The organism is Pseudomonas sp. 15A4 (genome assembly GCF_016925575.1).
Classification (GTDB): Bacteria; Pseudomonadota; Gammaproteobacteria; order Pseudomonadales; family Pseudomonadaceae; genus Aquipseudomonas.
On record NZ_CP068986.1, the window covers coordinates 1,318,014 to 1,375,684 of the forward strand.

Below are 57,671 nucleotides of genomic sequence, written 5' to 3' on the forward strand. Positions count from 1 at the left end.
ACGTCATGGTCTACACCAGCGATGACCCGATCATTGCCCGCCAGCTCGCCGAAATCGGTTGCTGCGCAGTGATGCCCCTTGCGGGCCTGATCGGTACTGGCCTGGGGATCTGCAACCCGTACAACCTGCAGATCATCCTCGAAGAATCGAAAGTCCCGGTGCTGGTCGATGCCGGTGTCGGCACTGCGTCCGATGCCACCATCGCCATGGAGCTGGGTTGTGAAGCGGTGCTGATGAACTCGGCAATCGCCCACGCGCAACACCCGGTATTGATGGCCGAAGCCATGAAACACGCCATTCTGGCGGGACGCATGGCTTACCTGGCCGGCCGTATGCCCAAGAAACTCTATGCCAGCGCGTCCTCGCCGCTGGATGGTCTGATCAAGTAAGAGCCTGTTGATGATTGATTCGCAAACGCCCGACCCGCTTCCGGACGATGAAGTGATGAATGACGAAAATGCCAAAGCGCCAGACGATGACAGCCATCACCGGCGCATCAAGAGCTTCGTGATGCGCGCCGGTCGAATGACCGAAGGCCAGCAACGCGGCCTGGATCAGGGCAAGGAGCTGTTCGTGCTGCCGCTGGCCGACGCCCCGGTTGATTTCGATCAGGTCTTTGGCCGTTCGGCCCCGCGTACCCTCGAAATCGGTTTCGGCATGGGTCACTCGCTGCTGGAGATGGCCGCTGCGGCGCCAGAGCAGGACTTCATCGGCGTGGAAGTTCACCGTCCGGGTGTCGGCGCCTTGCTCAATGGCGTGCTGACCCAAGGGCTTACCAACCTGCGCGTTTACGATTGCGATGCGATCGAAGTGCTCAACCGCTGCGTGGCCGACAACAGCCTGGATCGGCTGATGCTGTTCTTCCCGGACCCTTGGCACAAGTCCCGCCATCACAAGCGCCGCATCGTCCAGGCCGAATTTGCCGAGCTGGTGCGTACCAAATTGAAGCCCGGCGGCGTGCTGCACATGGCAACCGACTGGGAACCGTATGCCGAATACATGCTGGAAGTGATGAACGTAGCGCCGGGTTACCGCAACCTGGCAGAAGACGGCAAATGCGTTCCGCGCCCTGCGGAGCGTCCGGTCACCAAATTCGAGCGCCGTGGCGAGCGCCTCGGTCACGGGGTTTGGGACCTGAAGTTCGAGAAGCTGGCCTGATCACTTCTTGACCAGAAGCGGCCCGGTAGCGGCCGCTTTTGAGTTTTTACAGCACATTTCAGCCAGCAGTTTGCCTTGTATGACGCACCCTTCGATTTCTTCCTAATAAAGCTACAGGGTCTTCGGAATCGTCCGACATCCCTTTTCAGTTCTGATCTTCATAGTCCCCGCCGTTGCATATATCAATATTGATGACGAGGAATGAAGATGAACAAGTTTTGGCAAATGGCTGCAATCGCCACGCTGATTGCGACCACCAGCGGGTGTGTCAGCTACAACGTCAGCCAGCCAAGCGCTTCGCTGTCCGGCGACGTGAAGACTGATCTGAAGGCTGACGTCAAAGTCGGTGAAGCCATCAGCGGCGAGTCGTCCACCAATGTTCTGTTCGGCTGGTTGAACATCGGCGGCGATACGCAGTTTGCCGACGGCGTGACCTACGGCGGCGCGAGCGGCGGTGGCATGGGCCTCCCACTGCCGGACCCGATCTCCTCCACCAAAGCAGCCGCGGCCTTCAAGGCCGTCAAATCGTCCGGTTCCGACCTGATCGTCGCGCCGCGTTACGAAGTCACCGTCAACGATTACTTCATCTTCAAGCAAGTGAACGTGAAAGTGACCGGCAACAAAGGCAGCATCCAGAGCATTCGCTGATGGGCTGATTGCACTCGGCAACAGCGGAGTGTGATTTCTTGAAAGCGCCCCTCCCGCGCCCGCGGGCAGGGGCGCTTTTGCATTTCTGGACGGTTATTTCCGATCAGCCACCACCCCGATCAGTACCAGTACCACCAGCAACACCGGCGCCAGGCTGTAGTTGTTGAACTGGCTCAGGCCGCGCACGACCCACGGCGTGGCATAAATCAGTGCAGCGCCACTGCCGACGGTGCAGAGCAACGCCATGATCGGAATGCGCAAGGCGCCGGTAAAGCTGCCGAGGCGGCCTTCGATCCAGCCCTTGATGTCGGTCCCGAACAGAATCAGCAGGCAGCCCACCAAGGCCAAAGCGATTTCCGATAAGTTGCTGCGACTCCAGCGCGACACGGTGGCCAGCAAGTCGAGTACGAATTCCATTCAGTGTCCTTAGTGTTGAGCCTTACAGAAGAAAGTGCTGCAGCAGGTCGTTGAGGAATAACTGGCCGCGAGGGGTCGCCACCAGCCGTAACGGATCGGTCTCCAGCAAGCCGCGTTGTTCCGCCTCAAGACGGGCGCCGGCGAGCGAATCGACGCTTAGACCGGTGCGTCGCTGAAATAATGCAGCGTCCACGCCTTTTGTCAGGCGCAGGGCGTTCATCAGGAATTCAAAGGGCATCTCGTCCAGTGGCAGCAGCTTTTCGCCAGCCTGATAGGCCTTGGCCTGATTGAGGTAATCCTTGGGCAGCCGGGTCTTCCAGGTGCGGATGATGCGCCCGTCCGGGTGGCTGAGCTTGCCATGGGCCCCCGCGCCGATCCCGATAAAGTCCCCGAAGCCCCAGTAGTTCAGGTTATGCCGGGCTTCGCGCTCCGGCTGTGCGTAGGCAGACACTTCGTATTGGGCGTAGCCGTTTTCCCGAAGCAGCGTCTGACCGGCCTCTTGAATGTCCCAGAGAATGTCGTCTTCCGGCAGCGTGGGCGGCTGATTCCAGAACACCGTATTCGGCTCGAGGGTCAGTTGATACCAGGACAGGTGTGTCGGGGCGAGGGCGATCGCCTGACGCAGGTCGCCAAGGGCGTCTTCCTGGGACTGATCCGGCAAGCCGTGCATGAGGTCCAGGTTGAAGTTATCGAAACCCGCCTGACGGGCCATGTCCGCCGCGCGCACGGCTTCATCGCCGTTATGGATACGCCCGAGGGCCTTGAGCTTGGCCTCCTGAAAACTCTGGATGCCGATCGAGAGGCGATTGATGCCCAGGCCGCGATAGGCGCTGAATTTCACCTGCTCGAAGGTGCCTGGGTTGGCTTCCAGCGTGATCTCGATGTCCGGCGCGAAGCGGATGCGTTGTTCAACGCCGCGCAGCAAACGGCCCAACGCATCGGCGCTGAACAGGCTGGGCGTCCCGCCGCCGAAGAAAATCGTGCTCAGCTCGCGGCCGTAGACGTGTGGCAGGTCCTGGTCGAGATCGGCCAACAGCGCGTCGACGTATTCCTGCTCCGGCAACACCGGGCTCGCCGTGTGGGAGTTGAAATCGCAATAGGGGCATTTGCGCACGCACCACGGGATGTGGATGTACAGCGACAGCGGCGGCAGCTCGGCAAGGGGCGTGCGTGGCTGCTCAGAGGAGAAGCCGGCTGCGCCCAGAATCAACGGCCGGGTGGTGGAATCCTGAGTCATTGTTGATCAGGGCTCAGCCCCAGACGCTGACGCAGGAGGGCCATGGCGCGGGCGCGGTGGCTGATCTGGTTCTTGTCGGCCGGGGTGAGTTCGGCGCTTGAACAGTTGCGCTCCGGCACCCAGAACAGCGGGTCATAACCAAAGCCGTGTTCGCCGCTGGCGGCGGTGAGGATGCGGCCGTGCCACAGACCTTCGCAGAGGATCGGCAGCGGGTCGTCGGCGTGGCGCACCAGTGCCAGAACGCAGACGAACTGGGCGCCACGTTGTTCGGCGGGTACGTCCTTGAGGGCTTCCAGCAATTTGGCGTTGTTCGCCGCATCACCCTGACCGTCGGCGTAACGCGCGGAGTAAATGCCCGGCGCACCGCCCAGGTAATCCACCGCCAGCCCCGAGTCATCGGCCAGCGCCGGCAGACCGGAAATACGCGCAGCATTGCGCGCCTTGAGGATGGCGTTCTCGACGAACGACAGCCCGGTTTCTTCGGGCTCTACGGTGCTGAACTCGCCAATCGAGCGCAGCTGAACGCTCGCGCCGAGCATGGCCTGGAGTTCTTTGAGTTTGCCGGCGTTGTGGCTGGCCAGTACAAGCTGGGTGAGGGTCATGATGAGTCCGTGAAAATCGGCTGCGTGAAAATCTGCTGATTGAACCTGAGCCAGTTTGCGTCGCTGTCTTCGGCTCTTTACTTCGGTGCAGACGCTGGCTGGCAGGGCTTCACCTGCCTGAGTCGCTGGTCACACGGCAATCTGGTGGTCCTGCAAGCCCGGGCTGCTGACGCGATAGATGCCGATTTCCCCCAACAGATTAGGCCAAAGCTTGCTGGCCCAGCCGTGCCGATGCTGTTGATCGACTGCCAGCCGATCAATGACCTTGGCCGACCGACCCCGGCACAGTTCTTCGAAATCTTCGAAGGTGCAGAAGTGGATGTTCGGCGTGTTGTACCACGTGTACGGCAGGAACTCGGAAACTGGCATTCGCCCCTTGCTCGCCAGGTACCAGCGGCAACGCCAGTGCCCGAAGTTGGGGAAGGTGATGATGCACTGGCGGCCCACGCGCAGCATTTCGTCGAGGATGCGATCGGGGTAGTGCACGGCTTGAAGCGCCTGGGTCATGACCACGACATCGAAACTGTTGCTGGCAAAGTTGCCCAGCCCTTTGTCCAGATCCTGTTCGATGACATTGACGCCCCGCGCCACGCAACGGGCGATGTTGTCGGCGTCGTTCTCCAGGCCGTAGCCCGTCACTTGCTTGTGCTCCTGCAGCCAGGCCAGCAATTCGCCGTCGCCGCAGCCGAGGTCGAGCACGCGGCTGCCTGCCGGTATCCAGTCTTGGATGATTTCCAGGTCGGCTCTCATGGTGTCCTCAGAGTGCAATTCGGTTCATGTAGCTGGAGAAAGCCTGCAAGTAGCGCGGGATCGGGATCAGGAATGCGTCGTGGCCCTGGGGCGCATCGATTTCCAGATAACAGACGTCCTTTTTCGCCGCCATCAGCGCATCGACCAGTTCCCGCGAGCGGGCCGGGGAGAAGCGCCAGTCAGTGGTAAACGACATCACGCAGAACCTGGCGCTGGCGTTGGCGAAGGTGGCGGCGAGGTTGTCGTTGAAGTTGGCAGCCGGATCAAAGTAGTCCAGCGCTTTGGTCATCAGCAGGTAGGTGTTGGCGTCGAAGCGCCCGGAAAACTCCTCGCCCTGATACCGCAGGTAGCTTTCGACCTGGAACTCCACGCTGTGGAAGTCGTAGTTGAGGTTCTCGTTCTTCAGGCCCCGGCCGAATTTCTCACCCATCGAGTCATCGGACAGGTACGTGATGTGCCCGACCATGCGCGCCAGCATCAAGCCGCGCTTGGGGATCACGCCATGCTCCTGAAACGAGCCGCCGTGGAATTCCGGGTCCGTCAGAATTGCCTGCCGCGCGACTTCGTTGAAGGCGATGTTCTGCGCCGACAGCTTGGGTGCGGAAGCAATCGCCAGACAGTGCCGCACGCGCTCGGGGTAGGTGATCGTCCATTGCAGCGCCTGCATGCCGCCCAAACTGCCGCCGACGATGGCGGCCCATTGATCGACGCCCAGCCGGTCGGCAAGCCGCGCCTGGCTGTGCACCCAGTCTTCGACCGTCAACACCGGAAAGTCGGCGCCGAAGGGCCTGCCGGTTTCCGGGTTGGGGCTGCTGGGACCGGTGGAGCCATTGCAGCCGCCGAGGTTGTTCAGGCTGACGACGAAGAACTTATCAGTGTCGATAGGCTTGCCGGGGCCGATGCAACTGTCCCACCAGCCCGGCTTACGGTCTTCTGCGCTGTGGTAGCCCGCCGCGTGGTGATGACCCGAAAGCGCATGGCAAATCAGTACCGCGTTGCTTTTGGCGGCGTTGAGCTGACCGTAGGTTTCGTAGATGAGATCGTAGGCAGGCAACGAGCGTCCGCAGGCCAAGGCCAGCGGCTCATTGAAATGCGCCGTTTGCGGCGTGACTAGACCGACAGAATCTTTGGGAAAGACCGTGGACATCGACCTGCTCTCGCTGAAATGAGGCGTAAGTCTAAAGATCGCGCGGGGGCGGCAACAAACTAAATGGCTGAATGCGCGGAGGGTGACGCTTTGGATTCTGCCCGCGGCATCGCGGATGCGTCTTTCATCAGGCAGGGAAAAGGGCGACGGCAAATCAGGCCGTCGCCCTGACAGTCAGATCAAACGCCACAGCTCTTGCGGCATGCCGGCGTAGGCCGCCAGCGCTGGCATGACGTAGGACTGCAGCACCTGAATCGCGATAAAGGCGAAGATCGGCGAGATGTCCATGCCGCCCAGGTTGGGGATGATGCGACGGAACGGCGCCAGGATCGGTTCGCTGATCTGGTAGGCAAGTTCAGCGGCCGGGTTGTGGCTGCCCGGAGCAATCCACGAAACGATGACCATGATGATCATCGCGACCCAGAAGATCTTCAGCAGCAGCGACGTGATACCGATGATCGACCACATCAACAGGTGCGGGATATCGCCGATGGTGCCGTAGGTCATCATCAGCACGAAGGCCATCAGCAGCGCCTGAATGACGATCGCCAGCAGCAGCGATGACGTGTCGAGCCCGAAGACGCTTGGCACGATGCGCCGGATAGGCTTGAGCAACGGCTGGGTTGCACGAACGGCAAACTGGCAGAGCGGGTTGTAGAAGTTGGCTTTGACCAGCTGCAGCACAAAGCGCAGCAGAACGATGGTCAGGTACAGGCTGATGAGCGTCTGGATGACGAAAATCGTGGCGCCGGTGAGTGCATTCATGAATTGCTCCTTATTTGCCCAGCTGTTCGGCGAGTTCGGCGGAGCGATGTGCAGCGGCGCCCAGCGCCTTCTCCACAATGGCTTCGAAGCCATCGGCCTGGAAAGATTTGATGGCGGCTTCAGTGGTGCCCGCAGGGGATGTCACTCGGCGACGCAGTTCGGCCGCATCGACGTCGCTGCCGGTGGCCATCAATGCCGCGCCCAGCGCGGTTTGCAGGGTGAGTTTGCTAGCCACGTCAGCCGGCAGGCCGAGTTTGACGCCTGCGGCCGTCATGGCTTCGATCAGCAGGAAGAAATACGCCGGGCCGCTGCCTGACACCGCCGTCACCGCGTCGATGTGGGCTTCTTCATCGACCCACAGTGCAATCCCGACCGCCGACAGCAATGTCTCGGCCTGCTCGCGTTGGGCCGGAGTGACGTCCGCCGTGGCGTACAGGCCGCTGACACCTTGGCGCAACAGCGCCGGGGTATTCGGCATGCAGCGCACGAGGGGTTGCTCGCCCAGCCAGGCCCTCATGCTGGCGCAGGTGATCCCGGCGGCGATGGATACGATCAATTGATGAGGCTTGAGTGCCGGCTTCAGCGCTTCGCACACCGATTTCATCATCTGCGGCTTAACCGCCAGCAGCACCACATCGGCGCCTTCGACGGCCTCGGCGTTGTCGGCGACCACTTTGATGCCGTGTTCTTTTGCCACGCGCTCGCGGGTTTCTGCGCCAGGATCGCTGGCACGGATCAGCTCAGCGCCGACGCCTTGGGCGCGCATGCCACCAATCAGGCTGGCAGCCATGTTGCCGGCGCCGACGAACGCGATACGGGTTTTGCTCATGAACGGTTTCCTGTGGGGCAAAGGTTAGGGCTGCCCATAATTGCGGGCGCCAAAGAGGGCGGTGCCGATCCGCACCCAGGTCGCACCTTGTGCGATGGCGGCTTCGAGGTCGTGGCTCATGCCCATGGAAAGCGTGTCCAGCGGCAGGCCCAGTTGTGCCTGCAGGGTGCTGACGGCAGCGAACGACGCGTTCTGCTCGTCGCGATCATCGGTGGGTTCGGGAATGGCCATCAGGCCGCGCAGTTTCAAGTTGGGCAGCACGCTGATGGCTTGGGCCAGTGCGGGCAGGTCTTCAGGGGCGCAGCCTGACTTGCTGGCCTCGCCGCTGACGTTGACCTGAATGCAGATGTTCAGTGGCGGCAGTTCTGGCGGACGCTGCTCAGACAAACGCTGTGCGATTTTCAGACGGTCCACGGAATGCACCCAGGCAAAGTGCTCGGCGATGGCGCGAGTCTTGTTGGACTGGATGGGGCCGATGAAATGCCAGATCAAGGGCAGGTCGCTTAATTCAGCCTGTTTGCCGAGGGCTTCCTGAAGGTAATTCTCGCCGAAATCGCGGAGTCCGGCGTCGTAGGCTTCCCGCAGGTCGCTCGCCGGTTTGGTCTTGCTCACCGCCAACAGGCCGACAGAGGCCGGGTCGCGCTGTACCGCTTGCGCCGCGCTACGAATTCGCTCGGCGAGCGTTGAAATGTTCTCTGCTATCGTGGACATTGATTTGCGCCAGCAGGGCTAAAGTCTGCGGCATTCTATGTGATGAGGAGCTGTATGGATATTACCGAGCTGCTGGCCTTCAGTGCCAAGCAAGGCGCGTCGGACTTGCATCTCTCTGCCGGCCTGCCACCGATGATTCGCGTCGATGGTGATGTGCGGCGGATCAATCTGCCCGCACTGGACCAGAAAGAGGTTCAGGCGCTGATCTACGACATCATGAACGACAGGCAGCGTAAGGACTTTGAGGAAGATCTGGAGACAGACTTTTCCTTCGAAGTGCCGGGCGTCGCGCGCTTCCGGGTCAACGCGTTCAACCAGAATCGCGGCGCCGGCGCGGTGTTCCGGACCATTCCATCCAAGGTCCTGAGCATGGAAGAGCTGGGCATGGGCGAAGTGTTTCGCAAGATTACCGACGTGCCCCGCGGCCTGGTTTTGGTCACCGGCCCGACCGGCTCGGGCAAATCGACCACGCTCGCGGCCATGGTCGATTACCTGAACAGCAACAAACACCACCACATCCTCACCATCGAAGACCCGATCGAATTCGTTCATGAGTCCAAAAAAGCCTGATCAACCAGCGCGAAGTCCATCGCGACACACACGGCTTTGCCGAAGCACTGCGGTCGGCGCTGCGGGAAGACCCTGACGTGATTCTGGTAGGTGAGCTGCGCGACCTTGAGACCATCCGCCTGGCGCTGACGGCGGCAGAAACCGGCCACCTGGTGTTCGGCACGCTGCACACCACGTCCGCTGCCAAGAGCATCGACCGTATTGTCGATGTGTTCCCGGCGCAGGAAAAGTCGATGATCCGCTCGATGCTTTCCGAGTCGCTTCACGCCATCGTGTCTCAGGCGCTGCTGAAGAAGGTTGGGGGAGGACGGGTTGCTGCTCACGAGATCATGATCGGCACGTCGGCGATTCGTAACCTGATCCGCGAGGACAAGGTGGCGCAGATGTATTCGTCGATTCAGACCGGGGGATCGCTGGGGATGCAGACGCTGGACATGTGCCTGAAGGATCTGATCAGCAAGGGGCTGATCACGCGTGAGAGTGCGCGGGAGAAGGCGAAAACGCCGGATAATTTCTGATCTGGAAGGCAAACGACTGTGGGGAGCGAATCAATTCGCTCCCCACAGTGTTTTCAGGCGGTGTGTGCGATCAACGCTGGGCGATGCGCACAGTGCCCTTCTGGCTCGGCGGCTGCTTTGGCAGCACACGCTTTGCGACGACGTAATGGCTGTCCCAGTACGGCTTCTTCAGCGTATCGATCGTCACGGATTTGCCACGGCGTGGCGCGTGAACGAAACGGTCGTTGCCGAGGTAGATGGCAACATGGTTCACCTTGCGGCTCTTGATGTTGAAAAACAGCAAGTCGCCCGGCTTCAAATCCTTGCGGTCTACCTTTTGACCGTGACCTTCGGCCATGGCGTTGGACGTGCGCGGCAGATCGACTTCGCTCACGTCGTTGAAGGCATATTTCACCAGCCCGCTGCAGTCGAACCCTTTTGTTGGGCTGGTGCCGCCCCAACGATAAGGAGTACCGATGGCGTTAACGGCCCGGTTGACCACAGTGCTGCTCTGTTTGGTACCCATCTGCGCCGTGTTGGCCAGGGCGACAGTGTTCTGCGAAATTTTGCGAGTGCTGCGGGACGATTTACCCTTAACAGCTTTGGCTCGCTTGCCAGAGGACTCGAGTGGAGTAGCCGTCTGTTCCAGTGCAGCCATTGCAGCCCGTTGAGCAGCAATATTGCGTGAAACGGATTCCGGCGACTCGGACCTGGCGGTGAAACCGGTGAAGCTCGGTGGAAGCGTTTGCTCACGATTGGTGGCGTGGGCGGCCAGTGGCATAAATAGACAAATAGTCAGCCATGTCTTGAAAAATGGACGCATTAGGCAGGGCTCATGTTGGTCAGCGCGCAACTTTATAACAGCTTTTTGCGAAATTCTGAGCCCCCTTGTCGAACAATTTACTGCCCTTGAAGTCAGTTTTGGCGGCAAAATCGTCAGCTTGCTTGCCTGATCACCTTGCAGAACAAGGGTTTGCACGATTGAAAAGAGGTTCAAGCCATACGTCGGACGGCGTCACTAAAGTCACAAAACTTACGCATATTTTTTTCTATTGCAGCAGACGAGGTCAACAATGAACACCTATCAACCCGACGTTCAACGTCCTGATACCCACAGCAAGGTCATGGGCTATTTGCTTTGGATTGTGGGATTTACCGGCGCTCATCGCTTCTACTACGGCAAACCGGTCACCGGCACGATTTGGTTCTTTACGCTGGGGCTGTTGGGCATTGGCTGGCTGATCGACCTGTTCCTGATTCCGGCGATGGATCGGGAAGCGGACCTGCGATTCAACGCAGGTGCGACCGATTACAGCCTCGCCTGGATTCTGCTGACCTTTCTGGGCGTGTTCGGTGTGCACCGGATGTATCAGGGCAAATGGATCACCGGGATCATTTACCTGTTCACCGGAGGTTTGGCGCTGCTGGGCGTGCTGTACGACTTCTGGACGCTGAATGACCAGATCTCGGTGAAGAACGCTCGCCGGTAATAGCGGTTGCTTTGGGCTCGTCCGTGGAAGTGAGAGAAATCATCCCACCATGAGGCGAGTCATCGGTGAAGGCAACGCGCGACACAAAACCTGTGGGAGTGAGCTTGCTCACGAAGAGGGCGTATCAGTCGCCGAAGATTTATCGGATGTACTAACCTCTTCGCGAGCAAGCTCGCTCCCACATAATCAACGTCTGCCTGAGGTTGGGCATCTCACCCGTTATAGCTAACCCGCCCATCCACAAACGTGTACTTCACGGCGCTCGGCAGGCAATGGCCGAGGAACGGGCAGTTTTCGCCTCTCGACAGCCACTTCTCGCCTACAACCGTAGATGCGGCGGGATCGAACAGCACCACGTCCGCAGGCGAGCCGGCGGTCAGCGTTCCGGCCGGCAGGCGCAGCGCAGCGGCGGGTCCGGAGCTGAGGCGTGCCAGCAGCGTCGGCAGGTCCAGCAGGCCGTCTTCGACCAGCGTCATCGCCAGGGGCAGCAACAACTCTACGCTGCTGATGCCCGGCTCGGTCGCGCCAAACGGGGCCAGTTTTGCGTCACGCTCATGGGGTTGGTGATGACTGGAGATCGCCTGCACCACGCCCGACTTCACCGCTTCACGCAATGCGTCGCGGTCTGCACGGGTGCGCAGCGGCGGCTGCACGTGGTACAGGCTCGAGAAGCCGGTCAGTGCTTCATCGGTCAGGATCAACTGATACAGCGCCACGTCTGCCGTCACAGGCAGGCCTCGCGCTTGCGCCTGGGCAATCAAGGCCACGCCGCGCGCACTGGTCAGTTGCGTGAAATGAGCGCGCACACCGCTTTGCTCGACCAGCAGCAGGTCACGTGCCAGTGCCACCGTCTCAGCCGTTTCCGGAATGCCCGGCAAACCCAGAAACGCAGCCGTCGGGCCGTCGTGGGCCAGGCCGCCTTCAGCAAGGTCGTGGTCCTGGGAATTGAAAATCACAGTCAGATCGAACGTCGCCGCGTATTCGAGCGCGCGGCACAGCGTGCGATTGCTGCGGAAATTCACCATGCCGTTGGTGAACGCCACGCAGCCGGCGTCGCGCAGGGCAATCAGCTCGGCCAGTTGCTCGCCTTCCAGACCCTTGCTCAAGGCGCCGATCGGAAAGACCTTGCTGTGGCCGGCTTCGCGGGCGCGGTCCAGAATCAGCTCGGCAACGGCGGAGGTGTCGAGCACCGGTTTTGTACGCGGCGGACAGCACAGGCTGGTGACGCCGCCTGCTGCTGCTGCGCGGGTTTCGCTGGCGATGCTGCCCTTGCGGCTGTAACCCGGCTCGCGCAACGACACGTTCAGGTCGACCAGCCCGGGGGCAGCGATCAGGCCGGCGGCGTCGATGGTTTCCATAGGGCTGAAGTCGGCAGGTGCCGCGCCGAGGGCAAGAACCTTTCCCGCTTCAAGATGGATGTCGGTGACTTGATCCAGACCGCTGACAGGGTCGATGACGCGAGCGCCGAGGATGCTGAACTTCACTGGGCGATCTCCTGCTCGAACTGACGTTGGGCGGTTTGGCCACTCATGGCCATGGACAGAACGGCCATGCGCACCGCAATGCCGTAGGTCACTTGGTTGAGAATCACCGAATGAGGGCCGTCTGCTACTGCCGATTCGATCTCTACGCCGCGGTTGATCGGGCCCGGATGCATTACGATGGCATCGGGCTTGGCGCCGGCCAGGCGTGCGGTGGTCAGGCCGAACAAGCGGTAGAACTCACCCTCGCTCGGCAGCAGGCCGCCCGACATGCGCTCGCGTTGCAGGCGCAGCATGATCACCACGTCGACGTCCTTCAGGCCCTCGTTCAGATCGGTGTACACCTTCACGCCGTATTGCTCGACGCCCACCGGCAGCAGCGTTTTTGGCGCGACCACGCGGATGTCCGGGCAGCCCAGCGCTTTGAGCGCGATCATGTTCGAGCGCGCGACGCGGGAATGCAGAATATCGCCAACGATCGCCACCGAGAGGTTCTCGAAATTGCCCTTGTGGCGGCGAATGGTCAGCATGTCCAGCATGCCCTGGGTCGGGTGCGCGTGACGGCCGTCGCCGCCGTTGATGATCGCCACCTGCGGGCTGACATGTTCGGCGATGAAGTGCGCCGCACCGGAGTCACCGTGGCGCACGACGAACATGTCGGCGGCCATGGCCTCAAGGTTGCGCAGCGTATCGAACAGCGTCTCGCCCTTACTGGTCGAGGAGGTCGACACGTTCAACGTGATGACATCCGCCGACAACCTCTGCGCCGCCAGTTCGAACGTGGTGCGGGTGCGGGTCGAATTCTCGAAGAACACGTTGCACACGGTCTTGCCGCGCAGCAACGGGACCTTCTTCACCGCCCGGGCGCCGACTTCGAGGAACGAGTCGGCGGTGTCGAGGATTTCGGTGAGCAGTTCGCGGGGCAAACCGTCGAGGGAGAGAAAGTGCTGCAGTTGGCCCTGATGGTTCAGTTGCAGCGGGCGCTTGGCGTCGAGAGGCGTCATCGCAAAGGACTCTTAGAGGGCGGCGGAATCGGTGGAAAGGTCTTGCAGTTCAAGCGTCAGCGGCGTTGGCCCGGACAGCTTGACCCGTTCGTTCGGCCCCAGTGACAGGGTCGCGCCCGTCACGTTCGGGCGGATTGGCAGGTCGGCGGCGTCCAGATCCAGCAGCGACACCAGGGTCACGCTGGCCGGCCGGCCGTAATCGAACAGTTCGTTGAGCGCTGCACGAATGGTGCGCCCGCTCATCAGCACGTCATCGATCAGCACCAGGTGCTGGCCTTCGATCTCGAACGGCAGCTCCGAGGGGCGCACTTGCGGGTGCAAGCCGTTCTGGCTGAAGTCGTCGCGATAAAAGGAGACGTCCAGCGTGCCCAGCGGGGACTCAATGTTGAGGGCCTCGAGAAGCGCCTGCGCGACCCACACGCCACCGGTGCGAATGCCGATGAAGCGAGGCTCCTGGATGCCGCGTTTGTTCAGGTGCGCGTCGAGATCAATCGCCATCTGGCTGATCAGTTCGGCGGGATTTGGCAGGCTCATGGTTGCTCCTTCAGGTGCCCCGGCGTCCGCTGCACGAACGTCCGGAGTAAATCGAATTCGGTGCAGCGTAGATGGATCAGGTTTCAAACAGCGCGGTATTGGCTTCCAACCAGCTTTGCAGCAGAAGCGCTGCGGCGATCGCATCTACGGGGTTATCCCGATAGCTGCCGTGCTGGCCGCGGGAGGCGCGTTCGCCTTTGGCTTCAAAGGTGGTCAGCCGTTCGTCATGGGTGTAGACCGGCAGGTTGAAGCGGCCGTTGAGCTTGCGTGAAAACTTCTCGGCGCGTGCGCTCATCTCGCTCGGCGTGCCGTCCATGTTCAGCGGCAGGCCGACGACGATGGCGTCCGGTTTCCACTCGCTGATCAGCGCCTGAACCTTGTCCCAGTCCGGCACGCCGTTCTGCGCTTTCAATGTGCAGAGTTCGCGGGCCTGCCCGGTGATCACCTGGCCGACCGCCACGCCGATCTGTTTGGTGCCGTAGTCGAACCCCAGCAACAGGCGCAGTGCGGCCATCAGGCGTGGCCCGCCTGGCTGGTCAGCAAGTTGAGGTTGACGCCCAGTTTGGCGGCGGCGGCGTTGAGCCGGTCTTCGCTTTCCACCTCGAACAGGATTGCCGGGTCGAACGCGCAGTTGAGCCAGGCGTTGGCTGCAAACTCGGCGTCCAGCTGGCCTGCGTCCCAGCCGGCATAGCCGAGTGTGATCAGATTTTGATCAGGGCCGTAGCCATCTGCGATGGAGAAGAGCACGTCCTGGGAAGTCGAGAGCGAAATGCCACCCAGGTCGACCGTCGCCTGGAAGACCTGACCGGAAGGGTGCAGGACAAAGCCGCGATCGGTTTGCACCGGCCCGCCGAGGTGGATGGCAATATCCCTGCACCGCGCAGGAGGCGGCAATTCGGGACGCAGCTGTTCAAGGACATCTGCCAGCGACAGGCTTTGCGGTCGGTTGATGATCAGGCCCATGGCGCCATTGGCGTTGTGCTCGACGATGTAGGTCAAGGTCTGGGCGAAGTTCTCATCGTGCATGTGGGGCATGGCGATCAGAAACTGGTGTTTGAGGTACGACGGAGAGACGTTTTTCATGAGCCCTAGTGTGGCGTCGCGGGGCTGTTGTGACAACTGGCAGAACCGACTCGCGGGCGGATAAATCGCGACGCAGGTCAGGTTTCCTAGTGCGCGGCATTGGCTGATCAGTTACTCGACAGCTTGTCCCCGCGCGCGAATTTCCAGGTGCGGATGATTTCAAGCCGGTCGATATCGGCCAGATCGCCACTGAACGGCGCAAACGGTGCGGCCAGCCGGACAATCTTCTGCGCGGCCTGATCCAGCAGCGGCTGACCCGACGACTCGAGAACCAGTACCTCGTACAGTGAGCCGTCGCGATTGATCGAGACCATCATCCGCAGGCTGCCGTAGATCTGTTTGCGGCGCGCTTCGTCCGGATAATTCAGGTTGCCGATGCGCTCGATCTTCTTGCGCCAGTCTTCTTTATACCAGGCACCTTTTTCGCGCATGGTCGAGGCGGCGCTCAGGCGGTGGATCTTCGGACGCTTTGCGTAGGCCTGCTGCTCATCCGCCAGCTCGGCTTCGAGGCTGGCGATTTCGCTGTTCAGCTGCGTGCTGTCGATGGTCGGTGCGACTTTTTTCTGTTCTTCCGGCTTGACCTCATCGCGCTTGGCGACGGTCTTTTGCGGAGACTGAGCTTTCGTGGCAACAGCGGTCTTCGGCGCGTCCTGCTTGACCACCGGTTTGGCGGCAGGCGGTGGCGTGACCTTATTGATCTGGTTGTCTTGATACGGGGCGATTTCGGTGGTCTTGGGCACCGCTTTCTTGTCGAGGGTGCCGCTGCCCTGCTGATTTTCCTGGGCGAGGAAGTCAGCGTCCTTGGGCTTGGTGTCACTTCTGAAAGGGGCGAGAGTGATCTCCAGGGTCTGGCTGATCTTTTCCGGTTTGACGTAAGTGAAACCGACGCCAAGGATGACGGCCAGATGCACCAGTGCGGCGATCATCAGGGTAAACCCGAGGCGATCGGCAGGGCGCACGCCAGTGCGGGTCAGGGACAGGGGGAGATCATCGTCGACCGCAGCGTTCATCCACGCTCCGGCAGCACATGTGCCAGCATTACTACTCACCTAGCGCAAAAATTCAGGCCGCGCATGATAACGCAATGTCAGGACTGGCTTGGCGTTTGATGTCACCGGGCCGATTAGTGGAAGGTGCCTTTCATTGTGGGAGTAATCAGCGTCACTCCCACAAGGAGCCGGGTTAAGCGCGCGCTTGCAGTTTCTTCTCGATCACATCCATCAGCATGCCGCCAATGTCCGTCCCGAACGCGTTGTCGATCTCGCGGATGCAGGTCGGGCTGGTGACGTTGATTTCGGTCAGGTGCTCGCCAATCACGTCCAGGCCTACAAACAGCAGGCCTTTTTCCCGCAGCGTCGGGCCGATCTCGGCGGCGATCCAGCGGTCGCGGTCACTCAGGGGACGGGCTTCGCCACGACCGCCAGCGGCCAGATTGCCTCGTGTTTCGCCAGCGGCCGGGATCCTTGCCAGGCAATACGGAACCGGTTCGCCGTCAACCATCAGAATGCGCTTGTCGCCATCTTTGATCGCCGGCAGATACGCCTGCGCCATGATCTGCTCATGGCCATGCTTGGTCAGGGTTTCGAGGATCACCGACAGGTTCGGGTCACCGACGCGGTGGCGGAAGATCGACGCGCCGCCCATGCCGTCCAGCGGCTTGAGAATGACATCGCCGTGTTTGGCGGCGAACTCACGGATGATGTCCGCACGACGGCTGACCAGCGTGGGCGGCGTGCATTGCGGGAACAGCGTGGCGAACAGCTTCTCGTTGCAGTCACGCAGGCTTTGCGGCTTGTTGACCACCAGCACGCCGGCGCGCTCGGCTTGTTCGAGCAGATAGGTGGAGTAGACGAACTCCATGTCGAACGGCGGATCCTTGCGCATCAGGATCACGTCCAGATCATCCAGACCGCTGTCGACTTCGGCTTCCAGCTCGAACCAGTGGGCCGGGTCGGCGAAGACTTTCAGCGGTTTCATGCGGGCGCGGGCCTGGCCGGCGTCCTGGTACAGGTCGTGCTGCTCCATATAGAACAACGACCAGCCGCGGGCTTGCGCTGCCAGGAGCATGGCCAGCGAGCTGTCCTTTTATAGGAGATGCGCTCGATGGGGTCCATGACGATTCCCAGGCGAATGCTCATGGGTAATATCCTCTGATCGGTAATGGCCACGACAGGCCGAAAATAGGCGTCAGGGTGGCGCCGCGCCGGCTTTGGGTCAAGGGGCAAGGCTTTATGGATTGACCGTGGAGAGTGTGCTAAAAAGGCTCGGCATCCGGTGTCGCGCCAGCTGTCTCTGGCGCCTCCCGATCATCCCGACCCAAAACCAGATGCCCGGCGGAAGGCAACCCATCTGATTCGCCGCGGCGATGGTAGAGCAGATATGGAACAGCATTCAGCCCCATTGAAAGTGATGGTCATCGACGACTCCCGGACGATTCGTCGCACCGCCGAGACGCTGCTGAAAAACGTCGGCTGTGAAGTGATCACCGCCATCGACGGCTTCGACGCACTGGCCAAGATTGCCGACAATCATCCCAGAATCATTTTCGTCGACATCATGATGCCCAGGCTCGACGGGTATCAGACGTGCGCGTTGATCAAGAACAACCGGGCCTTCAAATCCACGCCGGTGATCATGTTGTCCTCAAGGGACGGGCTCTTCGACAAGGCCAAGGGGCGCATCGTCGGTTCCGATCAGTTTTTGACCAAACCGTTCAGCAAGGAAGAACTGCTCAGTGCGATCAAGGCCCATGTGCCCGGGTTCGTTGCAGTCGAACAACAACTATCTTGATGCCGACCCCCTCGTGGGGGACGGCTGTTTCTATGGGGAAGCACCATGGCTCGAATTCTGATCGTCGATGACTCGCCGACCGAAATGTACAAGCTGACCGGCATGCTGGAGAAGCACGGCCACCAGGTACTCAAGGCCGAGAACGGTGCCGACGGTGTGGCGCTGGCCCGTCAGGAAAAACCCGATGCCGTCTTGATGGACATCGTCATGCCGGGCCTCAACGGTTTTCAGGCGACCCGTCAGCTGACCAAAGACGCTGACACCAGCATGATCCCCGTCATCATGATCACCACTAAAGATCAGGAAACCGACAAGGTCTGGGGCAAACGCCAGGGCGCGCGGGATTACCTGACCAAGCCAGTGGACGAAGAAACCCTCATGAAAACCCTGAACGCGGTGCTCGCGGGCTGACCCCCGGCTGACGCTCATGGCTCGGTCACAAACCGCCTTCCAGCTGCTGCTCGATATTGACCAGCGCTGCCGCTCCTCGCTGCCGGCCTGCCGTTGCAGGAAACCCGACAACAAGGTTGGGGCGGCATTGGCTTCCGCATGGGCGAGCGCCATTACGTGGCGCCCATGGGCGAGGTCGACGAAATCCTTCACGAACCGCGCTGCGCGGTATTGCCGGGCGCCAAGGCGTGGGTTTGCGGCATCGCCAATCTGCGCGGCCGCTTGTTGCCGATCATGGATCTGTGCGCCTTCTTTGGTCACGAACTTTCACCCCATCGCAAACACCGGCGCGTGCTGGTCATCGATTTCGAGGGTGTGTTCGTCGGTCTGCTCATCGACGAGGTGTTGGGCATGCAGCATTTCAGCGAGCGGAGCCTGATGCCTGAAGCGGGTCACGACAGCGAACCCCGCGTCGCGCCTTACATACGGGGACGTTTTGTGCGCGAGCAGGCCTGGCAGGTGTTCAGCCCTCGCGCGCTGGTGCAGTCGGCTGAGTTTATGGACGTGGCGCTCTGATGCGCCGGGCTGAACAGTGCAGGTCCAGACGGCTGATACCCTTCCTAAATCGAACATCAGGCGGAGCCCTGAGCAATGAGTAATACCGGCAAGTCACTGGAAGGCGCGCGCAGTCGATCGCAGATCGTCGTGCTGTTCATCTGCCTCATCGTTTTCATCATGCTGCTGTTCGTCAACTTCGCGTACCTCAGCACGCAGTCCAACTACGACAAACAATACATCGGCCACGCCGGCGAGCTTCGCGTGCTGTCCCAGCGCATCGCCAAGAACGCCACGGAAGCGGCGGCGGGCAAGGCGGCGGCATTCAAGCTGCTGGCCGACGCGCGCAACGACTTCGACACGCGCTGGCAGTATTTGAAGAAAGGCGACAAGAACACCGGCCTGCCTGCTGCGCCCGCTGCGGTGAGCGATGAGCTGAAAGCGGTACAGAACGACTGGGAAAACCTGCGTAAAAGCACTGACGTGATTCTTGCCCGTGAGCAGACCGTGCTCTCGCTGCATCAGGTCGCGGCGACGCTCGCCGAGACCATTCCGCAATTGCAGATCGAATCCGAAAAGGTCGTCGACATTCTCCTGCAAACCCGTGCGCCCGCGGCTCAAGTGGCCCTCGCGCAGCGGCAGTCGCTGCTGGCCGAGCGGATACTGGGTGCGGTGAACACGGTGTTGTCCGGTGACGAAACCGCGGTTCAGGCAGCGGATGCTTTCGGTCGTGATGCCAGCCAGTTCGGGCGTGTGCTCAACGGCATGCTCGAAGGGAATGCCACCCTGAAAATCGCCCAGGTCGAAGACCGCGATGCGCGGGCGCGGCTGGCCGAGATTGCCGAGCTGTTCCAGTTCGTCTCGGGGTCGGTCGACGAAATCCTTGAAACCTCGCCGGAGCTGCTGGAAGTCCGTGAAGCGGCGGGCAGCATCTTCAACCTCTCGCAGACGCTCCTCGACGAAGCCTCGGTGCTGGCCAACAGTTTCGAGCACATGGCCGGTGGGCGCGCGGCGTACAGCTATGGCGGCTACATACTCGGCCTGCTGGCCCTGGCGTCGATCATCCTGATTGGCCTGGTGATGGTGCGCGAAACCAACCGGCAGCTGCGCGAAACCGCAGAGAAGAACGAGCGCAACCAGAACGCGATCATGCGCCTGCTCGACGAGATCGAAAACCTGGCGGACGGCGACCTTACCGTGGCCGCCTCGGTGACCGAGGATTTCACCGGCGCGATTGCCGATTCGATCAACTATTCCATCGACCAACTGCGCGAGTTGGTGTCGACCATCAACCTCACCGCCGAGCAAGTGTTCGGCGCCGTGAAAGACACGCAGACCACTGCGACCCAATTGGCCGCGGCGTCCGAGCATCAGGCGTTGCAGATCGCAGCGGCCTCTAACGCCATCCATGACATGGCGACTTCCATCGATCAGGTCTCGGCCAATGCGTCCGAGTCCGTTGCGGTGGCCGAGCGGTCTGTGACCATCGCCAACAAGGGCAACGAGGTGGTGCACAACACCATCACCGGGATGGACAACATCCGCGAGCAGATTCAGGACACGTCCAAGCGCATCAAGCGGTTGGGCGAGTCATCCCAGGAGATTGGCGACATCGTCAGCCTGATCGATGACATCGCCGACCAGACCAACATTCTTGCGCTCAACGCCGCGATCCAGGCCTCGATGGCCGGTGATGCCGGACGCGGTTTCGCGGTGGTGGCCGATGAGGTGCAGCGGCTGGCCGAGCGCTCGTCGTCAGCGACCAAGCAGATCGAAACGCTGGTGCGCGCGATTCAGAACGACACCAACGAAGCGGTGATCTCCATGGAGCAGACCACCGCCGAAGTGGTGCGCGGTGCGCGGCTGGCGCAGGACGCCGGTGTCGCACTGGAAGAAATTGAAGGCGTGTCGAAGATCCTCGCCGCGCTGGTCGAGAGCATCACCAATGCGGCGCAGCAGCAGGCTGAGTTGGGCCAGCAGATTTCGTCGACCATGCTGGTGATCCAGCAGACCACCACGCAGACCACCTCAGGCACGGCGGCGACTGCCCGGAGCATGGGCAATCTGGCGAAGATGGCCAGCGAGATGCGCCGCTCGGTGTCCGGCTTTACGCTGCCGACATCACGGCATTGATGGCCGTTGTGAGCGCCCGTTTGATAGCCCCGTTAATGCACCCGTTATCGCAAATGAAGCAGCGTCAGAACACAGGCAATCGGAGTCACCATGGCTGACCGTCACGATTACGTGGCCCTGGAGTGGGTCAAAGGCGAAATAGCCGAAACCCTAACCCACGCCCGACAGGCACTGGACACCTTCGTCGCCCGCCCCCACGACGCATCGGCGATGGACGTTTGCCTTGACCTCATCCACCAGGTTCATGGCAGCCTGCAGATGATCGAGTTCTACGGCGCCGCGCTGTTCGCCGAAGAGATTGAACAGCTGGCGCTGGCGCTCAAACAGGGCCACGTCAGCCAGGAAAGCGAAGCGATTCAGCTGCTGAATCTGGCGATGACCCAACTGCCGCTCTACCTGGAGCGTGTGCATTCCGCTCGCCGTGATCTGCCGCTGGTGGTGCTGCCGCTGCTCAATGATCTGCGCAGCGCCCGGGGCGAAAGCCTGTTGTCGGAAACCAGCCTGTTCTCGCCACAATTGCTGTCTATCCCTGCCCTTGATGCCGACGCATTGGCCGAGCGCGACAGCCCGGAGCTGCCCGCGAAGCTGCGCAAACTGCGGCAGACGCTGCAAACCGCGCTGGTCGGGCTGCTTCGCGATCAGGACGTGCAGACCCAACTCGGTTACATGGGCAAAGTGTTCGCACGGCTTGAAGTGTTGTGCGAGGACGCGCCGCTCGAACCGCTTTGGCGCATCGCTTCCGCGCTGGTCGAAACCATGGTCAGCGGTAACTTCACCAACAGCCCGGCGCTGCGCAGCCTGTTCAAGGACGCTGACAAAGAACTGAAGCGTCTGCTGGATCAAGGCATCGAGGGGATTAATCAGCCTGCGCCCGACGAACTCCTGAAAAGCCTGTTGTTTTACATCGCCAAGTCCGACAGCGAGGCGCAGAAGATGACGGACCTTAAGGACCAATACGCCCTTGCCGATGCCCTGCCGCACAGCGCTCTGGTTGCTGAAGAACGCGCGCGCATGGCCGGGCCGGACCGCGACGCCATGCGCTCTGTGATCATTGCGCTGTGTGATGAGCTGGTGCGGACCAAGGAGCGGCTTGATGTGTTCGTGCGCGGAGATCGTCAACACGTCAGTGAGCTGAGTGCGTTACTGCCACCGCTGCGGCAGATCGCCGACACCCTGGCGGTGCTGGGCTTTGGGCAGCCGCGCAAAGTCATCATTGATCAGATGACCGTGGTGCAGGGCATGGCTCAAGGGCAGCGCGAGCCCGACGATGCCTCGTTGATGGACGTCGCCGGCGCGCTGCTGTACGTGGAATCCACCCTCGCGGGCATGGCCGGAACCGTCAACCAGAGCAGCCCCGAAGAGAGCCGTCTGCCGACCACGGACCTCAGCCAGATTCATCAACTGGTCATCAAGGAAGCGCGCATCGTCCTTCAGCAGGCCAAGGATGTGATCGACGCCTACGTCGACGGAGAAATGGACCGGGCACGTCTGCTGCCGCTGTCGGAGCAATTGGTTCAGGTGCGCGGCGCGCTGGCGATGATTCCGCTGGCGCGGGCATCCGGCCTGCTGGCGGCCAGTAACGACTACATCACCGAGCGCTTGCTGGTCGACGCTGAGAGCCCGGCGGCCTCGCAGCTCGATCACTTGGCGGACGTGATCATCGGCGTCGAGTACTACCTCGAACGCATGGCCGAAGACCCGGAAGCGCCGGGTGAACATGTGCTGGACCTGGCCCAGGAAAGTCTGGCCCGGCTCGGTTACTCGCCGGTCCCCGACGCGCTGGATGTGCCGGTGCTCGAAGAAGTTATCAGCGAAGAAGAACTGCAGGATCTGCACGAGCGGCAGGCCCTGGTCAGCCCGAGCCGCACCCTCGCCGAAGTGCTGGCCAGCCCCCTGTCGGCGGTCAACCCGCCGGCGCGAAACATGCCGGCCAGCCTGTTGCCGCCGCCGAAGGGTGAGCAGGCGATTGATGACGAGTTGCGCGAAGTCTTCCTCGAAGAAACCGACGAGATGCTCGAAGCCCTGCGCGAGTACGTGCCGCGCTGGCTTGCCGATCCCGGCAACCTCTCGGCGCTGGGCGAGATTCGTCGCGCGTTTCACACGCTCAAGGGCAGCGGCCGGATGGTGCGCGCGCTGATTCTGGGCGAGCTGGCGTGGTCGGTGGAGAACCTGCTGAACCGCGTGCTGGAACACAGCGTCGAGCCGGATGCACGGGTGCAGCAGTTGCTCACGGACGTACAGACTTTGCTGCCGGACGTGATTCGCGATTTCGCCGAGGACGTTCAGCGTCAGCGTGACGATGTCGACCAACTGGCCGCCCAGGCCCACGCGCTGGCCCAGGGCGAGGCAGGTGACGTCGAGCCTGCGCAACGCCCGGAGGACGAAGAGGGTTTTGACCCGCAGTTGCTGGAGATCTTCCGTCAGGAAGCCCATACCCACCTGAACACGGTGAGCCGCTATCTCGACGCCTCGCAGGACGCCGATGCGCCCGTGTTCAGCAACGATTTGCTGCGCGCGCTGCACACCCTCAAAGGCAGCGCTTACATGGCAGGCGTCCTGCCGATCGCCGAGCTGGCGAGCCCGCTGGATCAACTCGTTCGCGAGTTCAAGACCAACCTGATCGCGGTCGGCCAGGACGAAATCGACCTGCTGCGTGCGGCGGAGCCTTTGTTCCATCAAGGTCTGGCTCAGCTGAATGTCGACCCGCTGCTGCCCATCGAAGGCGCTGCTGCACTGATTCAACGGGCCCAGGAGCTGCTTGACGCACGGCTGGCCGATGCCTTGAGCGACGACAGCAATGGCCTGCGCACGCGGCGCAATCCGCAGTTGATCGCCAGCTTTCTGGCCGAGGGCATGGACATCCTGCTGGACGCCGACAACCTGCTCAAAGACTGGCGCCAGCACCCCGGCCACCGCCAGGAACTGAATGCGCTGCTGGACGAATTGACCATGCTCGGCCACGGCGCACATATGGCCGACCTGCCTCAGGTCGACGAACTCTGCGAAGCGCTGCTCGACTTGTACGGCGCGGTGGAGGAGAGCAGCCTTGCCGTCAGCGAACGGTTCTTCGATGAAGCCGAGAAGGCCCACGAAGCGCTGATCAACATGCTCGATCAGGTCGCCGCCGGACAGGAAGTTCAGCCTTGCCCCGAACGGGTGAGCGCATTGCGCGGGCTGCTTGCCGAAGCGCTGGACCCCGGCGCGATGGGCGTCATCAAAAGTGATGGCGCTGGGGCGACCCATATCACAGAGATGGAGGAGGTCAGCGAACGCCTCGCTCAACCTGCCAAGCCGTTGAGTGATGATTTTGATCAGGAAATCGTCGAGATCTTTCTTGAAGAGGCGATGGACATTCTCGACATCGCCGGCCCTGCGTTGCAACGCTGGCTCGACGAGCCGGAAAACCCGCTGCCGCTGTCATCGTTGCAACGTGACCTGCACACCCTCAAGGGGGCGCGCGCATGGCCGAAATCGGGCCGGTGGGCGACCTCGGTCACGAGCTGGAATCGCTCTACGAAGGCCTGCTTGACCGACGTTGCGGTTACTCGCCGCAACTGGCCGAACTGCTGGTGCACAGCCACGATCACCTGTCGTTGATGCTTGAGCAGTTGCAGCACCGCTCGGCGCTGACCAGTCCCGCGCACCTGATCGAGAAGATCCGCGAGTTTCGGCAGCGCAACTGTTACTTGCTGCCCCATGACGGCGAGACGCGCAATGTCAGCTCAATGATTCACTCGCTGGACGAGCGTGATCCGGAACTGCTGGAAATCTTCCTCGAAGAAGCCGACGACATCATCGAAAGCAGCAGCGCGGCGTTGGTGCGCTGGCAGGCCGATCCGCACAACGCGCTGGAAGTGGAAAACCTGCTGCGTGATCTGCACACGCTCAAGGGCGGCGCGCGCATGGTGGAGATCGCGCCGATTGGCGATCTGGCCCACGAGTTGGAGTCGCTGTACGAAGGGTTGTCGACGGGTGCGCTGAAAAACAGCGCGCTGCTCAACGGCTTGCTGCAAAGCGGCCACGACATGCTCGCCGACATGGTGGATGCCGTTCGGGGTTACGAGCCGCTGCCCAACCCGGCGCTGCTGATCGAGAGCATCGGTCACTACACCTCGTCCGGAACCGCCCGAGACTCTGTCGACACACCTCAGGATGCGCCGGCTCAGGTGCCCGCGGCCGCCGTTGATCCAGCGTCCGCACAGGCGGAGGCCGACGGCGAGCGTACCGGCCCGGAGATGATCAAGGTTCCGGCCGAGCAACTGGAGGACCTGGCCAATCTGGCGGGGGAAACCTCGATATTCCGGGGCCGTGTCGAGCAGCAGGTCAGCGACGCGCAGATCACCCTGATTGAGATGGAAACCACCATCGAGCGGATGCGCGATCAGCTGCGCCGACTCGACATCGAGACCCAGGGCCGTATCCTCAGCCGCGACCTCCACGTTGATCGGCGCGGTTATGAAGCATTCGACCCCCTGGAAATGGACCGTCATTCGCAGCTGCAGCAGTTATCCCGCGCGCTGTTCGAGTCTGCGTCCGACCTGATGGACCTCAAGGAAACCCTCGACACCCGCGCCCATGAGGCCGAAACCCTGCTGCAGCAGCAGGCGCGGGTGAACACCCAGCTTCAGGAAAGCCTGATGCGCACGCGCATGGTCCCGTTCGAGCGTATGGTGCCGCGCCTGCGCCGGATTGTTCGTCAGGTGTCGGGCGAGCTGAACAAGAAGGTCAAATTCGACGTGGTCAACGCCGAGGGCGAGATGGACCGCAACGTGCTCGAACGCATGGTCGCGCCGCTGGAGCACATGCTGCGCAACGCTGTCGATCATGGTCTGGAGAGCGTCGAGGAACGTCTGGCCGTTGCCAAACCCGAGTGGGGGCATATCACGCTGAGTCTGGCCCACGAAGGCGGCGACATCGTTATCGAAATGCGCGACGACGGCGCCGGTGTCGACTTCGAGGCCGTGCGGCGCAAGGCGATCAAGCGCGGCATGATCGGCCCGGACGCCGAACTGAGCGAACACGACATTCTGCAGTTCATCCTGCGGCCAGGATTTTCCACCGCCGAGACCATCACCCAGATTTCCGGGCGCGGTGTCGGCATGGATGTGGTGCATGCCGAGGTCAAGGACCTGGGCGGCTCGATGGTCATTGATTCCAAAGCGGGCGAGGGTGCGCGGTTCCGTGTCCGTTTGCCGTTCTCGGTGTCGGTCAATCGGGCGCTGATGGTTCAGTGCGGCGAAGAACAGTACGCCGTGCCGCTAAACAGCATCGAGGGCATCGTGCGCGTGATGCCGAGCGAGCTGGAGTCCTGCTATCACACGGTGCCGCCGCGGTACGAGTACAGCGGACGGAGTTACGAGTTGCGTTATCTGGGCGAATTACTCAATAACGGTCATCCGCCGAAACTGAGCGGCCAGCCACAGACCCAGCCGCTGCCGGTGCTTCTCGTTCACGTACACGATCAATGGGTTGCGGTGCAGGTGGACGCGCTGGCCGGCTCGCGGGAAATCGTGGTGAAAAACCTCGGCCCGCAGTTTTCTTCGATACCCGGCATTGCCGGCGCCACCATTCTGGGGGACGGCCGCGTGGTGCTGATTCTCGACCTGTTTGCGCACATCCGGCGCTTCCACGCCAAGTTGCTCGCGTTGCAGGTCGCCGGTCATGCGCCAGTGCGTTATGTAGAACCCGAACAGGCGCGGCCGTTGCTGGTGATGGTAGTGGATGACTCAGTGACCGTGCGTAAGGTCACCGGCCGCTTGCTGGAGCGCAACGGCATGAACGTGCTGACGGCCAAAGATGGCGTCGATGCCATGGCGCTGCTGCAAGAGCACACCCCGGACATCATGCTGCTGGACATCGAAATGCCGCGCATGGACGGCTTTGAAGTCGTCAGCAAGATTCGCGGAGACGACGCCTTGAAACACCTGCCGATCATCATGATCACGTCGCGATCAGGGCAGAAGCACCGCGACCACGCCATGGCGCTTGGGGTGAACGAATACATGAGCAAGCCTTATCAGGAAGCCGCACTGCTGGAAAGCATCGCCCACTGGAGCCACGCCCATGTCTGACACCACCACGCAAACGGCGCGGCTGACCAGCCTGACCGGGTTGCTGATTCCCCTGAGTGACCGGCACCTGTTGTTGCCCAACGTGGCTGTCGCCGAGCTGATCGACTATCAAGACAGCGTCGCCGACCCCGCCGCACCGCAGTGGTACCTGGGCCCCATCAACTGGCGCAACCGCAGTCTGCCGCTGCTCAGCTTCGAAGCCGCCTGCGGCAGCCGCGCCCGCGTTGGAGGCCGCGCCCGCATCGTCGTGCTCAACGCCCTCGGCGGTCGGCTTGACCTGAAATTCATCGCCCTGCTGACCCAAGGCATTCCGCGTTCCTGCAAGCTGGACAGCCAGCTCAGCTACGTCGACGTGCCGCTGGCCGAGCTGGAACTGGCCGCGGTGCAAGTGGGCGAAACCGTGGCTAAAATCCCCGATCTTGTGGCGCTGGAAGAGTGGCTGGTGGAGGCGGGGTTGGTTCAGATGACGCCAAACTTATAAGAGACTTCCCGGCTCTCAAACCCCGCAGATTGCATGCCGGACACAGCCCTTGTGGGAGTGAGCTTGCTCACGAAAGCTGCATTTCAAACGCTGAAGGTTTCATGCCGGACACAGCCCCCTGTAGGAGTGAGCTTGCTCGCGAAAGCTGCATTTCAGCCGCTGAAGATTTCATGCCGGACACAGCCCTTGTGGGAGTGAGCTTGCTCACGAAGGCTGCATTTCAGCCGCTAGAGATTAAGCGGCTGTCCTGGCTCATTCGCGAGCAAGCTCGCTCCCACAATTTGATCTCCTGTACATGCTTAACTGTGGCAGGTCAGAGGGGTGCGGGGCTGCTGGCAATCGCTTCCACCCAATCCCTCCTAGACGATGAGCCGAATAAGCCGCATATTCGGCTCATCCGGTGAGCCGAATAGAGCTTCTAATCGGCTCATGTACCTTCGAGGCGTCCTGTGAACCAGTCAACACAATGGATTTGGCAACACCCCAAATGGCCTTCCTTTTCCTGGGACGTAGAGCGATTGGCGCCGCTGTTGCGGGCCTGCACCCAGGCGCAGGGTCAGCTATTGGGGATGATTGGCGCTTCAGGCGCCGCCGCGAATGTCGAGCGTGAACTGGACGCTTTGCTGCAGAACCTCATCACCTCATCGGCCATTGAGGGTGAGCAGCTCAATGTGGAGTCGGTGCGTTCTTCGCTGGCAAAACGGCTCGGGCTTGCCAGCGATGACCGCGTGACGGCGCGCAGTGAAGGTCTGGCTGAGCTGATGCTGGATGCCACCCAACAACATGACGCCCCGCTGACGTCCGAACGGCTGATGCATTGGCATCGCTTGTTGTTTCCCGAGACGAGCGCGCTGACGGCAAACCCCATCCAGGTTGGCGTGCTTAGGGGCCCCGAACCCATGCAGGTCGCGTCCGGTCGCATCGACCGGCCCGTGGTGCACTTCGAGGCGCCTGCGCGCGAAGGCCTGGAGCAAAAGCTTGATGACTTCTTTTACTGGTTCAACAGCAGCCGCGTCGATCCAACCCTGGACCCGCTGATCCGCGCGGGCATCGCGCATTTCTGGTTCGTGACGCTGCACCCGTTCGACGATGGCAATGGACGTTTGACCCGCGCAATCACTGATCTGGCCATGGCCCAGGGCGAACACCAGGCCATACGCTTTTATGCCATGTCCGCCAGCATCCTCGCCCGCCGTCAGGACTACTATCGGATTCTGGAAGCGACTCAGCGGGGTGACCTGAACATAACCGAATGGCTCGTATGGTTTTTGCAGACGTTGTTGCACACGCTTGAGCAGGCCATGAAGCGTATCGAGCGAGTGCTGGCAAAGGCCAGATTCTGGCAAGCCCATAGTAGCGACGGCCTCTCTGCTGAGCAGACCAAGGTGCTCAATCGGTTGTTGAATGGCGACCTGCTGTCGGAGAAGCCGGACGCAGGTTTTACCGGTGGCATCAGCGCCGCTCAATACCAGGCGGTCGCCAAAGTCAGTAAAGCCACCGCCACCCGGCATCTTCAGGACCTGCTGGAAAAAGGTTGTCTGGCGAAGCTCCCGGGCGGCGGGCGCAGCACCCGCTACCAGATCAATTGGCAGATCTGATCATTACTCTCAGCGTAACGATCCCGCCAATTACTTGATTGATGCCACACCTGAACCCCTCCTAATCTGCCCCACGACAGCGAACTCGTGGAGTCAGCATGACCACAACAACGAAACTTGACCCGCGCTGGTCGCGTCGTCGCACTGAGAAACTGCGACGGCTCGACCTGGTGCGTTCCTTCGCCGATGGCGTTGTACTGCCGACCGACAAGATTGTCGCGGCGCTTGAGGCGTTGATTGCGCCGGGCGATCGCGTGGTGCTGGAGGGCAATAACCAGAAGCAGGCGGATTTCCTTTCGCGCTCGCTGGTCAAGGCCGATCCCGCCAAGCTCCACGACCTGCACATGATCATGCCCAGCGTTGGGCGGGCCGAGCATCTGGACCTGTTCGAACGCGGCATTGCCCGCAAGCTGGACTTCTCTTTCGCCGGTACCCAAAGCTTGCGCATCAGCCAGTTGCTGGAAGACGGCCTGCTGGAAATCGGCGCGATTCATACGTACATCGAGCTGTACTCCCGCCTGCTGGTCGACCTGATTCCCAACGTCGTGCTCTCCGCCGGCTTCATGGCCGACCGCGCCGGCAACATCTACACCGGCGCCAGCACCGAAGACACTCCCGCCCTGATTGAACCGGCCGCCTTCAGCGACGGCATCGTCATCGTGCAGGTCAATCAGTTGGTGGATGACGTCAGCGACCTGCCGCGCGTGGACATCCCGGCGTCATGGGTGGACTTCGTGGTCGTCGCCGACAAGCCGTTCTACATCGAGCCGCTGTTCACCCGCGACCCGCGCCACATCAAGCCAGTGCACGTGCTGATGGCGATGATGGCGATTCGCGGGATCTACGAAAAACACAACGTTCAGTCCCTCAACCATGGCATCGGCTTCAACACCGCAGCCATCGAACTGATCCTGCCGACCTACGGCGAATCCCTGGGCCTGAAGGGCAAGATTTGCCGCAACTGGACGCTCAACCCGCACCCGACGCTGATCCCTGCCATCGAAAGCGGCTGGGTCGAAAGCGTGCATTGCTTCGGCACTGAGCTGGGCATGGAAAATTACATCGCTGCGCGGCCCGACGTGTTCTTCACCGGTCACGATGGCTCGATGCGTTCCAACCGGATGATGTGCCAGCTGGCCGGGCAATACGCCGTTGACCTGTTCATTGGCGCCACGCTGCAAGTCGACGGCGACGGCCATTCCTCCACCGTTACCCGCGGGCGCCTTGCCGGCTTTGGCGGCGCGCCGAACATGGGGCACGACCCGCGCGGCCGACGCCACGCCACGCCTGCCTGGCTGGACATGCGCCAGCAGAGCGGTGACGGGCCGGACGCCTATCTTGAGCGCGGCAAGAAGCTCGTGGTGCAAATGGTCGAGACCTTCCAGGAAGGCGGCAAACCGACCTTCGTCGAGACGCTGGACGCCGTCGAAGTCGCGAAAAAGAGCGGGATGCCGCTGGCGCCGATCATGATCTACGGCGACGACGTGACCCATCTGTTGACCGAAGAAGGCATTGCCTATCTGTACAAGGCGCGATCCCTGGAAGAGCGTCAGGCCATGATCGCCGCCGTCGCGGGCGTGACATCCATCGGCCTGCGTCACAACCCGAAAGACACCGCCCGCATGCGCCGTGAAGGGCTGATCGCGCTGCCTGAGGATTTGGGCATTCGCCGCACCGACGCCAGCCGCGAACTGCTTGCCGCCAAGAGCATTGCCGAGCTGGTGGAATGGTCCGGCGGTTTGTACAACCCGCCTGCGAAATTCAGGAGCTGGTGATGCGCGCATTCAACGTAGCTTTCGATGCCTTCGACGCAACGCCGAATCCTGCATCACTGGCAGAGCGCCTGGCCGATCTGGCGGTTGATGCACTGATCGACGAGGCCGACCTGTCGCCGAAACCGGCGCTGGTTGATCGTCGCAGCAGTGGCGCCCACACGGATTTGCACTTGGGTCTGATGCACGCATCAGCGATCTCGCTGTGGCCTGCATTCAAGCAGATGGCCGACGCCGCCATTGCCATCGGCGAGATCACCCCGCTGTTGCGGGAAACCATTGGCCGACTCGGTCGCGAAGGCGAAGCCGCGATGATGCGCACCACCAACGGGGTGAACACGCACCGTGGTGCGATCTGGGCACTGGGGTTGCTGGTCACTGCTGCAGCGCTGAATCCCGATGACCTTTCCCCGGAAGGGCTGTGCCAACGCGCGGGCCGTCTGGCATTGATCGAAGACCGTCATCAAACCGCCAGCAAAAGCCGGAGTCACGGCCAGACCGTTGCGCAAAAGTACGGCGCAATGGGTGCCCGAGAACAAGCGCAAGCAGGTTTCCCTGCCGTCATCCAAACCGGTTTGCCGCAACTCCTCTGCAGCCGCGCCGCCGGGCATGGCGAGCAGAACGCGCGACTCGATGCGCTGCTGGCGATCATGACCACGCTGTCCGATACCTGCGTGCTGTACCGCGCGGGTGAAGAAGGCCTGCATGCCATGCAACACGGCGCGCAGCGGGTGCTGGACGCCGGTGGCAGCTCGACCCTCAGCGGTCGTCGCGCGCTGAACCAGCTCGATCAACAACTGTTGAGCCTGAACGCTTCTCCCGGCGGCGCTGCCGACTTGCTCGCCGCTTGCCTGTTTATTGATCGCCTGGAGCCTGCGCTCGGCGATGCAACGAGGAACGTCTGATCATGGAAACCCTGTCTTTTGAATTCCCTGCCGGGCAGCCGCCACGGGGTCGCGCTCTGGTGGGTTGTGTCGGTTCAGGTGATCTGGAAGTGCTGCTTGAACCGGGCCAGCCGGGCAAGCTGACGATCCAGGTGCTGACGTCGGTCAACGGCAGTTCGGCGCGTTGGGAGAACCTTTTTCAGCGGATGTTCGACGGCCAGACGCCACCGGCCATGAGCATCGACATCCACGATTTTGGCGCGACACCGGGCGTGGTTCGGCTGCGCCTGGAGCAAGGTTTCGAGGAGGTTGGTCATGACTGACAGCACACGGCTTCTGCAGCAGCACAGTTTCGTCGAACTCGGTGCCCGGCAACGCGCCCGCGCACTGCTGGATGACGGCAGTTTTCGCGAGCTGGTCGATCCCTTCGAGCGCCTCGTCTCCCCTTGGCTGGCCAAGCAAGGCGTCGTGCCACAAGCCGACGACGGCGTAGTGATCGCCAAGGGCACGATCGAGGGCAAGCCGGTGGTGATCTGTGCCATCGAAGGCGGTTTTCAGGGCGGCAGCATGGGCGAAGTCGGCGGCGCCAAAATGGCCGGCGCTCTGGAACTGGCCGCTGAGGACAACCGAAAGGGCATTCCCACGGCAGCCGTTCTGTTGCTGGAAACCGGAGGCGTGCGCTTGCAGGAAGCCAATCTCGGGCTGGCGGCCATCGCCGACATTCACGCGGCGATCGTTGATCTGCGGCGTTATCAGCCAGTGATTGGCGTGGTGGCGGGCAGCGTCGGCTGCTTCGGCGGCATGTCCATTGCGGCGGCGCTGTGCAGTTATCTGGTCGTCACCCAGGAAGCGCGTCTCGGCCTGAACGGCCCGCAAGTCATCGAACAGGAAGCCGGCATCGAAGAGTACGACTCCCGCGACCGGCCCTTCATCTGGAGCCTGACCGGGGGCGAGCAACGTTTTGCCAGCGGTCTGGTGGACGCCTTTGTTGCCGACGACATCAGCGCCATTCAGCAACAGGTGCACGCGTTGTCGCACAAGGGCAAGCCCGAGCAGGAGCGCAGCAGCCGGTACGCCTGGTTCCTCGAGCGTCTGGCTCAAGTAGACACGGCACGGCAGATAGAGCCCGCTGCCGTACGCAGCGCCTATCAAGGAGACCGGACATGAGTGCTTACTCTCTGCGTGGATTGAGCTGGTTCAATGCACTGGCCGCCAATGCGCCGGAAGTGGCGGGGCTGCCGGCGTCGGTGAGAGCAGCGGACGGCGCACTGGGTGATCGCCCGGCGCGATTCCTGGCGGTGGTCGCTGATCCAGCTAACCGCTTTCCCCGCGCGCAGAGCGGTGAAGTCGGTTTGCTCGAAGGATGGGGACTGGCCCAGGCGGTGGATGGCGCCATCAAGCTGGATCAGGACAGCGACAACAAGCGGACATTGATCGCCATCATCGACGTGCCGAGTCAGGCCTATGGCCGCCGCGAAGAAGCGCTGGGTATTCACCAGGCACTGGCCGGCGCGGTCGACGCTTATGCTCGGGCGCGTTTGGCCGGGCACCCGGTGATCGGGCTGCTGGTGGGCAAGGCGATGTCCGGCGCGTTTCTCGCCCACGGTTATCAGGCCAATCGCCTGATTGCCCTGCGCGATCCGGGCGTGATGGTTCACGCCATGGGCAAGGCTTCGGCGGCGCGGGTGACACTGCGCAGCGTCGAAGAACTGGAAAAACTCGCCGCCAGCGTGCCGCCGATGGCCTACGACATCGACAGCTACGCCAGCCTTGGCCTGCTGTGGGAAACCCTGTCGGTCAGTCAGATCGAGCAGCCCACTGCATCGGATCTCACGCAGGTTCAGGACTGTTTGATTGCAGCGATCAAAGATACCCTGGCCGGCGCCAATAACCTGAGTTCACGCCTCGGCGCGCCGAATCGTGAGGCATCGTCGAAAGTCCGCGAGCTGTTGCGGGCGCAGTGGTGATGAGCACTTTTCAGCCGGTGCTCCCCCATGATCTGTTGTGGGGGATGTCGGCGGCTGCGTTGCCGATCGACGCACCAGCGTGGGCGTGTGAGATCGTTGGCCTGGGTCACCCGGTGGTGGTGCGCCGCGCCCGTGTCGCGGCAGGCCTGGTGGCGGTGGGCATAAGGGGTCAGTCGCGAGATCAGCGCTACGCCACCCACATGAAGCTCGACGAAGTGCAACGGCGCGTGCGGCCTGAAGCGTTGATCGCCATGACGCCTCACGCTGATTGGCCGGCTTTGCGCGCCTTGCAACAGATCCGTCCCGTGATGAATGCGCTCGGCCTGCCGTGGGGCGTGGCGGGTGGCGCCGGTTTCGAACTGGCCAGTGGCGTGCCGGTGCTGCACGCGGACAGCGACCTGGATCTCATTCTGCGTACCCCGGATCTTCTTGATCGCCAGCACGCCGCGCGTTTGGTCGAGCAGCTTGCCGGTGCGGTCTGCCGCATCGACCTTCAGATGCAAACCCCGTTTGGTGCCGTGGCGCTGCGCGAGTGGGCAGGATCGTCTCGCCAGGTGCTGCTCAAAGCCGAAGACGGCGCGCGGCTTGTGGATAACCCATGGCTGGCGCAGGCGGTCGCGGCATGAGCAGCTTCTGGGCGTTTCCCGGCCAGGGTGCGCAACAGCCGGGCATGCTCCACGGGCTGCCGGAGCACCCGTTGGTTACGCAGTGCCTGGCAGAAGCGAGCGCGGCGTTGAACGAGGACGTCCTGACGCTCGACACCGCCGCCGCCCTGCAATCGACTCGCGCTGTTCAGCTGTGCCTATTAATCGCGGGCGTCGCCTGTGCGCGGGTGTTGATGGCCGACGGAAACGCCCCTGACATGGTTGCGGGTTTGTCCATCGGCGCCTACCCCGCAGCCGTCATCGCGGGCGCTCTGGATTTTTCGGACGCCGTGCGGCTGGTGGCGCTGCGGGGCGAGCTGATGCAAAGCGCTTATCCACAGGGCTACGGCATGACCGCGCTGATCGGCCTTGATCAATCCACGGTCGAAAGCCTGATCGCACGCATTCACAGCGTTGAGAGCCCGGTCTATCTGGCCAATATCAACGCCGATAACCAGTTCGTTATTGCCGGGCGAGACGAGGCCATGGCGGCCGTCGCTGCGCTGGCAAAAGAGCAGGGCGCTGCGGCAGCCAAACGACTGGCGGTCAGCGTGCCGTCCCATTGCGAACTGCTGGCCGAACCTGCACGGGCACTCGCTGATGCGTTTGCCAGCGTTTCCCTGAGGGCACCGACGCTGAAATACCTCAGCGGCAGCACCGCGCGGCCGATGCTTAGCGCGGACAAGGTGCGTGACGATCTGGCGTTTAACATGTGCAGGGTGATCGACTGGCGTAGCACGGTGCAAACCGCGTACGAGCGTGGCGCGCGCCTGCACATCGAACTGCCGCCGGGCACCGTGCTTACCGGTCTGACACGCCGCGTCTTCGAACAAGGATCGGCCATCGCCTTTCAGGGCGCCCGGCTGGACACGCTCAGCGCGTTGTCGCGAGAGGAGGAACGCCGCCACCCATAAACCGACTGCTGCTTTCGAAGGACCACAAAAACAACAACTTCGACGATGCAATTTGAGGATAAGAACAATGGTGATTTATGGCGTGGCGTTACTCGCAATCTGCACCCTCGCAGGGGTGATTCTCGGTGATCTGCTCGGCGTGCTGCTGGGCGTGAAATCCAACGTAGGCGGCGTCGGGATCGCGATGATCCTGCTGATCTGCGCGCGGCTGTTCATGCAAAAGCGTGGCGGCATGAGCGAAGGCTGCGAAATGGGCGTCGGCTTCTGGGGCGCCATGTACATCCCGGTGGTCGTGGCCATGGCCGCTCAGCAAAACGTCGTTACGGCGCTCAAGGGTGGGCCGATCGCGGTCATCGCGGCGGTGGTGTCGGTGGTTGTCTGCGGCTGCACGATTGCGGTCATCAGTCGCATCAACAAGGGCGAGCCACTGCCCAAAGAAGACGAGCTCGCGAACCCGCTTCCGGTGATCCCGCCGACTGTTTCGCCAGCAGGAGGCCGCTGATATGTGGGAGCTCATTCAGAAAGACCTGATCAGTCAGGGCCTGGTCACCGCGTTTGCGGTCGTAGGCGTGGTGATGTGGATTTCGGTGGTGCTGTCCAAGCGCCTGACGTTCGGGCGCATTCATGGTTCGGCCATTGCGATCGTCATCGGCCTGGTGCTGGCGTGGGTCGGCGGCACGATGACCGGCGGGCAGAAAGGGCTGGCGGATCTGGCGTTGTTTTCCGGGATCGGCTTGATGGGCGGGTCGATGCTGCGTGATTTCGCCATCGTCGCCACGGCCTTCGAAGTGCAGGCCACCGAAGCGAAAAAGGCCGGATGGATCGGCGCGTTTTCGCTGCTGCTGGGCACATTGCTGCCGTTCATTGTGGGGTGCTGCGTAGCATATGCCTTCGGCTATCGCGACGCCGTGAGCATCACCACCATTGGCGCGGGCGCCGTGACCTACATCGTCGGGCCAGTGACGGGTGCGGCGTTGGGCGCGACCTCGGATGTCATGGCGCTGTCTATCGCGACCGGTCTGATCAAAGCCATTCTGGTGATGGTCGGCACCCCGATGGCCGCGCGCTGGATGGGCCTGGATAACCCGCGTTCGGCAATGGTCTTCGGCGGTCTGGCCGGCACCGTGAGCGGCGTGACGGCAGGACTGGCGGCAACGGATCGGCGGCTGGTGCCTTACGGCGCGCTGACGGCGACCTTCCACACGGGGCTCGGCTGCCTGCTGGGGCCTTCGCTGCTGTACTTCATCGTGCGCGGGATTTTGGGCTGAGGCTTTGGGATGCGTGGCGTCAGCACGTGCTGCCGTTCCGCGCCAGAACGCTGATGTATCTGCCGGCATCGGAATTGCGGGAGCGAGCTTGCTCGCGAAGGGGTCGGTACATCTGCTATAGATTCAGCGGCTGAAATGCCGTCTTCGTGAGCAAGCTCACTCCCACAGGGGGATGTGTTTGATGCAAGAAAGCGCGGTGTCAGAAGGCGCCGCAGATGTATCTACTGACAGGTAATTTGTGGGAGCGAGCTTGCTCGCGAATGGGCCGGTACATCCGCTATAAATTTAGCGCTTGAAATGCTGTCTTCGTGAGCAAGCTCACTCCCACAGGGGGATGTGTTTGATGCACGAACGCGCGGTGTCAGAAGACGCCGCAGATGTATCTACTGACAGGTAATTTGCGGGTGCGAGCTTGCTCGCGAAGGGGTTAGTGCATCCATCAAATTGTCAGCGACTGAAATGCCGTCTTCGTGAGCAAGCTCACTCCCACAGGGGGATGTGTTTGATGCAAGCAAGCGCGGTGTCAGAAGGCGCCGCAGATGTATCTACTGACAGGTAATTTGTGGGAGCGAGCTTGCTCGCGAATGGGCCGGTACATCCGCTATAAATTTAGCGTTTGAAATGCTGTCTTCGTGAGCAAGCTCACTCCCACAGGGGGATGTGTTTGATGCACGAACGCGCGGTGTCAGAAGACGCCGCAGATGTATCTACTGACAGGTAATTTGTGGGAGCGAGCTTGCTCGCGAAGGGGCCGGTACATCCACCCAACTTTCAGCGGCTGGAATGCCGCCTTCGTGAGCCAGCTAACTCCCACAGGGGGAAGTCAGACTCAGGTCTGCGTCAGCCGGTTCGAGTACATCCGGCATTCCGCAAGCAACGCCAAGAGATTCGGGTCACGCTCTCGGGCTTTGAGGAAGACCAGTCCGATGTGCTGCTGCATGCGGTATCTCGCCTGCAGCGGCACCAGGCGGACGCGGTTTTCGTAGACGGCGGCGATTCGCCCGGGCAACAGCGCATAGCCCACTCCAGAGCTGACCATGCTCAGCAGCGTGAAGATGTCGTTCACTTGCATGGCGATCTTCGGTTCAAAACCGGCCTGCTCAAACACCCGCGCGCCATCCCGATGGGTGGCGAAACCCTGGGTCAGGGTAATGAAGGTCGCCTCCCGAAGGTCGCTCAGGTCCACCTCGCTCTGTAGCGCGAAGGGTGAGTCAGCCGGCGTGGCGAGAAAAATATCGTCGGAGAACAGCGGCAGTTGCTCACAATCCGGATCGCTCACACTCTCGTTGTGCGACACCAGAATCGCGTCCACTTCCATATTCTTCAGCTTGTAGAAGAGGTCGATGTTCGAGCCCAGAATCAGGTCGATGTTGAGTTCGCTGCGACGGATTTTCAGGCCCATGATCAGCTGCGGCACGGTCTTGACCGTCAGTGAATACAGCGCGCCCAGTTTGAAACGCGCCGCCGAAAACCCCGCTGCCTGACGCGTTTGTTCAATGGTGACGAGCACGTCCTGCACCAGCTTCTGCGCGCGCTCTTCCAGCACATAAGCGCCTTCGAGGGGCGTGAGGTTGCGACCTTCGTGCTTGAACAGCGGGCACCGCAACGCGCTTTCCAGCGAGTGAATCGCCCGATGCACACTGACCGTGCTCGTCTGCAGCTCCGCTGCCGCGCGCGCCAGATTGCCGGTGCGCATGAACGCCAGAAAGATTTCCAGCTTCTTGAGGGTGAGCTCTTCGTCGATCTGCATCGTGTGGATCCGCGCCGGATTCTTGTTTTGAGAGCGCCCGATTGTGCCGAAGAGATCGGTTGCTGACTGCATTAAATTCTCGATAACACGACACAATGCGTTGTCATTGCGGTTCAGAAGCAGGACGCTTGGCGGGTGTCATGCAATTGAGAGGTAGTTTGCGGATGTACTACGGAGAAAAACTCAACGCCTGGACCCACTTGGTGGGGGCGATTCTGGCGACGATCGGCGCGGTGTGGATGCTGGTTGTCGCGACGATGTCCGGGGATATCTGGAAGATCATCAGCGTCGCGGTCTACGGCGTGGCGCTGGTAATGCTGTACAGCGCGTCGACGGTCTATCACAGCGTTCGCGGCCGGGCCAAAGTGATCATGCAAAAGGTTGATCACTTTTCGATCTATCTGCTCATCGCCGGCAGCTACACGCCGTTTTGTCTGGTGACGCTGCACGGGACCTGGGGCTGGACGTTGTTCGGTATCGTCTGGGCGCTGGCGATCATCGGCATCCTCCAGGAAATCAAACCCCGCTCCGAAGCGCGGGTAATGTCCATCGTCATTTACGCGGTCATGGGCTGGATTGTGCTGGTCGCGGTCAATCCGCTGATCGCCGCGCTGGGCATGACCGGATTCGTCTGGCTGGCGCTGGGTGGCGTGTTTTACACCGTGGGGATCATTTTCTTCGCGCTCGACACCAAGGTCCGACACTTTCATGGGGTCTGGCACCTGTTTGTGATTGCCGGCAGCCTGCTGCACTTTGTGGCGATTTCCCGTTACGTGCTTTGAATACCGGCACGATCTGACACCTACGCACCGTCCGTAGGAGCCGGCTTGCTGGCGAACGCGTCAGGCCAGGCATCCTGATGTTGAATACCAAAGCCGGTTCGCCAGCAAGCCGGCGCCTACGGATGAGGTCCGACCCGCATGGAGCATTTGAAGCAAGCCGACGCTTGCAAGCCCAACCCATCCATGCGCCGCTTCGGTGCATGGCATCCTTCAAATCACTGATCATTTTCTGTACACCCCACAGCCTTGCCCGCTTTCCCACCTGCACCAATGCGGATAACTTTCGCACCTGATTGAAGCATTTAATTCATTTATTTTATTTGTTGAATTATTTGATTCGTCATCCTAGTCTGATCCTCGAAACGCCCCCTCTTGTGGTAAGGCGGCCTTCTTGAACTGACTGATCAATCGGGGAGCTAGACATGAATGTGAAAGTACTCTTGAGCATGGCCGTGGCAACCGCCTTTTCCGCATCCACCTGGGCCGCTGACTGGACCGTCGGCGCCAACGTGGGCAACGTGCCGTGGGAGTTTCAGGACGCGAAAGGCGAGATCGTCGGTTTCGAAGTCGATGTGGTGAAGGAAGTCGCCAAACGCGCCGGCAAGACCGTGGAATTCGTCAACATCCCGTTCAACGGCCTGTTCAGCGCCGTGCAGTCCAAGCGCGCTGACATCGCCATCTCCTCGATCACCATCACCCCTAAACGCCTTGAATCGGTCGGCTTCGCCCAGCCGTATTACGACAGCGACCAATCCCTGTCCGTGCTCGCCAAATCCGGCATCAACGGCCTGAAAGACATGGACGGCAAGGTGGTCGGCGTCGACACCGGTTCCACCGGCGACATGTGGGTCAACGCCCATCAGGCCGAATACAAGTTCAAAGAAGTCTCACGCTATGAAGGGCTGTCGCCTGCGATGCTCGACCTCGCGTCCGGCCGCATGGACGGCTACATCAGCGACATCCCTGCGGTCCTGTACTACATCAAGGACAAGCCGCAGTACAAAGTCGTCGCGAAAATTCCTACCGGCGAGAAGTACTCGTTAATGCACGCCAAGGGCTGGGCCTCAGCCGGTCAGGTCAACGACATCATTTCCACGATGAAGAAAGAAGGCGTGATCGCCGACTTGCACAAGAAGTGGTTCGGTGCCGACGCTGATCCGGAGTCCAGCACCGTCAAAGTGGTCGACGTACTCAAGTAACCCCTGACCGTTCACGCCCGCGTCCGTCACTGCTCGCCACCAAGGAATCGCAATGGAGTTGTTAGAAACGTTCTTCAACTGGAGCGTGTTCGTCGATGCGCTGCCACTGATGCTCCGCGGCCTGGGCGTGACGGTGATGCTCGGTGTGGTCAGCATCATTCTCGGCCTGGTGGGCGGGCTGGTGCTGGCGATGCTGCGGTTGTACGGGTACGCGCCGGTGCGGTTTCTGGCGCGGGTGTACATCGACGTGCTGCGCTCGATTCCATTGCTGGTGCTGTTGGTGCTGATCTATTACGCGCTGCCGTTTGTGGGCATTCGCCTGTCGTCCTTTGCGGCAGCGACTGCGGCGCTGTCGCTGGTGTCCTGCGCGTATTCGGCGGAGATCTTCCGCTCCGGCATCGAAGCCATTCCCCGCGGGCAGTTCGAAGCCTCGGCATCCCAAGGCATGAGTTTTTTCAACACCATGCGCGACATCATCCTGCCCCAGGCCATGCGCATCGTCATGCCGCCGATGACCAGCAACTGCATCAACGTCATGAAAGACACCGCGCTGGCGTCGGTCGTGGCGATGCCTGACCTCCTGAAACAAGCCACTCAAGCCCAGGCGCTGGCGGCCAACCCGACACCGCTGGTGGGCGCGGCGGTGATGTACCTGTTGCTGCTTCTGCCGCTGGTGCAACTGGTGAGCTGGATCGAGCGGCGTAATGGCGCCGGGAGGAAGAGTTCATGAGCACCGTCATCGAAATGGAAGGCGTGGCCAAATTCTACGGGCCATTCCAGGCCCTGACCGACATCAACCTGACTGTCGATCAAGGCGAAGTGGTCGTGATCCTCGGCCCATCGGGCTCCGGGAAATCGACACTGATCCGCTGCATCAACTTGCTGGAGGAGTATCAGCAGGGCGACATCCGCGTCGGCAGCCAGCGCGTTGAAACAGGCCCAAAACTGGCGGGCATCCGCTGCGAAGTCGGCATGGTCTTTCAGAATTTCAATCTGTACCCGCACCTCACCGTGCTCGCCAATGTGGCGCTGGCGCCAGTGCGGGTGCGTGGCATGTCTCGCCGTGACGCCAACGAACGCGCGCGCCTGTTGCTGGAGAAAGTCGGCATGGGCGCCCACGCGGCGAAATACCCGAGCCAGTTGTCCGGTGGCCAGCAGCAGCGCGTGGCAATCGCCCGGACCATGGCGATGGAGCCACGGGTGATCCTGTTTGACGAGCCCACATCGGCACTCGACCCGGAGATGGTCGGCGAAGTGCTGGACGTCATGCAGAACCTCGCCCGCTCCGGCGTGACCATGGTCGTCGTGACCCACGAAATGGGCTTTGCGCGCAAGGTCGCCGACCGGGTGATCTTCATGGAGAACGGCCGAATCATCGAACAGAACAACCCGCACGATTTCTTCACGGCCCCCAAGAGCCGAGAACCCGCGCGTTTTTGCAGGCCATCCTGCATCACTGATCAGACTCTGGAGCTCATCCCTTGAATGCCTTGGACATCGATTACGTACGCAGCCAGTTTCCCGCCCTCGCCAGCGGCTACGCCTACCTGGACAACGCCGGCGGTTCGGCCGTGCTCAAGCCGGTCGCCGAGCGCATCACCGATTACTTGCTCAACAGCGCCGTGCAACTGGGCGCGTCCTACAGTGAGTCGGTGGACGCTGGCGCGCGGGTCATGCAGGCGCGGGAATCGGTCGCGCAACTGATCAACGCGCGCTACCCGGAAGAGTGCGTGATGGGCGGCTCGACCACCCATTTGCTGCAAATCCTCTGCCGCGCCATCGCGCCGTCGATCAATCCCGGCGACGAAATCATCGTCACCAACTGCGACCACGAAGCCAATATCGGGCCGTGGGTGCGGTTGTGCGAAGAGCGCGGGGCGACATTGCGCGTCTGGGCGGTCAACGCGCAGAGCATGGACCTGGAACTCGGCGATCTGGACGCGCTGCTCAGCGACAAGACCCGCTACCTGGCCATGACCCATGCGTCTAACATCCTTGGCAGCGTCAACCCGGTCGCCGAAGTTGCGCGCCGGGTGCACGCGGTGGGCGGCAAGGTGTGCGTCGATGCCGTGGCCTACGCGCCCCATCGGCTGGTCGATGTGCAGGCCAGCGGCGCCGATTATTACGTGTTTAGTTTCTACAAGACCTTCGGCCCACACTTCGCTGTGCTGTGGGGCAAGCGGGAAGCATTGCTGGAACTGCCGAGCCTGAACCACTTTTTCATCGGTCAGGAAGTCATTCCCTACAAGCTGCAGCCGGGCAACTTGAATTACGAGCTGTCCTACGGCTGCATCGGCATCAGCGACTATCTGATCGACATCGGCCAACGGCTCGGCGCCAGCGGCAGCGAACGCCAGTTGATGCAGGCCGCTTTCGATGCCTTTGAAGTCCAGGAAGACCTGCTGGCCGAAACGCTGCTGGCGTTTCTGCGGGAGACGCCGGGCGTACGAATCATCGGAAAATCCCGTGTGACTGACGGTGATCGGGTGCCAACCATTAGCTTTGTGGTGGAGGGCATTCAGTCGGAAGCCATCGTGCGTCGAGTGGACAATCACCGCATGGGCATCCGCTTTGGTGACTTCTATGCTCGCCGCCTGATCGAACAGTTGGGGCTGACCCCATACGGCGGCGTGGTTCGTGTGTCGATCGCCCACTACAACAGCGTCGATGAGCTGAATCGTCTGGTGGAGCACCTGGCCCAGGCGATCACAGAGCTGCGTCCCTCCTGACTTTTATCGAGCCTTTTTATGCCTGTACCCCAAACCCTGGCCGAGCTGCGTGCCGCCATCGTCGAACATCAGGAACGCCTGACCGCGCGGCAGCGTGACGCGGCGCATTACCTGAACGAGCACCCCCACGATGTGGCACTGAACACGGTCGCGGCGCTGGCGAAGATCTCCAGCATCCCGTCGTCGGCGTTCATTCGGCTGGCCCAGGCGTTGGGCTTCGGTGGGTTCAGCGATCTGCAGCGCTTGTTCAAGCAGCCGTTGCAGCAGGCCGGGCAGGGCAGTTTCAAAGAGCGCATCCGGCACTATCGCGGCGAGCAATTGCTCGACGATCCCACCGATGTGGGCGCCATGCTCTCGGCGTTCAGCCGCGCGAATATCGTCTCGCTGGAGCACTTGGCCGAAGGCGAGCAAGTCGAGGCCATCGAGCGCGCCATCGAGCTGTTGGAACAGGCGCGCACCACCTTCGTGGTCGGCATGCGTCGCTCGTTTCCCATGGCGTCCTACCTGAGTTACGCGCTCAGCCGTGTCGGTCGTCGCGCCGTTCATATCAGCGGTCTGGGCGGCAGTTTGCGCGAGCAGGTCGGCGCGCTGCACGGCGATGACGTGCTGGTGGCGGTGAGTTTTCCGCCGTACGCGCAGGAAACCATCGACGCCTGTGAGCAAGCCGTCGCCGCAGGGACGCCCATCGTTGCGATCACTGACAGCATTCTCAGCCCCATCGGACAAACCGCGTCGGTGATGATCGAGGTCAACGACGCCGAGCTGCTGGGCTTTCGCTCGCTCACCGCCGCCTTCTGCATCGCGCAGACCCTGGCCATGGGCCTGGCCTTTCGCACCGGCCAGAACCTCGATGGCCCCGACCACGATGCACTGAAAACCATCGACTGCTGAGCCTTGGCTTGGCGGTCTGCCGACTGTTCGAACGTTGCAGGAGTAGGCTTTTATGGCATCACCCATTCGAGATCTGGTCGGCTACGGCCGGCAGCGGCCCCAAGGCACGTGGCCCAACGGTGCGCGGCTGGCCGTCAACTTTGTCATCAATTACGAAGAAGGCTCGGAGCGTTCCCTGGCCATGGGCGATCCTGACCAGGAGAGCATGACCGAGTGGGGCAGCTATCAGTTTCCCGACGGCGTACGCAATCTGGCGATGGAATCGATGTACGAGTACGGCGCCCGGGTCGGCATCTGGCGCATCCTCGACATCCTGCAACAGGCCAACGTCCCGGCGACCTTTCATGCCTGCGCGGTGGCCTTCGAGCAGAACCCCGATGTCGCCAAAGCGGCGGTCGAGCTGGGCCATGAAATCTGCAGCCACGGCTATCGCTGGGAGGAGGTGTTCCGCCTGACCGAGGCCGAGGAGCGCGAGCACATTCGTCTGGCGATCGAGTCGTTCGAGCGCACCTGCGGCAAGCGTCCGGTGGGCTGGTATTGCCGCTACGGCGCCAGCGTTCATACGCGGCGGCTGGTGGCGGAAGAGGGCGGTTTTCTCTATGACTCCGACGCCTACAACGATGACGTTCCGTATTTCGTCGACGTCGAGGGCAAGCAACATCTGGTGGTGCCGTACACCAGCGACGTCAACGACTTCCGTTACTGGAACTCCCCGGGCTTGTCCCAGGCGTCCGATTTCCTCGAGTACATGAAGGAAAGCTTCGAAGTGCTGTACGAAGAATCCGCCGACGGCTTGCGAATGATGTCCATCGGGCTGCACCCACGCATGGTCGGACGTCCAGGCCGGGTCCGCGCGATCAAGCATTTCATCGAGTACGCCCAGGCCCGCGAAGGCGTCTGGTTCACCACCCGCGAAGAGATCGCCAAGGCTTGGCTGACCCGCGCCTGACGGAGTGAACGACATGCAGGCTTTTGATCTGATCATCCGCAACGCCAATGTGGTGACGGCGGCGGACGGTTTCCTGTGCGACATCGGCGTGCGCGACGGCCGAATCGTCGCGCTGGGTCTTGGTCTGCAAGGTGCGGCAGAGGAAGTCGATGCACGGGGGCGAACCGTCACCCCCGGCGGGATCGACAGCCATGTGCATCTGGATCAGCCGACCGGCGACGGTTCGGTCATGGCCGATGATTTCGAAAGCGGCACCCGCTCGGCGGCTTGTGGCGGGACGACTACGGTGATTCCCTTTGCCTGCCAGCAGAAGGGACAAAGCCTGCGGGCGGCGGTGGAGGATTACCATCGGCGCGCGGACGGTCGGGCAGTCATCGATTACGCGTTTCACCTCATTGTCACCGACCCCACCGACGACGTGCTGCGCCGCGAGCTGCCCGAGCTGATTGCCGAGGGCTACACCTCGTTCAAGATCTACATGACCTATGACGCCCTGAAACTCAACGACCGCGAGATTTTGGAAACCCTGTCGGTGGCGCGGGCCGAAGGCGCGATGGTGATGCTCCACGCCGAAAACAGCGACTGCATCGCCTGGCTGACCGAGCGCCTGCTCGCCGCCGGCCACAGCGCGCCGCGTTACCACGCCAGCTCTCGTCCCATGCTGGTCGAGCGCGAGGCCACGCACCGGGCCATTGCGCTGGCCGAGCTGGTGGATGTGCCGATTCTCATCGTCCATGTGTCGGGGCGCGAGGCCATTGAACAGATTCGCTGGGCCCAGAGCCACGGCTTGAAGGTCTACGGCGAGACCTGTCCGCAGTATCTGTTTCTCACCGCAGATTCACTGGGCTGCGATGACAGCTTCGAAGGCGCGAAATGCATCTGCAGCCCGCCGCCGAGAGACGCCGGCAATCAGCAAGTGGTCTGGGACGGCTTGCAGAATGGCTCGTTTGAAGTGTTCTCATCGGATCACGCGCCGTTTCGCTACGGCGGCCCGGACGGCAAACGTGCCCATGGCGAGGCGGCGCCGTTTTCCGAAGTGGCCAACGGCATTCCGGGCGTCGAGACACGCATGGCGCTGCTCTGGTCTGAAGGCGTGCGCAAGGGGCGAATCACCCCGCAGGCATTTGTCGCGCTGACGGCGACTAACGCGGCGCGGTTGTACGGTTTGTATCCGCGTAAGGGCAGCATCGCCATTGGGTCGGACGCGGATCTGGTGATCTGGGATGAAGGCCTGGACATCAAGCTGACCAACGAAATGCTGCACCACAACGTCGATTACACCCCGTACGAAGGTATGCGCTTGAGTGCATGGCCGGCGATGACCTTCGCCAGAGGGGAGCGAGTGTGGGACGGCAGCCCGTTGGGTGAACCGGGGCGCGGAGAGTTTCTGCCCTGCGCCCGGCCGGAACCTGCGAAAGCGCGGCGTCGAGAGTCGGAGTTACCGGAGTGATGACTGTTGCACATCATCATTGCAGCGATTTCAGCTGACTCACACCATTCTTGTGGGAGCCGAGCTTGCTCGCGAAGAGGCACGAACATCCGCTAAATCTCTGGCGGATGTACGCGCCCCCTGTAGGGCTGGCTTCAGCCGGGAAGGCCGGTGTGTGCGCCATCAATTTCGCAGCGTGACGCCTGACGCTTTCCCGGCTGAAGCCGGTCCTACAAATCCCCCACAACTGTTGCGCGATGCTCAGCGCCACCACGGGCGCGGTTTCGGTGCGCAGCACGCGGGGGCCGAGGCGGGCGGCGTGGAAACCGGCGTCCTGCGCCTGAGCCACCTCGGCGTCGTTCAGCCCGCCTTCCGGACCAATCAGAAACGCCAGACTGCCGGGCTTTTCATGGCTGGTCAGGGGTGCGGCCACCGGGTGCAGCACCAGCTTCAAGTCCGCTTCTGTCTGCTTGAGCCAGTCAGCCAGGGTCACGGGAGCATGGATCACCGGCACCACTGAGCGCCCGCACTGTTCACAGGCACTGATTGCGATCTGCTGCCAGTGTGCCTGACGCTTTTCCGCACGCTCATCTTTCAGGCGAACTTCGCAGCGCTCGCTGATGATCGGGGTGATTTGCGTCACGCCCAGCTCGGTGGCTTTCTGAATCGCCCAATCCATCCGCTCACCCCTTGAGAGGCCCTGCCCAAGGTGGATGTGCAACGGCGACTCCGGCTGACCGGCAAAGCTTTCGTTTACCTGCACCCGGACCTGCTTTTTGCCGACTTCCGCCAGCGTGGCGCGAAACTCATTGCCCGAGCCATCGAACAGCTGCACCGCGTCACCTTCGGACATGCGCAACACGCGGCTGATGTAATGGGCCTGGGCCTCTGGCAGTTCGTGCTCACCGGCGCTGAGGGAGGCATCGACGAAAAAGCGGGACAGTCTCATGGTTGTGTCTCTAAAGATTGTGTTGAATGCAGCACCTGGAGAATGGGTGTACCGGCTTGCTAGCCGGGATCACGAAAGTCCGGATGGAAGTTTTCCCTCACCGCCACACTCACGCTGCTGCGTGTCGCGATGTCGATCCCTTCGGTCGCCACGTCGGCCAGGAAGTCGATCTGCTCCGGCGTGATCACGTAAGGCGGCAGGAAGTACACCACGCTGCCCAGCGGACGCAGCAGTGCACCTCGGGTCAGCGCGTGCTCGAACACCTTCAGCCCGCGCCGTTCCTGCCACGGATACGGCGTTTTGCTGGCTTTGTCCTGCACCATCTCGATGGCAATCGCCATCCCGGTCTGCCGCACTTCAGCGACGTTCGGGTGATCGACCAGATGCGCCGTCGCGGTCTTCATGCGCTGGGCCAGCGCCTTGTTGTTTTCGATGACGTTGTCCTGCTCGAAAATATCCAGCGTCGCCAACGCCGCCGCGCACGCCAAGGGGTTGCCGGTGTAACTGTGGGAGTGCAGGAAAGCGCGCAAGGTCGGGTAGTCGTCGTAAAACGCGTCGTACACGTCATCGGTGGTGATGCACGCTGCCAACGGCAGATAACCGCCGGTCAGCGCCTTGGACAGGCACAGGAAATCCGGTCGGATGCCGGCTTGTTCGCAGGCAAACATGGTCCCGGTGCGGCCGAAGCCCACCGCGATCTCGTCATGAATCAGGTGCACGCCATACCGGTCGCAGGCCTCGCGCAGCAGCTTGAGGTAGATCGGGTCGTACATGCGCATGCCGCCTGCGCCTTGAATCAGCGGCTCGATGATCACCGCCGCGACGCTGTCGTGATGCTCGGCGAGGGTCTGCTCCATCACCGTGAACATCGTGCGGGTGTGCTCTTCCCAGCTCACGCCTTCAGGCCGGTGATAGCAGTCAGGGCTCGGCACCTTGATGGTGTCCATCAGCAGCGCTTTGTAGGTTTCGGTGAACAGTGGCACGTCACCGACTGCCATCGCTGCCATGGTCTCGCCGTGGTAGCTGTTGGTCAGAGTGACGAAGCGTTTTTTGTCCGGCTTGCTGCGATTGAGCCAGTAATGAAAGCTCATTTTCAACGCGACTTCGATGCAGGACGAACCGTTGTCAGCGTAGAAGCAGCGCGTCAGCCCTTCGGGCGTCATCGCCACCAGGCGCTCGGACAGCTCGATGACCGGCTGATGGCTGAAGCCCGCCAGAATCACGTGCTCCAGCTGATCGACCTGATCCTTGATGCGCTGATTGATGCGCGGGTTGGCGTGGCCGAATACGTTGACCCACCAGGAGCTGACCGCGTCGAGGTAGCGCTTGCCTTCGAAGTCCTCCAGCCAGACCCCTTCGCCGCGCTTGATCGGAATCAGCGGCAGTTTTTCGTGGTCTTTCATCTGGGTGCAGGGGTGCCAAAGGACCTTCAGGTCGCGCTGCATCCACTGGTCGTTAAGGCCCATTACTCTTCTCCACATAGCGGCTCGCATGGCGCGAGGGCAAACAATCGCGCAAGCCTATGCAATGCATGCCAGCGGAACAACCTTTAGCGCGTTGTTTAAATCGCTCCGGTTACCACTTTCAAGCCTGACGGACATTGCTGGCGGGCGTTTCGCGGCTCGCGTATCCTTCGCGCTCTTCGAAAAATCGGACAACAAAATCCGACAATTCCCCCGTTTTTCTCCGGAGTTCGCTGAATGCTTTCTGGTTGGCTGCGCGCCTGTGCGTTGGTGATGGTTGGGATGGTCAGCGCTTCAGCGCTTGCCGTGGATAAGCCGCATACGGTGATTGTCGTAGGCGGCGGTCTGGCGGGACTCACGACGGCTTACGAGCTGCAGAGCAAAGGCTGGCAAGTCACCTTGCTGGAAGCCAAACCCAACGTCGGCGGCCGCTCCGGTCTGGCCGGCAGCGAGTGGATTGGCAACGCCAAGGCCCAGCCGGTGCTCAATCAGTACATTGATCGCTTCAAGATCAAGGCGGTGCCCGCGCCGGAGTTCGTGCGGACCCCGAGCTACCTGATCGAAGGCGAGTACTTCACCGGCGCCGACCTGGCGACCAAACAGCCAGCGACCGCTGAAGCCATCAACCGCTACGAAGCGGCGGTGGATGACCTGGCCCGCTCGATCACTGACCCGGACAACCCGGCAGCCAACAGCACGCTGTTTGCACTGGACCAGATCACCGTCGCCAACTGGCTGGACCGTCTGAGCCTGCCACCGACTGCGCGCCAGTTGATCAATCAGCAGATTCGTACGCGCTATGACGAACCTTCGCGTCTGTCGCTGCTGTATCTCGCACAACAAACGCGGGTCAATCGCAACGTCGACGACCGCGACCGTCGCGCCGCTCGCCTGCCGGGTGGCAGCGCGGTGCTGGCCGAGGAATTCGTCAAACAGCTGAAAGTCATCAAGACCAATTCGCCGGTGTCGGCCATCAACCAGGACAAGGACGGCGTGACCGTCAAGGTCGGTTCGCTGGGTTACGAAGCCGAATATGTGGTGTTAGCCGTGCCGTTGCGCGCACTGAGCAAGATCCAGATGACCCCGGCCCTGGACGCCCAGCGTCTGGGCGCGATCAAGAGCACCAACTACGGCTGGCATGACCAGATCATGCTCAAATTCAAGACCCCGGTCTGGGACAGCAAGGCGCGCATGTCCGGCGAGATCTACAGCAACACCGGCCTCGGCATGCTGTGGGTCGAGCCTGCGCTGAAGGGCGGCGCTAACGTCGTGATCAACCTGTCCGGCGACAACGCCCGCATCATGCAGGCGTTCGGCGACAAGCAACTGGTGGATCAAGTGCTGATCCGCATGCAGGCGTTCTATCCACAGGCCCGCGGCGCGTTCACCGGTTATGAGCTGCGTCGTTCCAGCATCGACCCGTCCAGCGGCGGCGCGTACCTGGCGTTCGGCCCGGGCCAGATCAGCAAGTACTGGCGCTTGTGGGAACGTCCGCTGCAGCGCGTAGCCTTCGCCGGCGAACACACTGACACTCTGTACCCGGGCACCCTGGAAGGCGCATTGCGTTCAGGTCAGCGCGCGGCGATTCAGGTGCAGGGTCTGTCCGAAGGCAAGTCGTACGAACCGGTCAAAGCACCGCCACCGAAGGCCCCTGAACCGGTTAAAGAGAGCAGCGGCGGCATTGGCGGCTTCTTCTCGAACCTGTTCGGCGGTTCCAAGCCTGAGCCGAAACCGGCCGAGAAAGCGCCAGCACCTACTCCGGCCCCGGCTCCAGCGCCTGCGCCAGTAACCCCGCCGCCAGCGCCAGTGGTTGAACCAGCCAAGCCTGCGGTCGTGGAGCCTGCGAAAAAGGCACCGGCCAAGAAAGAACCGGCGAAAAAGGAGCCCGTTAAAAGGCTCCGGCCAAACCGGCCCCCACCCATAAAGCCCCTGCCAAAACCGAGGCTGCGAAAAAAGCGCCGGCCAAGGCTACGAGTGACAAGGCAGCACCGACCACTCCGGCGGCGGCTCCAGCAGCTCCCGCGACCGACAGCAAAAACTGATCGGTAACGGCTGAAAACAAAGGCGCGGCTTGATACCGCGCCTTTTTTCGCCTGGATGAACCGTAACGCTGGCTTAATCTCCTTCGGACGAAAATATGTCAGAAGATTTCAATCGGATTTTCTGATTCTTCAAAGCAACATTTTGCGCTTTCTTTCGATAGGTAAAGCGCTAGTCTCTCCCTCGGCCCTCACAGGATATTCAGCATGCAGCTACGCAACTCTTCTTCTCGCTATGGCTGGGTCAGCATCGTTTTGCATTGGGGTGTCGCGCTGACGGTGTTCGGCATGTTTGCGCTAGGGTTGTGGATGGTGGGGCTGGGCTATTACGACACGTGGCGCAAGGCTGGCCCTGACCTGCACAAGAGCATCGGCATCACGCTGTTCCTGTTCATGCTGATCCGGGTGATCTGGCGTTTCCTCAGTCCGCCGCCAGCAGCGCCTGCTACCCACAGCCGGTTTGTGAAGACGGCTGCGAAACTGGGGCACGCGTTTCTGTACCTGGACCTGTTTCTGGTGATGTTCGCCGGTTACCTGATTTCCACCGCAGACGGTGTCGGGATTCCGGTGTTTGGATTGTTCGAAGTGCCTGCATTGATCAGCGGACTGCCCGACCAGGCAGACGTGGCGGGCACCGTTCACTTGTACCTGGCCTGGACCCTGGTGATTTTCGCTGGACTCCACGGGCTGGCCGCTTTGAAGCATCACTTCGTTGATCGTGATGCCACGCTTGTACGTATGCTTGGCCGTAAGGCCTGATACTCAATTCAACTGGAAAGGAAGAAGACGTATGTTGAAAAAGACACTTGCTGCACTGGCCCTTGGTACCGCGCTGCTGACAGCGGGTCAGGCAATGGCCGCTGATTACACGATCGACAAGGAAGGCCAGCACGCCTTCATCAACTTCAAGATCAGCCACTTGGGCTACAGCTTCATCTACGGCACGTTCAAGGACTGGACCGGCACATTCAGCTTCGACGCCGCCAAGCCTGAAGACAGCAAGATCAGCATCGACGTCAAGACCGCCAGCGTCTTCACCAACCACGCTGAACGTGACAAGCACATCAGCAGCAAGGACTTCCTCGACGTCGCAACTTATCCTGACGCCAAATTCGTCTCCACCAAGGTCAGCAACGTCGGCAAGAACGCCGATGGCAAAACCACGGCTGACGTGACTGGCGACCTGACCCTGCACGGCGTGACCAAGTCGGTTGTGGTCAAGACCACCTTCCTGGGTGAAGGCAAGGATCCATGGGGCGGCTACCGCGCCGGCTTCGAGGGCACTACCTCGATCAAGCGTTCTGATTTCGGCAAGATGATGGACCTGGGTCCACAGTCCGACACCATGGACCTGGACATCTCGTTCGAAGGCGTCAAAGCCAAGTAAGACCCGTTGCTGTAGTGATAAAGCGCCGACCTTTAGGTCGGCGTTTTTGTGTCGGTGGGACCGGCTTTAGCCGGGAAGAGGCCGGTGTGGGCGCCATCAATTTGCAGCGTAGCGCTTGACGTCTTCCCGGCTAAAGCCAGTCCTACCAGATGTGCGCGGTCAGTGGGACCGGCTTTAGCCGGGAAGAGGCCGGTGTGTGCGCCATCAATTTTGCAGCGTGGCGATTGACGTCTTCCCGGCTAAAGCCAGTCCTACAGATGTGCGCGAGGCTGGTAGGACTGGCTTCAGCCGGGGAGAGGTCCGGGTTTCAAGAACAGGCAGAAACAAAAACGCCCCGAACCAGTCGGGGCGTTTTATTTGCTACTCAACAACCGGCGCTGCTTAACCTTCGCGGTTGCGGGTCAGCAGGGCTGGTTTTTCACCGCGTGGGCGGCTTGGCAACTGATCAAGTTGTTCAGCCGAAGGGAAACGATCGCCCTTGGACTCTTTGTGCATGATCTTCGGTGCAGGCTGACCGTCGCGAGGGCCGCGAACCGCTGGCTCCTGACGCGCTGGCTGGTCTTCGCGTGCCGGGCGACGGGCACGAGGCTGGTCTTCACGGCGAGCCTGACCATCACGGCCGGAGCCGTTGCGAGGACCGCTGCGTTTGGCCGGAGCGCCGGCGGTGTCGGTGCTGGCGGGAGCGCCAGTGGCCGAACCGCTGCCTGAACCACCGCGCGGACCGCTACGGCCTGGCGCCTGACCACGCGGCGCCGGTGCAGCCCCAGTGGCAGGAGCGCCCGGACGACGACCGCGGCTCTGGTTCTTGTTCTGGTACGGGCTGACGTAATCGGCGCGGTTACCGAAGTTGTCCACTTCGTCATCGAGGAATTCGTCGGGTGCGCGATTCGCACCTGACGCTGCCGGCTGCGACTGACGTGACTCGCTCGACGCGGTGCCCTGACGCGGCTTTTGCGGGCGCGCCGGACGTGCCGGGCGCTCGCCCGAAGGTGCGGCCGCTGCCGATGCCGGCTTTTCCTTGCCCTTGTCTTTGCCTTTGTCCTTGCGACCGCCACCACCGCCGCCGCCGTTCGGACCGTCGCCACGCGGGCCACGGGCATTGCGTGGGTTACGCACGTCCGGACGCTCGCGGACTTCCGGCTTCTCGGCTTCAACGGCCGTGATGTCGAAGCCCATCAGATCGCCGTCGGCAATCTTTTGCTTGGTCATGCGCTCGATGCTTTTCAGCAGCTTCTCTTCGTCCGGCGCAACCAGCGAGATCGCCTCGCCGCTACGGCCTGCGCGACCGGTACGACCGATGCGGTGCACGTAGTCTTCATCGACGTTAGGCAGCTCGAAGTTGACCACGTGGGGCAACTGGTCGATGTCCAGACCGCGGGCAGCGATGTCGGTCGCGACCATGATGCGGACGGTGCCAGCCTTGAAATCCGCCAACGCTTTGGTGCGCGCGTTCTGGCTCTTGTTGCCGTGGATCGCCACAGCGCTGAGGCCGTGTTTATCCAGGTACTCGGCCAAGCGGTTGGCGCCGTGCTTGGTGCGGGTGAACACCAGGACCTGCTCCCACGCGCCTTGAGTGATCAAGTGCGCCAGGAGCGAGCGCTTGTGGTTGGCCGGCAGGCGGAAGACGCGTTGTTCGATGCGCTCGACCGTGGTGTTCGGCGGCGTGACTTCGATGCGTTCCGGGTTGTGCAGAAGTTTGCCGGCCAGCGCGGTGATGTCCTGAGAGAACGTTGCCGAGAACAGCAGGTTCTGACGCTTGGACGGCAGGCGCGCGAGGACTTTCTTCACGTCGTGAACGAAGCCCATGTCGAGCATGCGGTCGGCTTCGTCGAGTACGAGGATCTCAACGTGGGACAGATCGACGCTGCCCTGACCGGCCAGATCGAGCAAACGACCCGGGCAGGCGACCAGTACGTCGACGCCGCGCGCCATGGCCTGGACCTGTGGGTTCATGCCGACACCGCCGAAGATGCAGGTACTGACGAACTTGAGGTTCTTGGCGTAGATCTTGAAGCTGTCGTGGACTTGAGCGGCCAGTTCACGGGTCGGGGTCAGGACCAGAACGCGGGGTTGGCGCGGGCCGTGACGCTGGGATTTGTCCGGATGACCGTTGGGAAACAACCGCTCCAGGATTGGGAGGGCGAAACCACCGGTTTTACCAGTACCTGTCTGGGCGGCGACCATAAGATCGCGGCCTTGCAACACGGCGGGAATGGCCCGCTGTTGCACTGGGGTAGGCTGGGTGTAGCCAGCAGCCTCGATGGCGCTGACTAAAGCCTCGGAGAGACCGAGGGAAGCAAAGGACATGAGTAATCCTGTCTTGAGTTGGGGCCATAGAGGCCCAAATAGGGATGATCTTCCAGGCGCAGACTAAAGGTTCTGCACGTAACGTGAATGCGCTCGACCCTGCTGCGGTCATCGCACACTCCTTGGAAGGTGCAATGGCGTCCGGTCCTGTGGAGGTCTGTAAGTTCAACTCGGGCAGGGGCGCAAAAAGTGCGCTGCTGACGTGTTCGAGAAGTCTTCTGTGAGACCGTGCACCCGGGCGCAAGCCTGGCGGGGACGCCGGAGTATAACAGAGCAATCACAACGCGCTGCTTTCCTGCTGCTCAACGGTTTTATCGACACTTTCCCCGGTTCTGCAGGTAATGTCGTCAGTGTTTCGCCGGTGTACCGCTCCACCAGTTTCGCGTACGCGGGTTCGCGCTTGAAACGCTTGAGTTCTGCGCTGAAGCGCTGGGCCAGCAAGTCCATGCCGGCATTGGGGCGCAGCGCCAGGTACTGCCCCCGGTGGTTGAGCACGGTCGGCAACTGACTGACCTGGCCTTCCAGCTTGAGTCGCTCGATCATCTGTCGGCCCAGCAGGCGATCGGTCACCATCAAATCGATGCGGCCGCGAATCAGTTTGCCGAAGTTCGCTTCATGGCTTGGCGCAGGCTCGCGGATGAACGCCGTCGAGCTGTCAAACGCCGGGCTGTATTTATAACCCGGAGAAACGCCGACGGTCAGCCCGTGCAGGTCTTCTACGCCATTGAAGGCATGCGGCCGGGCATTGGCTTGAAACAGCACCCAGTCGATGCTCGATAACGGTTCGTTTGGATACAAAAGATCAGGGCGTGCTTCGTCCTTGAAGATGTCGAGAACCCCGTCGGCCTCGCCGTCACGGAGCATCATCAGGCAGCGTTTCCACGGGAGAAACTGCCACTCGACGTCGATGCCCAGACGCTCGAAGACAACCGCCGTCGTGTCGTAATCCAGCCCGGAGGCATGGTTGTCGTCCACGATGACGTACGGGGACCAGGGTTCGGTGACGATCCGCAGTTTTTCGCCCAGCGCGCTGAAGCTCAGGCAGGCGAGAAGAGCGGCAATGAATAGTGGGAGGATGGGCGGCATGCGCGCGAGATTACGACGCGAGCTAACTAAATAAAAGCAATGATTCTCAACAAAAACAGAAGGCTCGGCTCAATGACGGGGCTGGCAGGCCTCGGGGTGACGCGGCCTGCCGGTGAAGCCAGCGCGGTTTCAATCCGTCTGGATTGAAACCGTTATCGTGCAGAGAGCTTGAGGTTGTTCCAGACCGCCAAACTCGGTTCGGCCTGATTCAGCGTGTAGAAATGCAAGCCGGGCGCACCACCGTGCAGCAGTCGTTCGCACATCTCGGTGATGACCTGCTCGCCAAACGCCTGAATGCTCGCCGTGTCGTCGCCGTACGCTTCCAGCTGCTTGCGAACCCAGCGCGGGATCTCCGCACCGCATGCGTCCGAAAAGCGCGCCAGTTTGCTGTAGTTGGTGATCGGCATGATGCCTGGCACGATCGGAATATCCACGCCCATCTTTCGTACGCGCTCAACGAAGTGGAAGTAGCTGTCAGCGTTGAAGAAGTACTGGGTGATCGCACTGTTGGCGCCGGCGTTGGCCTTGCGCACAAAGTTTTTCAGATCGTCTTCGAAATTGCGCGCCTGCGGGTGCATCTCGGGGTAAGCCGCGACTTCGATGTGAAAGTGATCGCCGGTTTCTTCTCGAATGAAGCTCACCAGGTCATTGGCATAACGCAACTCACCGCTGGCCATGCCCATGCCAGAGGGCAGGTCACCGCGCAGGGCAACGATACGTTTGATGCCGGCTTGCTGGTACTGCGTCAGCAAGCTGCGCAGGTCAGCCTTGCTGTCACCGACACACGACAAGTGCGGAGCGGCCGGGACGTGCACTTCTTTTTCCAGCTGCAGCACGGTGTTGATCGTGCGATCGCGCGTGGAACCCCCGGCACCGTAAGTGCAGGAGAAAAATTCGGGGTTGTAGCTGGCCAGCGTACGCGCCGTGGCAAGCAGTTTTTCATGACCAGCGTCGGTCTTCGTCGGGAAGAATTCGAAACTGTAGCTACGGTCTTGGCTCATGGAGCGAGTCTCCAGCGGCAAGCTACAAGCCATAAGCTGCAAGAGTGGCGGTGCGCCGTATCCTGCAGCTCAAGGCTTGCCACCTGGTGCTGCTAAATGCTTGGACGATTTAAAGCCTGACGCGGCAAGTGCTCACAATGGTGATGCCTTTACTTGCCGCTTGAAGCTTGAAGCTTGCCGCTTACTGCTTAGTAGCGATAAGCGTGCGGCTTGAACGGACCTTCGACGGTCACGCCGATATAGTCGGCCTGGGTCTTGGTCAGCTTGGTCACGACGCCGCCGAAGCCGCGTACCATTTCCAGGGCCACTTCTTCGTCCAGCTTCTTCGGCAACACTTCAACGGTCAGACGCTCGGCTTTCTGAGCAGGGCTCAGGTCAGCGTACTTCTGGTTGAACAGGAAGATCTGCGCCAGCACCTGGTTGGCGAACGAGCCGTCCATGATGCGGCTCGGGTGACCGGTTGCGTTGCCCAGGTTCACCAGACGGCCTTCGGCCAGCAGGATCAGGTAGTCGTCGTTCTGCGGGTCAAACTGGCCAGCGCCGGTGCGGTGGATCTTGTGCACTTGCGGCTTCACTTCTTCCCATGCCCAGTTCTTGCGCATGAAAGCCGTGTCGATTTCGTTGTCGAAGTGACCGATGTTGCAGACCACTGCGCGTTTTTTCAGCGCCTTGAGCATGTTGGCGTCGCAGACGTTGACGTTGCCGGTGGTGGTAACGATCAGGTCGATCTTGCCCAGCAGTGCTTTGTCGATGCTCGCTTCGGTGCCGTCGTTCTCGCCGTCGATGAAAGGCGAAACCAGTTCGAAACCGTCCATGCAGGCTTGCATGGCGCAGATCGGGTCGACTTCGGTGACCTTGACGATCATGCCTTCCTGACGCAGCGACTGAGCCGAACCCTTGCCCACGTCACCGTAGCCGATGACCAGCGCTTGCTTGCCGGACAACAGGTGGTCGGTGCCGCGCTTGATGGCGTCGTTCAGGCTGTGACGGCAGCCGTACTTGTTGTCGTTCTTGCTCTTGGTGACCGAGTCGTTGACGTTGATCGCAGGGATCTTCAGTTCGCCCTTGGCCAACATGTCCAGCAGGCGGTGAACGCCCGTGGTGGTCTCTTCGGTCACGCCGTGGACGCGGTCCAGGATGGCCGGGTATTTCTTGTGCAGCAGCTCGGTCAGGTCGCCGCCGTCGTCGAGGATCATGTTGGCGTCCCATGGCTGACCGTCCTTGAGGATGGTCTGCTCCAGGCACCACTCGTACTCGGCTTCGGTCTCGCCTTTCCAGGCGAAAACCGGAATGCCGGCAGCAGCGATGGCGGCAGCGGCC

At 61.5% G+C, this 57,671-nt stretch carries 48 protein-coding genes and 7 pseudogenes (2 of these 55 cut by a window edge); 32 read left to right on the plus strand and 23 right to left on the minus strand.

The genetic code is table 11. The features are described 5' to 3' along the window. From JN403_RS05820 to JN403_RS05830, 3 genes are all read left to right on the plus strand, one after another. A protein-coding gene (locus tag JN403_RS05820; RefSeq protein ID WP_065991132.1) for a thiazole synthase crosses the window boundary here: on the plus strand, nt 1-389 show its 3' end. It extends 406 nt beyond the left edge of the window; 389 of the gene's 795 nt are visible here — the last part of the coding sequence; its start codon lies beyond the left edge, outside the window; the stop codon is at nt 387-389. A gap of 55 nt (nt 390-444) precedes the next feature. Beyond that, the gene (gene trmB, locus JN403_RS05825) at nt 445-1,158 is read left to right on the plus strand and encodes a tRNA (guanosine(46)-N7)-methyltransferase TrmB (protein ID WP_205487239.1); all 714 of its coding nucleotides are present in this window, start codon (nt 445-447) and stop codon (nt 1,156-1,158) included. Between the two features lie 207 nt (nt 1,159-1,365). Further along, a complete protein-coding gene (locus tag JN403_RS05830) occupies nt 1,366-1,806 on the plus strand; it encodes a hypothetical protein (RefSeq protein WP_065991133.1) in 441 nt (146 codons plus the stop codon). Between the two features lie 93 nt (nt 1,807-1,899). Here JN403_RS05830 and JN403_RS05835 read toward each other — a convergent pair whose 3' ends face one another. From JN403_RS05835 to JN403_RS05870, 8 genes are all read right to left on the minus strand, one after another. After that, nucleotides 1,900-2,223, minus strand: a complete 324-nt coding sequence (locus JN403_RS05835) for a DUF3392 domain-containing protein (protein WP_122536392.1) — start codon at nt 2,221-2,223, stop codon at nt 1,900-1,902. A gap of 22 nt (nt 2,224-2,245) precedes the next feature. Further along, entirely contained in the window at nt 2,246-3,460 is a 1,215-nt protein-coding gene (hemW, locus tag JN403_RS05840) for a radical SAM family heme chaperone HemW (RefSeq protein WP_205486086.1), read from the minus strand. Then, a complete protein-coding gene (rdgB, locus tag JN403_RS05845; protein WP_163022129.1) occupies nt 3,457-4,065 on the minus strand; it encodes an RdgB/HAM1 family non-canonical purine NTP pyrophosphatase in 609 nt (202 codons plus the stop codon). The genes hemW and rdgB overlap by 4 nt, the downstream gene beginning before the upstream one ends. Nucleotides 4,066-4,191: 126 nt before the next feature. Then, nucleotides 4,192-4,812 (minus strand): methionine biosynthesis protein MetW, encoded by a 621-nt coding sequence (gene metW / locus JN403_RS05850; protein WP_122536395.1) that lies wholly within the window; start codon nt 4,810-4,812, stop codon nt 4,192-4,194. Nucleotides 4,813-4,819: 7 nt separating this feature from the next. After that, on the minus strand, nt 4,820-5,959 hold the full coding sequence (locus tag JN403_RS05855; RefSeq protein ID WP_205486089.1) for a homoserine O-acetyltransferase: 1,140 nt from the start codon (nt 5,957-5,959) through the stop codon (nt 4,820-4,822). Nucleotides 5,960-6,133: 174 nt separating this feature from the next. Beyond that, nucleotides 6,134-6,724 (minus strand): YggT family protein, encoded by a 591-nt coding sequence (locus JN403_RS05860; protein ID WP_065991147.1) that lies wholly within the window; start codon nt 6,722-6,724, stop codon nt 6,134-6,136. Nucleotides 6,725-6,734: 10 nt separating this feature from the next. Continuing rightward, on the minus strand, nt 6,735-7,553 hold the full coding sequence (proC, locus tag JN403_RS05865; RefSeq protein ID WP_205486092.1) for a pyrroline-5-carboxylate reductase: 819 nt from the start codon (nt 7,551-7,553) through the stop codon (nt 6,735-6,737). 24 nt (nt 7,554-7,577) lie between these two features. Then, complete coding sequence (locus tag JN403_RS05870) at nt 7,578-8,264, minus strand: YggS family pyridoxal phosphate-dependent enzyme (protein WP_122624413.1); 687 nt, start codon at nt 8,262-8,264, stop codon at nt 7,578-7,580. Between the two features lie 54 nt (nt 8,265-8,318). Here JN403_RS05870 and JN403_RS05875 point away from each other — a divergent pair. After that, a pseudogene (locus JN403_RS05875) lies at nt 8,319-9,352 on the plus strand (type IV pilus twitching motility protein PilT). A 70-nt stretch (nt 9,353-9,422) separates the two neighbouring features. Here JN403_RS05875 and JN403_RS05880 read toward each other — a convergent pair. Then, nucleotides 9,423-10,154, minus strand: a complete 732-nt coding sequence (locus JN403_RS05880; RefSeq protein ID WP_122624414.1) for a C40 family peptidase — start codon at nt 10,152-10,154, stop codon at nt 9,423-9,425. A 250-nt stretch (nt 10,155-10,404) separates the two neighbouring features. On the opposite strand from JN403_RS05880, the gene JN403_RS05885 reads away from it, so the two are divergent. Further along, entirely contained in the window at nt 10,405-10,821 is a 417-nt protein-coding gene (locus JN403_RS05885) for a TM2 domain-containing protein (RefSeq protein ID WP_122536400.1), read from the plus strand. A gap of 212 nt (nt 10,822-11,033) precedes the next feature. Here JN403_RS05885 and JN403_RS05890 read toward each other — a convergent pair whose 3' ends face one another. The 7 genes and pseudogenes from JN403_RS05890 to gshB all read right to left on the minus strand — a co-directional run bounded on the left by JN403_RS05890 (nt 11,034) and on the right by gshB (nt 17,061). Beyond that, nucleotides 11,034-12,305, minus strand: a complete 1,272-nt coding sequence (locus tag JN403_RS05890; protein ID WP_122536401.1) for a dihydroorotase — start codon at nt 12,303-12,305, stop codon at nt 11,034-11,036. Continuing rightward, nucleotides 12,302-13,306 (minus strand): aspartate carbamoyltransferase catalytic subunit, encoded by a 1,005-nt coding sequence (locus JN403_RS05895; protein ID WP_205486095.1) that lies wholly within the window; start codon nt 13,304-13,306, stop codon nt 12,302-12,304. The genes JN403_RS05890 and JN403_RS05895 overlap by 4 nt, the downstream gene beginning before the upstream one ends. A 12-nt stretch (nt 13,307-13,318) precedes the next feature. Continuing rightward, nucleotides 13,319-13,840 (minus strand): bifunctional pyr operon transcriptional regulator/uracil phosphoribosyltransferase PyrR, encoded by a 522-nt coding sequence (gene pyrR / locus JN403_RS05900; protein ID WP_122536402.1) that lies wholly within the window; start codon nt 13,838-13,840, stop codon nt 13,319-13,321. Nucleotides 13,841-13,916: 76 nt separating this feature from the next. Next, the gene (ruvX, locus tag JN403_RS05905) at nt 13,917-14,354 is read right to left on the minus strand and encodes a Holliday junction resolvase RuvX (protein ID WP_205486098.1); all 438 of its coding nucleotides are present in this window, start codon (nt 14,352-14,354) and stop codon (nt 13,917-13,919) included. After that, nucleotides 14,354-14,923: a YqgE/AlgH family protein gene (locus JN403_RS05910; protein ID WP_122536404.1), complete on the minus strand. Its 570-nt coding sequence runs from the start codon at nt 14,921-14,923 to the stop codon at nt 14,354-14,356. The genes ruvX and JN403_RS05910 overlap by 1 nt, the downstream gene beginning before the upstream one ends. A gap of 107 nt (nt 14,924-15,030) precedes the next feature. Further along, nucleotides 15,031-15,933, minus strand: a complete 903-nt coding sequence (locus tag JN403_RS05915; protein ID WP_205486101.1) for an energy transducer TonB — start codon at nt 15,931-15,933, stop codon at nt 15,031-15,033. 172 nt (nt 15,934-16,105) lie between these two features. Then, nucleotides 16,106-17,061: pseudogene (gshB, locus tag JN403_RS05920) on the minus strand (glutathione synthase). A gap of 241 nt (nt 17,062-17,302) precedes the next feature. Between gshB and pilG the strand changes: the two are divergent. From pilG to madM, 16 genes and pseudogenes are all read left to right on the plus strand, one after another. Then, on the plus strand, nt 17,303-17,713 hold the full coding sequence (pilG, locus tag JN403_RS05925) for a twitching motility response regulator PilG (RefSeq protein WP_065991170.1): 411 nt from the start codon (nt 17,303-17,305) through the stop codon (nt 17,711-17,713). A gap of 45 nt (nt 17,714-17,758) precedes the next feature. Further along, nucleotides 17,759-18,124 (plus strand): twitching motility response regulator PilH, encoded by a 366-nt coding sequence (pilH, locus tag JN403_RS05930; protein WP_065991171.1) that lies wholly within the window; start codon nt 17,759-17,761, stop codon nt 18,122-18,124. 16 nt (nt 18,125-18,140) lie between these two features. Next, nucleotides 18,141-18,679 (plus strand): annotated as a pseudogene (locus JN403_RS05935) (chemotaxis protein CheW). A gap of 75 nt (nt 18,680-18,754) precedes the next feature. Continuing rightward, entirely contained in the window at nt 18,755-20,791 is a 2,037-nt protein-coding gene (locus JN403_RS05940; protein WP_122536408.1) for a methyl-accepting chemotaxis protein, read from the plus strand. 90 nt (nt 20,792-20,881) lie between these two features. Continuing rightward, nucleotides 20,882-26,862: pseudogene (locus tag JN403_RS05945) on the plus strand (Hpt domain-containing protein). After that, a complete protein-coding gene (locus JN403_RS05950; protein WP_205486104.1) occupies nt 26,855-27,343 on the plus strand; it encodes a chemotaxis protein CheW in 489 nt (162 codons plus the stop codon). Before JN403_RS05945 ends, JN403_RS05950 begins: the two are co-directional and overlap by 8 nt. 449 nt (nt 27,344-27,792) lie before the next feature. Continuing rightward, entirely contained in the window at nt 27,793-28,941 is a 1,149-nt protein-coding gene (locus JN403_RS05955; protein ID WP_205486106.1) for a Fic family protein, read from the plus strand. Nucleotides 28,942-29,039: 98 nt separating this feature from the next. Continuing rightward, entirely contained in the window at nt 29,040-30,716 is a 1,677-nt protein-coding gene (gene mdcA / locus JN403_RS05960) for a malonate decarboxylase subunit alpha (protein ID WP_122624426.1), read from the plus strand. After that, on the plus strand, nt 30,716-31,618 hold the full coding sequence (locus JN403_RS05965) for a triphosphoribosyl-dephospho-CoA synthase (RefSeq protein WP_205486108.1): 903 nt from the start codon (nt 30,716-30,718) through the stop codon (nt 31,616-31,618). The genes mdcA and JN403_RS05965 overlap by 1 nt, the downstream gene beginning before the upstream one ends. A 2-nt stretch (nt 31,619-31,620) precedes the next feature. Next, nucleotides 31,621-31,920 (plus strand): malonate decarboxylase subunit delta, encoded by a 300-nt coding sequence (locus JN403_RS05970; protein WP_133775589.1) that lies wholly within the window; start codon nt 31,621-31,623, stop codon nt 31,918-31,920. Next, nucleotides 31,913-32,764 carry a biotin-independent malonate decarboxylase subunit beta gene (locus tag JN403_RS05975; RefSeq protein WP_205486111.1) on the plus strand — a complete coding sequence of 284 codons (852 nt, stop codon included), beginning with the start codon at nt 31,913-31,915 and terminating at the stop codon, nt 32,762-32,764. The genes JN403_RS05970 and JN403_RS05975 overlap by 8 nt, the downstream gene beginning before the upstream one ends. Then, entirely contained in the window at nt 32,761-33,564 is an 804-nt protein-coding gene (gene mdcE, locus JN403_RS05980; RefSeq protein WP_205486113.1) for a biotin-independent malonate decarboxylase subunit gamma, read from the plus strand. The genes JN403_RS05975 and mdcE overlap by 4 nt, the downstream gene beginning before the upstream one ends. Continuing rightward, on the plus strand, nt 33,558-34,190 hold the full coding sequence (locus tag JN403_RS05985; protein WP_205486115.1) for a malonate decarboxylase holo-ACP synthase: 633 nt from the start codon (nt 33,558-33,560) through the stop codon (nt 34,188-34,190). Before mdcE ends, JN403_RS05985 begins: the two co-directional genes overlap by 7 nt. Beyond that, a complete protein-coding gene (gene mdcH, locus JN403_RS05990) occupies nt 34,187-35,122 on the plus strand; it encodes a malonate decarboxylase subunit epsilon (RefSeq protein WP_205487240.1) in 936 nt (311 codons plus the stop codon). Before JN403_RS05985 ends, mdcH begins: the two co-directional genes overlap by 4 nt. A 67-nt stretch (nt 35,123-35,189) precedes the next feature. After that, on the plus strand, nt 35,190-35,624 hold the full coding sequence (madL, locus tag JN403_RS05995) for a malonate transporter subunit MadL (protein ID WP_122536421.1): 435 nt from the start codon (nt 35,190-35,192) through the stop codon (nt 35,622-35,624). 1 nt (nt 35,625) lies between these two features. Then, nucleotides 35,626-36,390: a malonate transporter subunit MadM gene (gene madM, locus JN403_RS06000; RefSeq protein WP_122624431.1), complete on the plus strand. Its 765-nt coding sequence runs from the start codon at nt 35,626-35,628 to the stop codon at nt 36,388-36,390. A gap of 829 nt (nt 36,391-37,219) precedes the next feature. Here the strand turns inward: madM and JN403_RS06005 are convergent. Next, on the minus strand, nt 37,220-38,140 hold the full coding sequence (locus JN403_RS06005) for a LysR substrate-binding domain-containing protein (protein WP_205486124.1): 921 nt from the start codon (nt 38,138-38,140) through the stop codon (nt 37,220-37,222). Nucleotides 38,141-38,304: 164 nt separating this feature from the next. Between JN403_RS06005 and JN403_RS06010 the strand changes: the two genes are divergently transcribed. The 8 genes and pseudogenes from JN403_RS06010 (at nt 38,305) to hydA (ending at nt 46,140) form a co-directional block, all read left to right on the plus strand. Then, nucleotides 38,305-38,922, plus strand: coding sequence for a hemolysin III family protein (locus JN403_RS06010; protein ID WP_205486126.1), 618 nt, complete (start codon nt 38,305-38,307; stop codon nt 38,920-38,922). Nucleotides 38,923-39,344: 422 nt separating this feature from the next. Beyond that, nucleotides 39,345-40,121 carry a transporter substrate-binding domain-containing protein gene (locus JN403_RS06015; protein WP_065991205.1) on the plus strand — a complete coding sequence of 259 codons (777 nt, stop codon included), beginning with the start codon at nt 39,345-39,347 and terminating at the stop codon, nt 40,119-40,121. 52 nt (nt 40,122-40,173) lie between these two features. After that, nucleotides 40,174-40,851 (plus strand): amino acid ABC transporter permease, encoded by a 678-nt coding sequence (locus JN403_RS06020; RefSeq protein WP_122536424.1) that lies wholly within the window; start codon nt 40,174-40,176, stop codon nt 40,849-40,851. Then, nucleotides 40,848-41,581: pseudogene (locus tag JN403_RS06025) on the plus strand (amino acid ABC transporter ATP-binding protein). The gene JN403_RS06020 and the pseudogene JN403_RS06025 overlap by 4 nt, the downstream one beginning before the upstream one ends. 21 nt (nt 41,582-41,602) lie before the next feature. After that, nucleotides 41,603-42,850, plus strand: a complete 1,248-nt coding sequence (locus tag JN403_RS06030; protein ID WP_205486131.1) for a cysteine desulfurase-like protein — start codon at nt 41,603-41,605, stop codon at nt 42,848-42,850. Between the two features lie 18 nt (nt 42,851-42,868). Further along, nucleotides 42,869-43,741 carry a MurR/RpiR family transcriptional regulator gene (locus JN403_RS06035; RefSeq protein ID WP_205486133.1) on the plus strand — a complete coding sequence of 291 codons (873 nt, stop codon included), beginning with the start codon at nt 42,869-42,871 and terminating at the stop codon, nt 43,739-43,741. Nucleotides 43,742-43,793: 52 nt separating this feature from the next. Then, a complete protein-coding gene (locus JN403_RS06040; protein ID WP_205486136.1) occupies nt 43,794-44,690 on the plus strand; it encodes an allantoinase PuuE in 897 nt (298 codons plus the stop codon). A gap of 13 nt (nt 44,691-44,703) precedes the next feature. Further along, the gene (gene hydA / locus JN403_RS06045; protein ID WP_205486138.1) at nt 44,704-46,140 is read left to right on the plus strand and encodes a dihydropyrimidinase; all 1,437 of its coding nucleotides are present in this window, start codon (nt 44,704-44,706) and stop codon (nt 46,138-46,140) included. Between the two features lie 217 nt (nt 46,141-46,357). On the opposite strand, the pseudogene JN403_RS06050 reads toward hydA, so the two are convergent. Both JN403_RS06050 and JN403_RS06055 read right to left on the minus strand, forming a co-directional pair. After that, nucleotides 46,358-47,068: pseudogene (locus tag JN403_RS06050) on the minus strand (16S rRNA (uracil(1498)-N(3))-methyltransferase); the annotation flags it as partial. Nucleotides 47,069-47,127: 59 nt separating this feature from the next. Next, the gene (locus JN403_RS06055; protein WP_205486141.1) at nt 47,128-48,534 is read right to left on the minus strand and encodes an adenosylmethionine--8-amino-7-oxononanoate transaminase; all 1,407 of its coding nucleotides are present in this window, start codon (nt 48,532-48,534) and stop codon (nt 47,128-47,130) included. A 234-nt stretch (nt 48,535-48,768) separates the two neighbouring features. Between JN403_RS06055 and JN403_RS06060 the strand changes: the two genes are divergently transcribed. The 3 genes from JN403_RS06060 (at nt 48,769) to JN403_RS06070 (ending at nt 51,957) form a co-directional block, all read left to right on the plus strand. Further along, the gene (locus JN403_RS06060; RefSeq protein ID WP_205486143.1) at nt 48,769-50,580 is read left to right on the plus strand and encodes a flavin monoamine oxidase family protein; all 1,812 of its coding nucleotides are present in this window, start codon (nt 48,769-48,771) and stop codon (nt 50,578-50,580) included. Nucleotides 50,581-50,777: 197 nt separating this feature from the next. Further along, nucleotides 50,778-51,329, plus strand: coding sequence for a cytochrome b (locus JN403_RS06065; RefSeq protein WP_122624438.1), 552 nt, complete (start codon nt 50,778-50,780; stop codon nt 51,327-51,329). 31 nt (nt 51,330-51,360) lie between these two features. After that, a complete protein-coding gene (locus JN403_RS06070; protein WP_122536433.1) occupies nt 51,361-51,957 on the plus strand; it encodes a YceI family protein in 597 nt (198 codons plus the stop codon). 381 nt (nt 51,958-52,338) lie between these two features. Here the strand turns inward: JN403_RS06070 and JN403_RS06075 are convergent, their stop codons facing one another. The 4 genes and pseudogenes from JN403_RS06075 to ahcY form a co-directional block, all read right to left on the minus strand. Then, nucleotides 52,339-54,264, minus strand: coding sequence for a DEAD/DEAH box helicase (locus tag JN403_RS06075; RefSeq protein ID WP_205486145.1), 1,926 nt, complete (start codon nt 54,262-54,264; stop codon nt 52,339-52,341). Between the two features lie 277 nt (nt 54,265-54,541). Continuing rightward, nucleotides 54,542-55,350: pseudogene (locus JN403_RS06080) on the minus strand (transporter substrate-binding domain-containing protein). Between the two features lie 152 nt (nt 55,351-55,502). After that, nucleotides 55,503-56,351 (minus strand): methylenetetrahydrofolate reductase [NAD(P)H], encoded by an 849-nt coding sequence (metF, locus tag JN403_RS06085; RefSeq protein WP_205486156.1) that lies wholly within the window; start codon nt 56,349-56,351, stop codon nt 55,503-55,505. A 188-nt stretch (nt 56,352-56,539) separates the two neighbouring features. Beyond that, nucleotides 56,540-57,671 carry the 3' portion of an adenosylhomocysteinase gene (gene ahcY / locus JN403_RS06090; protein WP_108121059.1) on the minus strand. Its footprint extends 278 nt past the window's final position, so the window shows 1,132 of its 1,410 coding nt (coding positions 279-1,410); its start codon lies off the right edge, out of view; it ends in the stop codon at nt 56,540-56,542.

Bases quoted from the DNA above. Each gene is read 5' to 3' on its own strand.
- trmB (WP_205487239.1), top strand. From the start codon at position 445: ATGAATGACGAAAATGCCAAAGCGCCAGACGATGACAGCCATCACCGG.
- JN403_RS05830 (WP_065991133.1), top strand. From the start codon at position 1,366: ATGAACAAGTTTTGGCAAATGGCTGCAATCGCCACGCTGATTGCGACC.
- JN403_RS05835 (WP_122536392.1), bottom strand. From the start codon at position 2,223: ATGGAATTCGTACTCGACTTGCTGGCCACCGTGTCGCGCTGGAGTCGC.
- hemW (WP_205486086.1), bottom strand. From the start codon at position 3,460: ATGACTCAGGATTCCACCACCCGGCCGTTGATTCTGGGCGCAGCCGGC.
- metW (WP_122536395.1), bottom strand. From the start codon at position 4,812: ATGAGAGCCGACCTGGAAATCATCCAAGACTGGATACCGGCAGGCAGC.
- JN403_RS05855 (WP_205486089.1), bottom strand. From the start codon at position 5,959: ATGTCCACGGTCTTTCCCAAAGATTCTGTCGGTCTAGTCACGCCGCAA.
- JN403_RS05860 (WP_065991147.1), bottom strand. From the start codon at position 6,724: ATGAATGCACTCACCGGCGCCACGATTTTCGTCATCCAGACGCTCATC.
- proC (WP_205486092.1), bottom strand. From the start codon at position 7,553: ATGAGCAAAACCCGTATCGCGTTCGTCGGCGCCGGCAACATGGCTGCC.
- JN403_RS05870 (WP_122624413.1), bottom strand. From the start codon at position 8,264: ATGTCCACGATAGCAGAGAACATTTCAACGCTCGCCGAGCGAATTCGT.
- JN403_RS05880 (WP_122624414.1), bottom strand. From the start codon at position 10,154: ATGCGTCCATTTTTCAAGACATGGCTGACTATTTGTCTATTTATGCCA.
- JN403_RS05885 (WP_122536400.1), top strand. From the start codon at position 10,405: ATGAACACCTATCAACCCGACGTTCAACGTCCTGATACCCACAGCAAG.
- JN403_RS05895 (WP_205486095.1), bottom strand. From the start codon at position 13,306: ATGACGCCTCTCGACGCCAAGCGCCCGCTGCAACTGAACCATCAGGGC.
- pyrR (WP_122536402.1), bottom strand. From the start codon at position 13,840: ATGAGCCTGCCAAATCCCGCCGAACTGATCAGCCAGATGGCGATTGAT.
- ruvX (WP_205486098.1), bottom strand. From the start codon at position 14,354: ATGGCCGCACTGCGCCTGTTGCTGGGGTTCGACTACGGCACCAAACAG.
- JN403_RS05910 (WP_122536404.1), bottom strand. From the start codon at position 14,923: ATGAAAAACGTCTCTCCGTCGTACCTCAAACACCAGTTTCTGATCGCC.
- JN403_RS05915 (WP_205486101.1), bottom strand. From the start codon at position 15,933: ATGAACGCTGCGGTCGACGATGATCTCCCCCTGTCCCTGACCCGCACT.
- pilG (WP_065991170.1), top strand. From the start codon at position 17,303: ATGGAACAGCATTCAGCCCCATTGAAAGTGATGGTCATCGACGACTCC.
- pilH (WP_065991171.1), top strand. From the start codon at position 17,759: ATGGCTCGAATTCTGATCGTCGATGACTCGCCGACCGAAATGTACAAG.
- JN403_RS05940 (WP_122536408.1), top strand. From the start codon at position 18,755: ATGAGTAATACCGGCAAGTCACTGGAAGGCGCGCGCAGTCGATCGCAG.
- JN403_RS05950 (WP_205486104.1), top strand. From the start codon at position 26,855: ATGTCTGACACCACCACGCAAACGGCGCGGCTGACCAGCCTGACCGGG.
- mdcA (WP_122624426.1), top strand. From the start codon at position 29,040: ATGACCACAACAACGAAACTTGACCCGCGCTGGTCGCGTCGTCGCACT.
- JN403_RS05965 (WP_205486108.1), top strand. From the start codon at position 30,716: ATGCGCGCATTCAACGTAGCTTTCGATGCCTTCGACGCAACGCCGAAT.
- JN403_RS05970 (WP_133775589.1), top strand. From the start codon at position 31,621: ATGGAAACCCTGTCTTTTGAATTCCCTGCCGGGCAGCCGCCACGGGGT.
- JN403_RS05975 (WP_205486111.1), top strand. From the start codon at position 31,913: ATGACTGACAGCACACGGCTTCTGCAGCAGCACAGTTTCGTCGAACTC.
- mdcE (WP_205486113.1), top strand. From the start codon at position 32,761: ATGAGTGCTTACTCTCTGCGTGGATTGAGCTGGTTCAATGCACTGGCC.
- mdcH (WP_205487240.1), top strand. From the start codon at position 34,187: ATGAGCAGCTTCTGGGCGTTTCCCGGCCAGGGTGCGCAACAGCCGGGC.
- madL (WP_122536421.1), top strand. From the start codon at position 35,190: ATGGTGATTTATGGCGTGGCGTTACTCGCAATCTGCACCCTCGCAGGG.
- madM (WP_122624431.1), top strand. From the start codon at position 35,626: ATGTGGGAGCTCATTCAGAAAGACCTGATCAGTCAGGGCCTGGTCACC.
- JN403_RS06005 (WP_205486124.1), bottom strand. From the start codon at position 38,140: ATGCAGATCGACGAAGAGCTCACCCTCAAGAAGCTGGAAATCTTTCTG.
- JN403_RS06010 (WP_205486126.1), top strand. From the start codon at position 38,305: ATGTACTACGGAGAAAAACTCAACGCCTGGACCCACTTGGTGGGGGCG.
- JN403_RS06015 (WP_065991205.1), top strand. From the start codon at position 39,345: ATGAATGTGAAAGTACTCTTGAGCATGGCCGTGGCAACCGCCTTTTCC.
- JN403_RS06020 (WP_122536424.1), top strand. From the start codon at position 40,174: ATGGAGTTGTTAGAAACGTTCTTCAACTGGAGCGTGTTCGTCGATGCG.
- JN403_RS06035 (WP_205486133.1), top strand. From the start codon at position 42,869: ATGCCTGTACCCCAAACCCTGGCCGAGCTGCGTGCCGCCATCGTCGAA.
- JN403_RS06040 (WP_205486136.1), top strand. From the start codon at position 43,794: ATGGCATCACCCATTCGAGATCTGGTCGGCTACGGCCGGCAGCGGCCC.
- hydA (WP_205486138.1), top strand. From the start codon at position 44,704: ATGCAGGCTTTTGATCTGATCATCCGCAACGCCAATGTGGTGACGGCG.
- JN403_RS06055 (WP_205486141.1), bottom strand. From the start codon at position 48,534: ATGGGCCTTAACGACCAGTGGATGCAGCGCGACCTGAAGGTCCTTTGG.
- JN403_RS06060 (WP_205486143.1), top strand. From the start codon at position 48,769: ATGCTTTCTGGTTGGCTGCGCGCCTGTGCGTTGGTGATGGTTGGGATG.
- JN403_RS06065 (WP_122624438.1), top strand. From the start codon at position 50,778: ATGCAGCTACGCAACTCTTCTTCTCGCTATGGCTGGGTCAGCATCGTT.
- JN403_RS06070 (WP_122536433.1), top strand. From the start codon at position 51,361: ATGTTGAAAAAGACACTTGCTGCACTGGCCCTTGGTACCGCGCTGCTG.
- JN403_RS06075 (WP_205486145.1), bottom strand. From the start codon at position 54,264: ATGTCCTTTGCTTCCCTCGGTCTCTCCGAGGCTTTAGTCAGCGCCATC.
- metF (WP_205486156.1), bottom strand. From the start codon at position 56,351: ATGAGCCAAGACCGTAGCTACAGTTTCGAATTCTTCCCGACGAAGACC.